Raw genomic sequence first — 55,192 nt, forward strand, 5'->3', positions numbered from 1 at the left:
CAGGGCGAGAGCGCCCCACCGAACGGAGTAGCGATATGCGGGGGAAGCGCGAAATTAAGCGTCAAGTTGGATCGGAGAGAATGCAACAAACGATGGTGGCTTGACGCCTAATCTCGCGCTCACTTCGTTCGATTCAGTGCCGGCGCGAAGCGCCGCCAAACTGGCGATCGTGCCCCCCATGCGCCGGGGCATTGAGCCCCGACGCACGGGGACCGCTCATCGCCAACTCCGTTAGGCGCGGTAGATAGACAGGGAATAATAGGGGGCAGACCACATTTTATCGGCAGGCAGCCCATGGATAGTTTAGGAGCAGGAGGAGACTATGATGGGAACGCGCGCCGAAGCCATCGAATCTGAAGCACTCGCGCTGCCTGCGGATGAGCGGATGCATCTCGCCCTCCACCTCTTGGAAAGTATCGACTCTCGGCCGGTATCGGATCCCAAGCAAGTCGAGGAGGCTTGGGTCGCGGAAGCCAACCGGCGATATCAGGCGTATCTCAAGGGAGAAGATCAAGCGATCGATGCGGAACAGCTGCTTGCTGAACTGCGAGAAGACGATGGGTGAGGGGTGCGAAGCTCCTCGCGTCGGCATGTGAAGATATTCGTCTGGAAAAGTTCTTTTACCGTAAAATCAGTCCTGCTCTAGCGCGTCAGTTTCAAATTGCCGTAGAGAAAGCAATTGGCTCTGCGGCAGAGTAGCCGTTGGTCATGCAAGTGCTGGAGTTCGATATTCGGCAGTGGCCATTGGACCAGCCAAAACCCGGATAAGTGGAGATCAAAAGCACACACATGAAAACTGCAGAAAATCGCCCTTCCTCCGATCGGGGTGAGATCTCACTTGCGTTATAGAGATTTCTGGTTGGAAGCGGAGATTCAGCTGGCAAAAAATCACCGCTACAGCCAACAACAGCCGACAGAGATCGAACCCACGGACAAAATAGGGGACACCCATTAGAAGGCTCCCTGTGCGCACCAGTCGCACCTGGACAAAGGGGTTATCCTACTCTGAACTTGGATCTCACACACAAAACTATGCAGCATTAGAGCTGCGCCTGTGTATGGGGATAATAACGTATGGCAAGCATCCCGCTACGCGATCTGCCGGCGGCTGAATTCCAGCGTTAAGTGACAAGGAGAGATCGTGGACAACTCTATAGCATTTTCTGTAAATGATGGGGCATTTTAGCTATCCATAATTGTCGGAATTTTCGGGATTGTTGTAATTAGCGGGGTGGTTTGGCTTGGGAGAGAAATATTCACTAAATCACTTTTGGAGCATTTTAGACACATCGAATATCTTCTGCATGAATTGGTTAATAGAAGCTCCAATTACGATATTGCTAACGAGCTAAAAGCAATCGTCGACTGTTGCGTAGACCATAGGGAAAGACGAAACGAGTTTTGGAGCCTCTATGGCCAAATAGTACTGGCTATTTTTATAGTGGTGATTCTGGCAATTTTACTGATTACTAAAACAATAAGCGCTGAAGCTGGGCTGCCTATACTGTCCGCTGTATCAGGATTCGCTATAGCGAAAGGTATTAATTCCAGCAAGGGGCCGGGATATCCTATGAACCCAAGCGACAAACAGCCTCGTGGCTGATGTCATTTAAGGCGCCCTATGAGATCGAATGGCGTTTTTGCGTCGCCTTCGATATCAAGCGTAAACTGTTGGCCAGTCCCTGGTGGGGACGTAAAGGGGATGATTCAGCTATTCAGGCCTGACATCACCAGGATCCCGCCAAAGGGAGTGCACGGTTGAAGTTCACCAAATACTTCGAATCGATCCGGACTCGGCCAGACCGTGCCATCATCAAGGATGAGTGGGTCCACCGCGCGGTGGAGTCGCCGATACATGAAGAAGTCCAAGCAGATGGCCGCATCCGACGGTGGACAAGAATTCAGGAGATGGAAGGGCGGTATCTTCGAGTTGTACTCCTGCCCGACCGAGAGACTGTACACAACGCGTTCTTTGATCGTAGGTTTAAGCTATGAAAGTCAAGTACTTCAAGGACACTGACACGCTCTACATCGAATTTCGAGCGGATGGCATCGCTGAGAGCAAGGATTTGGACGAAAACACCGTCTTAGATATGGACGCCGAAGGTAACGTTTGCGCCATTACGTTTGAGCATGCGAGCACGCGCACCGATGTCAGTCGGCTTACGGTCGAGGGGATCGATAGGTAATAGGGGACAGACCACATTTTATCGGCAGGCAGCCCACGGATAGTTTAGGAGCAGGAGGAGACTATGATGGGAACGCGTGCCGAAGCCATCGAACCTGAAGCACTCGCGCTGCCTGCGGATGAGCGGATGCGTCTCGCCCTCCACCTCTTGAAAAGTATCGACTCTCGGCCAGTATCGGATCCCAAGCAAGTCGAGGAGGCTTGGGTCGCGGAAGCCAACCGGCGATATCAGGCGTATCTCAAGGGAGAAGATCAAGCGATCGATGCGGAGCAGGTGCTTGCTGAGCTGCGAGAAGACGATGGGTGAGGGGTGTGAAGCTCCTCGCGCCGGCACGTGAAGATATTCGTCTGAAAAAGTCCTTTTACCGTAAAATCAGTCCTGCTCTAGCGCGTCAGTTTCAAATTGCCGTAGAGAAAGCAATTGGCTCTGCGGCAGAGTAGCCGTTGGTCATGCAAGTGCTGGAGTTCGATATTCGGCAGTGGCCATTGGATGGGTTTCCTCATGGCGTGTTGTCCAGGGTCGAGCACGATTTCATTCTTGTGCTGGCCATCTTTCATCCCAGCCAAAACCGGGATAAGTGGAGATCAAAAGCACGCACATGAAAGCTGCAGAAAATCGCCCTTCCTCCGATCGGGGTGAGATCTCACTTGCGTTATAGAGATTTCTGGTTGGAAGCGGAGATTCAGCTGGCAAAAAATCACCGCTACAGCCAACAACAGCCCTGTCTCCTGACCAAGGTCTCGCGCCAGGAGGCGCTGAATTTCCAGAAGACCATCATGCAGAAACGTCAGGCCATCAAATCGGGCGGTCCGCCAACAGCAAAGGCAGGAACAGGCCGCTGCCGCTTCCGTCCCGCTCAAGGTGGCCAATATTATGGAGCGCTTGATCAGTGGCGACTCGGTGGCCCATGTCTCGTTGCATGGTGTCAAGCCGGGCATCCCCTACGTCGATGCCAAGAAGTTGATGAGCATCCGGTTCAGCTATAAGACAGCCATCGGCGGCGACCTGATCAAGGAATTCGGACTGATCGGTCGTGATGTCAAACGCTATAAACGAGCCGCACGCCGCGACGGCGGTCTTATCAAGATCAAGATCAAGACCATGGACAAGACCGTCGGCCAGGTGAAGTACATCGAGCACTTCACCGGCCCGATCGACCTCAACGGGCTGCGCAGCCGGCTGACGGAGAGGTTCGGCAAACCCGAGCAGTTCAAGTTCACCGGCAACGGCATCCGCATGACATGGGCGGACGGCGGCATGAATTTAGTGATCAATCCGGCCAATAGTGTGGTGCTGGAGCGCTATAACCCCTATAGCAGTGACTACAAGAGCTCGCTGATCGTCACCATGTGGAGCGACGACTACAAGGACTACCTGACCGCGGCTGAGAAACGCTGCGAGGGACTGCGCAACAAACCCATGAGCGAGCTGAGCGTGCAGGACAAGATGGATATCATGCAGGGCTAGCAAGAACTAGGGGGATTCTGATTATGCCGGTGATACTTGGAAAACGATGGCCCGGAAATGCCGCGGAACATCTTAGCGCCAGCACATAACGAGCCCAGACAACCGACGCCGCAAAGCAGCGCGGCAGATGGACGCCGTTATATGCAAGGAGCGTAGATGAGCCCTACAGTATTCAGGGAGAAAGGATACCGGTTCTTCTTTTTCTCGCGGGAAGAGCCGAGGTTGCATGTACATGTTGTGTCGGGTGATGGTGAGGCTAAATTCTGGCTGGAGCCAGAGCTTCAGCTCGCACGGAATTACCGTTACAGCAGGCAGCAGTTGAAAGAGATCGAGTCCCTAATCGAGGATCACTACAATGAGCTTGTCCGCGCGTGGCAACGCCACTTCGGCAGTTGAGGTGACAAACATATCCAGCCATGGAGTCTGGCTGTTGGCACACGACCGAGAGCTGTTCATGTCGTACGAGGAGTTTCCGTGGTTTAAGGATCAACCAGTCAGGGCAATCCTGCGTGTTGAGGAACCGTCGCCAGGGCATTTCTACTGGCCTGATATCGATGTGGATCTTACTGAAGAAATCATTGAGCACCCAGAGCGGTTCCCGAATAAGGCAAAGAGCACATAATCGGGTAAGGGCTGACGTTTAATCAGCCCTCCCCACACCACCCGGCAGCACGGGAGGCCGTCGAGGGGCCGGGGTCGGACCAGCGTAATTATTTGATAAATCAAGGAGGCTGGCAAAATAACGCCTGTATCACAGCTTAAACGGACCATCGTTCCATTCAAAACGCTGTTCTAAGGAAGGAACTCAATGTCACGCGCAAATCGTCATTGGCTCTCCGGTCATGTCTGGGAAAAGGGAACAGATTGGGTCGGATAGAACGGTCCCTTTTCACCCCGGCCACTAGTGTCCGGAAAAATACCAGAATAAATTTAATTTTTTATCTAAACCTGAATCGTCGAGATCGTGTCGATCGTGGCATCGCGACACTTGATGCGGCGCAGCTTCTGCGCGGGTAGCGCTGGGCGGAGTAGAGACGGCGAAACCGGAAGTTGGCCTTCGCGCGAATCACGAAGAAGGCGCCGGCGAGCGCGAGTCGGTAGAGCCGGGCGAAATCCAGGTGGCCGCGACCCATAACGTAGAGTGCCCCGGGCTCTGGGATGAGCAGATCGAGCGCGTTGACGTCGTGGAGTTTGCCCTCGGCGATGTGGATGAAGGTGGGGATGTTGCCGCACAGATCGAGCAGCGTGTGGAGTTTGACCGCTGCTTTGGTCCGGCGAAACGGCGCCCAAGGGAACACCGACAGGCACAAGTCGATAGTCGAAGCGCCGAGAGCATAGGTGGTGTTGCTGTGCAAAAGCATCACACCTTGACTCAGGTCAATGGTGCAATGCAATAAATCAGCTAAGCTCTATAGACCATACTACCCAGAGGCTATGTCGTGCTCATGGCGGATACCGATGCGCATAACAGCATAGATCGGATGGTCCATGCCTTGATCGGGCGGGCTACCCTGAATCTGTCACCGGCGGCGCTGTTATTGACAGCGTAGTAACGCGCCATATAACAAAAAGGCAGCGCGGTGTTCACGGCACAGGCGAACGGCACAGGAGAAATGAGCCATGCAGGAGTTTCCCCATCACTACCGAGTTTCCGCCGCAGGTGCAACGGCGGGCACGGTCAGGGTCTCGGCAGCGGAATTGCCGGCCCTGGATACGATGCCGCCGCCCCAATACGGTGGCGAGCCCGGTCACTGGTCTCCCGAGACGCTGTTGGTTGCCGCCGTCGCAGACTGTTTCGTGCTCGCTTTCCGCAGCGTGGCGCAAGCGTCCAGGCTGGAGTGGGAGAGCGTGCGCTGCGATGTCGAAGGCACGCTCGAACGGATGGATCGTGTCACGCTGTTCACGCATTTCGAGATCAACGCCGAGCTGCGGATTGGCGATTCGAGCAGTCGGGGCAAGGCCGAACGCTGCCTTGAAAAGGCGGAGCGAGCCTGTCTGATTACCAATTCTCTGAAGGCCGAAACAACACTCCAGCTTCAGATCGAGATCAGCGAGTCCGGATGACATCCGGGCCGCTACGACCCATCCCATTACACAAATTTGAAAAGCTCCGCAAAATCATATGCGTTGATTTTTTATGTTTTGAGGTCATCGGCCAGTGATGGCAACCTTCTGCGGAAATCCTCCAGCACGAGTTCACGGCGCCTGTTGTATGTGCGCAGCTGTTCGGGTCCGTACCAACGCGCGGTCTGTGCCGCAAGCTCGTCGTCGATCCGGGCGATACCCAAATCCTCCAGCGGGAACCGCTCATGGAGGGCGAGCCATCCCTCGCCATGCCGCAGCTTGAGGGTTGGATTGAGCACATAGTGGCCACGCTGCAGCCGTAGGAACAGCTTGCGGTTGTAGCGATCGTCGCGGCGAAGCTCGTTTTTAGCGAGCACGCCGGAGATGTACGGGCGGCGCTTGCGCCGCGCCGGCAGTACCCGCTCGGGCAGCGCGGCGACCCAACGCTCGATGTCTTGTGCAGTGTAACCGGCACCGACACTTTGGGCCGGGCCGAGATGGCGATAGAACATCACCTGGAACAGTTCGAGCAGGAAGGTTTCCATCAGCCGGCGGTCAAGCTTCACCAACCGCCCCACCACCTGGACGCCGACGCTGGCCGGGGCCAGCAGTGGGTAGAGTTTGGGCAGGCATCGGCGGGCATAGCCCTCGTCGATCACGGCTTGTTCCAGGGCGAAGTGCAGGGCGGTAAAGCCATTGTTGGCGGTCAGCGTCGGATCGGCACCGCGTTCGATGAGCTGCGCCACCAACCCAGCATTGCCAAGCCGTGCTGCAATCATCAGCGGCGTGAGGTTGAACGCAGTGCGATGATCGACACCGTAGCGCTCCGTGTCCTTGAGCACCGCCGTGGGATTGCGCATCTCATAGCTCATGAAGCGGTTGCGGTGGAGTTGGCGAACCGCTTTGGATTCAGGCTGACAAGCGGGCTTGAAGCCGACCTCGGCGAGCGCGTTCAGGGTCGGTCGGTGATGGTGGAGCAGGGCGTACTCGAACACTTCGAGGCGCTGTTTCTTGCCGCCGCCCTCGAGCGCCTGCTCACGCGATACCGCAAACTCTTCGCGGTCCAGCACCGTCCATGGCACCGGCTGCTCGCCCAAAACCTGCTCACGAATCGCCTGCGCCTGCTCCTCCTTGCCCTGGAGTTCGAGCCGTCTGGCCTCACGTTGCCACTCATCGAGCGAGGAGTCATCCTGTTCCAGCGCGAGCTCACCGTCGAGGCGCTCCAGGCGCAACAGCGCCAATGCCGGATGGGCTGGCTGTGACTCCATCAGGTAGACATTACGCATGGCACGGGTCACGGCCACGTAGAGCGCATTGATGAAGAACTTGTAGACTTCCAGCGACTTGTCGCGCTTGTCCCGGGCGCGGCTGTAGGCAAGTTCCTCTTGCTCCAGGGCGGCCGGATCGACGCCGGCGGCGATCGCGCGGAACATCCGCGACTCGCTGCTGACGACGTTGTAAAGGATGACACTCTCGTACTCGAGGCCTTTTGCCTCGTGGATCGAGAACACCAACGGTGTCCGGAACCAGCGGCGGACCTCCGCCTTTTGCTCTGGGTGGAGCACGATCACGGCGAAGCGGGTGGAGCGTGCGGTGCGCGTGTCGAGCTCGCGCTTGACCGCGTCGGAATCTTCGAGCAGCTGCACGCGACCCGGCTGATCGGCAGCGCTGTGCACCAGGTAATTGCTCTCGCGGTCCACCGAGCCGAACCGCGCGTGCTTGAGCTTGAGGATGCGGTTGGCGAGCGCCGTAACCACCGCCGCATTACGGTAGTTGGCTTGCAGGATGCGCACGACCTCACCGTGGCCGACCAAATCGCGCTCACGGAAAAACAATGACTTGACACTGGACCAGGAGAAGAAATTCGGATGAACAATCTGATTGGCATCGCCGCTTAGCAGAAACTGGCCGGGCTCGCGCAGCGTGCGTAGGATCAAATAAAGCTGAACGTTGGTGATGTCCTGCACCTCATCGACCACCACGAAGTCGTAGGATGCTTGCACTCGGGCGAGGTGACGGTGGGCGACGAGGTTAGGGTCGTAGAGTCCCACCTCGTCGAGAAAGGTGAGATAGCGCTGGAAGAGCGCGTAGACCTGCGCTCGTTCGGCTTCCGGGAAAATCGACTGCTTGACACCGAGCTCGAGGTATTCATCCCGCGACCGCCAGCCACGCTCGGTTACCGGTCCGGTGATCACGCCGCGGAACTCCTCATAGAGCTTGTGCGGGTCGTTTAGGCCGCTGCGCTGACGGTGCCGCTGGAACCAGGCCTGGAAATCCCGTTGCGTGATCTCGCGGCCTTCGGGAACCTGGATGCTCTCCAGCAACTCGTGGAAGGATAGGAAATCCACCGACTGGTCGGCATTATCGTAACCGTGAGCGTAATATAGATCGCGCGCGTTGGTGACAAGATACGGTGACAAACTCACATAGAGCACGTCGCCGATGGTGAGCTTTAGCTTCTCGAGCACCAGCGCCGTTTTGCCACTACCGGCCGAGCCGATCACCACCAGCGGCGGCGGCGCCTCGTAGACCCGCTGCTGCTCGTCATCGAACGACAGGATCTTGTCGAGCAGGTGGAACCGCTCGCGTTGCGGATGGAGGTGATCGAGGGCCTCGGTTGGTGCCTCCTCGGGCGTGCTTAGCAACGGGATCTTTTCCTCGTCGATTACTGCACCGCCGGCCAGAAAGCGTGAATGCGCGTAAGCGTGGTTGCGGATGTGTTCGAGGAGCAGACAGCAGGTCTCACCATCGTGGCGATACAGCGAGAATAGCAACCGATCGCGCTTGTTCAGTCGGGCTCGATAGAGATTGTCCCCGATCTTGCGCACATCTGCCTGCCGGAAGTTGCCGGCCTCGAGAGTGGTACGGAGCTTGTTGAAACCGGGAATGGTCGCCGGCGTCAGATCGCTGTAGAGCAGAACGCGCATCGGTCTGGTTTTGCTGTCTTCTTACATTAATTCCAAAAGGATAGAGGGGAACCGTATCACTCAGTGCGGGTGGTACCAAATCCCGATTATTGCGTTTTAACCTCAAGCACGGTGGCTGTGCAACGGCGACCCCGGTGCATCGCGCCCGACCGGGATCGACGGCGGTCGGCTTGCTGCACAGAAAGCGCTTCGGTCGTGGCAGGAATATGACGAGACTGGTTTGCATCCCGTCCTGGAGAACCCATTGCCTGGCTAATACCGGGCGCCGACGAAATAAACTGGCGCGCTGCGCGGACTCAGATCGGCCGGCGGCCGCTGTCTGCCGGCGTCATGGTACGTGGTATTGCCTCATCCAAACAATTGCTGTGCTGAAAACTTCTAGCAGCCCTGTACCCATGCGGGTCTTGGCCTCTTCTCTATGCAACGGTTGATTGGGGGCCCGAACGGCGCCAGGGCTTCGCCTTCAGTGTGGTGGCTCCAGTGATGAACGGATTGAGAAAACCATCACCGTCACCCTGAAGTTCGATTCCGGCGGTGTCGAGATCCCCAATGGGGATTTCATAACGGAGCCCGGCGGTTAAAATCCTCTCCTTCTCGGGCTGCGAGAAGATCGCGTATTTGAAACCTACGGCGATGTTGGCGAAGCCGTCCTCATCCGGAAGCGTCTTGTCGAAATTGATATTGGCATAACCGTCCTTGGTCGCAATGAAGGCGAGCCGTTCGGTGAGCGCCAAGCGCAGATGCAGTGCCATGACATCAATATCCCCGCCCCGGGTGACGAAGCCGTTGGGGATTTTCTGATGAAAATAGATAGGGCGGATTTCGGTAGTGATATAGGGCGACTCGTTGAAAAGCGGGTTGGTAAGAGGTGAAACGTAGCGGCTATAGCCGCCCTTACCGAGCGATCCATGCAGATCCAGCCCAAAAAACTTTCCATCCGACTGCCCAGCGAAAACACTGTACCAAGGCAATATAGCCCCAAAGAGTAACAATATTGTGGTGCGTGCCCATTTTCTTGTTCGCATGCTGCGGTGTCTCCGATCATGAATTTCCCGGAGACACTCTAGTGGTCATCGGCGGGCCGGAGTTGACCCAGATCAACCGAATGTGCGTTTTTCAGTCCGCAAGAGAGGGCCTGAGTACGCCAATGCTGAGCGTAATCCGCGGCGTGCGTGTCGAACGTCGGGTACGGCACAAAAGCAGCGGTCCGATGCCGGTTTCGATGACTTCGGCCAACGCCCCGGATGTAAGCCGATTGCCGCTCGGAGCACGCCTTGGTGATTGGTCCAGCCGGGCGCGAGTGCTTTGGTCAGTTCCGCACAGGCCACTAACGTCGTGCAGCGGTTCCGCATAGCGTTATTTTTCCTGATCGGCCTGGCGGCGCTGTTTGGCGCAGCGCTCCTGACTGCGCCTTACGCCATCGATTTTTTCGGGGAGCGCGTCTTGCGCTCGGCGGGATTTGCCAATGCCGAAATAGGCGGTGTGGATCTTGCCTGGAACGGTGTGCGGATCCACCGGTTGCGCCTTGCCGGCGACCAGCGGTTCGTGCTGCGCGATATCGCCGTTCATTTCAGTTGGGAAAGCCTGTGGGCCGGGCGGGTGCGGCGGCTGTCCATCTCCAGTGCGCGGCTTGAGGCGGTACTCGGTCCGAACGGGGCGCTGCAACTGCCGGGCCTCACGGCGCAAGCCGGGGCGCAGAGCAAGGGTGATGCCGCCGGTACCGGCATTCCCATCGACGCCATGACCCTCGGCACCGCCACCGTGCAGCTTGCCACGCCGGCCGGGGCCGTCGAGCTCACCCTGAAACAGGCGCACGTGCAGTTTGAAGGCGCATCGATCCGCCTCGACTCCGCACTTCGGGTGCGCCACGCCGCAGGGGCAGCGCATGGGCATTTGCAAGCCACGGCACACCAGCCGGGCGGGCCGGTCTCGCTCCGTCTGGCGATCGCCGACGGTGAGATAACCGCGGCGCAGGGGCATCTTGCTGGTCTTCACGGCGAGGCCCGCGTGGGGCGCTCGGCCCAAGGGTCTGTGGCGGCGGCACTCGACCTGACGGCAGCGAAGGCCGCTTACCGCCGGACCGTCCTCGGACCGCTCAACCTCTCCGCACACCTGAAGGGCGAGCAAGTGCGCTACCGCCTCACCTCGCCGCCGGCGGAAGCCGTAGCGGTCGATCTCGGCGGAACGGCGGATCTGAAAACCCGGCAGGCGACGCTGGAGGGCCGGGTGCGACTGCCCTCGCTCGCACGCCTGCCGCGTCTTAAAGCGGAGGGGCGCGCCACGCTCACCTCCAAGCTCGCGCTCGATTGGGGGGTGAACACGCCGTGTTTGACCGGTCGGCTGGCCTTGGAGGGGCGGGCGCTGATGTTGGAGGGATTCATGGAGAAAGGGCGGCTGCAGCTTGCCGGCGCGATCGACGCCACGGCGGAGCGCATTGTGCTGACCGCCCGCGCCCCCTGGACGGCGGAAGCTATTTTGACATCCAGTTTGTTGCCGCGCGCGTTGCGCTCCTACGCGGGCGATCGCCTGCGGCTGCGGCTCGGCCCGCGCGAGCCCGCCGGGCCAATGCATCTGACGATTCACCCGGCCACGGGCCGGGCGGTGTTCGCGGCCGCCGCCACGCTTGCCGTAGGAGAGACCCGGCTGCAAGCGGGCGCCGTCTTGCGGTTGCAGCTTAAGGAGGACACTGTTGTGATGACGGCGCAGCCGTTGACGCTCTCGCTCGATGCGCTGCGGCTGGCCGGTCTCACTGTCGGCCTCGAGGGCTTCAGCGGGCGCGCCGCATTCAACTCCGACCGGAGTTGGCGGCTCGAGGGTGCCGGGCAGCTCACGGCCTCGGGCGACCTCGGCCCGGCAACGCTGGAGAGCGGATGGCTCGCCTGGAGCGGTCGCCTCGAAGGCGACCGTGCGGAGATCCGCATGATTCCGGCGCAATGCCTGCACGTGGCCGCAAAGACCGTAGCCATGAACGGCCGAGGGCTCGAATCACTCGAACTGCCCTGCCTTGCGCAAAAGGGCAAGGCGCCGCTGCTGCGTTATGCGTTCGGACTGAGCCGTTGGTATGTCGCAGTCGCGAGCGCGCGCGCGCCGCTCGATCTGCGTATCCGCGCGGCGGGGAAATCGCACTCGGTCACGGGGCGATGGCCGGCGGCCATGATCCGTGGCCAAGGCGGGGCGCAGGGGCTGGACGATCTGCGGATCAGCCTGCGGGACGGCACGCTGCGGCTTGCCGAGGCGCAGCTCGCCGCCGAAGGCATTGCCGGTACGCTCGTCCTATCGGACGGGACGGTCGAAACGGCGAAGCTTACCGCCTCCGCCGTTAAGAGCCTCGCCCAGCCCGCGCTGTGGGTGCCGCTGCAATTCGAGGCGAGGGGTATTCGCAAGGACGGCGCGCTCGCCTTCGATGCGGTGCTCTCCGATGCGCTGGGCATTGTCGTTTTCCAAGCCAAAGGGCAGGCCGAGGAGGGGAAAGCCCAGGCCGCGCTCACCCTCTATCCCATCCAGTTCATTCCGCAGGCGACCGAGCCCGGCGACCTTTCACCCGCCCTCGGGGCGTTGGCGAACGATATGACGGGCACGGTCGCCTTCGGCGGTCGATTGGCCTGGGACGGCCAGTCGCTGAAAAGTAGCGGCAAGCTGCGTCTGGACGAATGGGCGGCGACACTGGCCGGCCTGCGCTTTGCGGGCTTGGACGGAAGGCTTGCGTTCGCCTCACTGGCGCCGCCCATCACCGACCAACTGCAGACGCTGCGCCTCGCCACGGTGAATATCGGCCTGCTTTTGACCGACGGCCGTGTGCGCTTCGCGCTGCTACCGGATGGACGCCTGCGGGTGGCTGAGCTGGCCTTCGCGCTCGCCGGCGGGCAACTCAGGGCCGAGCCGTTCATATTGGATTTATCCCAACTCGATAATATTCAGATCACCCTGTATGCGAGGCAAGTGGATCTGGCGGAAGTGGTTCGCATGAGCGGCATCGAGGGTGTCGAGGCCAAGGGAGAACTGACCGGGCGGGTGCCGATCTCGTTCGGCCGCGACGGCCTGCGCGTCGCCGGCGGGCGGCTGCAGGCGGCGGGCAGCGGCGTGTTGCGCTATGTGCCCCAGGAAATGCCGGCCTTCCTAAAAGGCGACGATCTGCGCACCCGTATGCTGCGCCAGGTGCTGCAAAACTTCCAATATAGACAGCTTTCGCTCACGCTTGGGGGCGAGGTGGGCGCCGAACAGCACCTGCATCTGCAGGCGCGCGGCGCCAATCCGGATTTTCTGGAAGGCCATCCGGTGATACTCAACGTGCGCGTCAATGGCCCGCTCGTCAGCGTCGTCAAAAGCGCGCTCGGCGGCACCGGCGCCAAGGCACTAGAGCGCCTGTTCAAGGACTCCGAACCACCGAATCTGCCGCCGCAGGGAGAGAGGAGGCCATGATCCATCGTTTGAAATCGGGCGGCGCTCTGCTGCTGGTGCTCGGCACGCTGCTCGGTGGCTGTTCGCCCACGGTGAAGCTGCAAGCGCCCGACGAGCCGATCCGCTTCGACGTCAATATCAACATCACCGAGCAGAAGCGCCTGCAGATCGATCAGGAGCTGCTCGAGCTGATCAAGCGTAACCCCGAGCTGTTCGGCGTCACCCCGGAGCAGCTGCCGAATGCGGCAACAGGGAGCGAAAAATAATGCGCGTACTCAAAATTCTCCTGCTTGGCATCGCCGTGATCGCGGCGGCGCCGGCCGCGCTCGCGCAGCCCTCGTTGGCCGAGGCCAAGACCCAGGGGTTGGTGGGCGAGCGCCTCGACGGGCTAACGGGCATCGTTACCGGCGAGCCCTCGCCTGCAATCCGCCAACTCGTCGAGCGGGTGAACGAACAGCGCCTAGCCGAATACCGCCGGGTCGCTCAGGAGACCGATGCCCCCTTGCCGGCTGTACAAGCCCGAGCCGGGCGTCAGATCATCCAGCGCCTGCCCAAAGGCCAGTATTTCATGGACGCCGCCGGGCGCTGGCGGCAACGCTAGCCGGGGCCTATCTTGGCAACGTCCGGTTATTCATAGCGGAGCTAACGCGAACGTGTCTTGGCGAGGCTCCTGGTGCGCCGATCGAATTGAGCCGCATTGGTTTTCCCTTTAATCCGCGGGATCATCGAAGGTCAGGAGGGAACCCGCATGCTGGAATTGAGCGTTGGCGTGGTGCTGATGCTGGCCGCCGCGCTGGTGGGTCTTTTCCTCGGTACGCGGCGCTCGAGCAAGACCAAGGTCACGGCCAAGAATGGCAGTGTCGGGGTCGGTGGCGATGCCAACGGGCCGATCATCGTTACTCACACCCGGGGCCCAGCGGGTGTGCAACCCGGTTGGGAGCGGGGGTTGATGATCGTCGCGGCGGTGGTTGGCATGCTCGGGTTTTTGCTGACCGTCCGGAGCCTGTTGAGCTGATGCCTTGAAGGCGTTGATCGGCAGAATTGTGCGCAGCGTGCGGGTTTGGGCTTCGCACGGCAGCGCCGGCGCGGGGAGAGACATCATTGAAGCTCATGCGCCGTGGCTCGGGGTTGGAGCACGCGGCTCCAGACTCGAATATGATCGGCGACCGTCTGGACGATTTCATCGGTTCCTGGAGCGCTGAGAAAGCCGCAGACTTCGATAATGCGGTAGCGGTATTCGAGGAGATCGATGCGGAACAATGGCAGTGAAATTGCTGCTGGACACCAATGCGTACTCTGCGCTTACGCGTGGCGAGGCATTGCCGGTTGGCACCTTGCCGCTATTCTTCTCCCCATGGGTTAAATACCTCAACGCCTGTAGGCTCGAAATCGGCCACGTTCCGCGTCACGATCGCCATTCCATGAACTAGCGCGGTTGCCGCTATGAGTGCGTCTCGGTCCGATGGCCGGTTTGGCACATGCAACTTTGCGCAGCGCCGGGCAACGGCGGTATCGACGGCGAGAATGCGCTCGGAGAATGCTGGCAACACGTAGTCGTCGAGCCATGTGCGGAGCATCTTCCCCTGCAATGGGTCGCGGCGCTCGATCAGGAGCACCCCCATTTCGAGCTCCAGGATGGCAATGGCCGACAGGTACAGGCTGGTTGCCGATACGCTTTCACCCCAGGCTTTGACGTTCTTGTTCGCCTTGCCCGCTTTCGCTTTTCGCAACTCGGAAACGATATTGGTATCAAGCAAGTACATCAGGACAAGTCCGCCGGCCGATAAAGATCATCGCTCAAGCGGGGCGGCTCGAATTCGATGTCCGCAATGCCAGGCATAGCTAGCGCCTCAACGAGGCTCGCCTGATTGCCCGTGATCCGCTGGTACTCCTCAATGGTGAGCAGCACATGCGAGGCTCGGCCGCGGTCGGTGATGAACACTGGGCCATTCCTAGCCGCTTTCTTTGCCCGACTGGCATCCCGATTGAACTCTCGGCTAGAGAGCGTGGTGATACTCATGCTGCGCTCCGGCTTGCAATGCAAGTAGGTACGTTACTACAAAATGTAGCTCCGCAGCAGCAATGGGACGCATGTAACATCACGGCCAAGATTGTCAGGTCCCGTATCATTGCGGACGCCAAGTCGCCATCCGTCCAGTATTGTAGCTAATGCATCCGGACAAAATCCTGAACGTCGGCGAGGATCGATACCTCTCCGGAACGGTGTGGTGTCGCCGAATTGTTTACCGCTCATGGAGAGTGTTTCGAGGAACGCGTTGACCGCCAAAGTGGAATCCTGCATCAAGCACCGCGAGCGCATGACATTTAGACTGCTCGTACTGTTCGGATTTCTCGACGAGATCGGCCAGCTCATCCGCAAGCAGCCGGCTTACGGAGGTCGAGCGCTTGGCGGCAATAATCCGAAATTTCCTCAGTAATTCCTTGTCGAACGATAGCGTAATGTTCTGTTTCATGAGCCCAGCCCCGGGTTGCACGGCGAAACGTGTAACACGTAAATTACGTGATCGATGACGACCACTCGCCCGTTGTCATTCTCGGCATCTCTCGCCCCGGCACCAACCCCAGGTGTCAGCTGGACCGTATCGCCTATCCTGGAGCGATCAAAGGGCGGCGCCGCGCCAAGTCTGGAAACGCCGCCGGGTTTCATTCCGCGCTGTAAATCGGGACGCCGACGCGCGCGATATGCGCCAGCAGGTTTGGGTTGTCGATCATGTGCTTCAGCGAGAGGTCGACTTTCCATGGCAGCAGAAGATCATCGATCTGCGCATCCAGTTTCAGCAGATCTGCAACTTCCAGTGCTTGGCCCTCAAGGCACAGGTCGATGTCCGACCCTCTGCGATAGTTACCTTTGGCCCGCGAGCCGTACAGGATGACGCGCTCAATCCGCGACCAGGCACGAAAAACCGCCTTCAGTTGCTCCAAAACATGAGGGGGCAAGCCGGAAGGCTGTTTGACGGCGCCGGTCACTTTTGCCTCTCCAGCTGTTCCATGCGCTTGAGGAACTGCACAAAGAGCTCCCGATACCGCTCCGTGATGCGTCCAGCAATTTCCGCAGCGATTCGTTCGTTGTATGCGTGCACGCTCCGGTTGCGGCTCTGGATCGTTTCCATCCATCCTTCGCCGTCTTCGATCAATCCCGTGCTGAATGCCTCGCGTATTGCATCCCTGGACCCGGTGATTGTCGTATTGCCCTGGTAGATGAAGTAATCCTTCATCACTTTCCATGCGAGCTCGTGGGTGAACTCGAAGGCCTGGATCAAGCCCTGGCGCTCCAATTCGGAAAGCGGCCTTGTCCGTGCCAGATCCACCGCATTGCTGATCTGGGTCATCGCCTTTCGGTAGTTCGCCAGGCGCTGCTTCCAACGGATATCCAACTCGCTCATCGTCGACAGATTCACCTAAGGTAGGGTTCGTTCACTCCAAAACGCCCGGAGCGGGCTGACGGGCTGTTTGCCATTGTCGTTCAGTGGAATGGCCGTGTCGATTCCGTTGTTGTCGTTGAAGAGGCGGCGGTAAATTCCCCCTGGCAGCGGGTTGCCGCTTCTGCAAGCGCCGTTCCCGATTATTTAAGACGAACTGGTCAGAATCTAATCACGCTGCAATACGTGTTGCTATTGCGCCGTACGATCTCCGCGTCGCATGGTTTCAATAGTGAAAACGGCGGGCGATGACGATCATCGGCACGCTGCGGATAAACGTCGACTTTAACAATGAACCCGCGCCCGACACCCAAAAGACCGATTTGGGTTATTCGCGCGGTATGGGATACGAGTTCTGAGCCAAGCGCGGTTGCGCGGCTCGGGTCTGCTAAAGATTTGTCGGGGCCGACCGTTACAGCACCTGAGGATACTGGAACACACCGCCGAGTCCCCTGGCATAACGGCACGACCGGCGTGCATATATCGGAGCAAGGAGTTTAAGCATGCCCCAGATAATCAACACCAACATCGCCTCGCTCAACGCGCAGCGAAATCTCGACAAATCGCAGGGCGATCTGCGCACGTCCTTGCAGCGGTTGTCCTCCGGCTTGCGCATCAACAGCGCCAAGGACGACGCCGCCGGGCTCGCTATCGCCGAGCGCTTTACCTCACAGATCAAAGGCCTGAATCAGGCAACGCGAAATGCCAACGATGGCATATCGCTGGCGCAGACCGCCGAGGGCGCCCTGGTGGGGATCAATAACAACCTGCAGCGCATTCGCGAGCTGTCCGTGCAATCCGCGAACTCCACCAACACGGCTGCAGACCGGGAGGCATTGAACCAGGAAGTCGCACAGCGTATCGCCGAAATTGACCGGATCGCCGCTCAGACCGCATTCAACGGGCTAAAGGTTTTGGACGGCAGCTTCGGCAACTCGCAGTTCCAAGTCGGTGCCAACGCAGGTGAGACAATCTCAGTCAACCTAACCCAAGGTGTAAGGACCAACCAGATTGGCCAGATTGCCCAAGGTACGTCGACGGCGGAGGTAACCACCGCCGCCCTGTCCGGCAGCGGAACGGTTCAAATCGGTGGCGGGGAAGTGGCAACGATCGGCGCTTCTGTGGCGGGGACGGCCGCGGGCCAGAACGTAGGCAGCGCCTACTCCAAGGCGGCGGCCATTAATGCCGCCGGTGTCGCCGGGCTGACCGTTAGCGCCAAAAACAATATCGAACTCGCTATCGCCGACACCACCGGCACGGCAGGTGGCGATACCTACAGCTTGCGTATCAACGGCACGGATGTCTATGCGAGCTTCGATCAGCAAGCCAATGGCGTGCTGACCACGCAGCAGATCGCGGACGCCATCAATTCAAGGACCACGGATACGGGCGTGGCCGCGTCGTTAAGCGGTGCAAACTTGCGCCTAAGCGCGGCCGACGGGCGCGACATTATTATCGGTCAGGATTTGGGTGGCGCGGCCGGGGGCGGCATCACAGCAGGCGGTGGCGGGTCAACCACCGTCAATGGCGTAACTTTCCGTGACGGCACAGTCGGTACAGTGGCAAATGCGACGGCCACCAGCACTGATGCAACTGCGGTCAACGGCGGAACTTTAACGTTCACCTCCAGCGATAACATCGTCCTTACCGGCGACGGCACACTGTATGGCTTTGCGAACGCCAATAACACCATCGCTAAAGATACCACCACGGTCGCCACATTGGACATCTCCACGGTCAATGGCGCCAATGACGCCTTGAACCGCGTGGACTCGGCACTCACTACCGTGAACTCGTTGCGGGGCACACTCGGGGCCACCCAAAATCGGTTCGAATCGACTATCGCTAATCTGAGCACGAGCTCGGAGAATCTCTCCGCGGCCCGGTCACGAATCCAGGACGCGGATTTTGCCCAGGAGACGGCGGCCCTGACACGGGCGCAGATTCTGCAACAGGCCGGCACTTCAGTGCTGCAGCAGGCGAACGCTCTGCCGCAGAACGTATTGAGCCTGCTGCAGTAAAAGAGGCGGGCATGGAGGCGGGTGCCGGAATGCTATCCGGCACCCTGCTCTCGCAGCGGAGATTGTGTCATGTCCAACTCAATCAATGACTCGCTCGTGGCTATTCCGCCCGTGATGAGGCATGCCGAGGTAAATCAGGGTGAGGCGGCTCGTGGCCGACCGAGTCGTGCGGAGCGTATCAACCCCACTGAGGTTGCGAATAAAACGGATGGCGCGCGGGCGATCGTGCCGGCAGAGAGCATTGCGGAGGCGGCTCAAAAGGTCCGTGATTTTCTACAGGTTGCCCAACGGAATCTTGAGTTCAGTGTCGACAAAGAAAGTGGCGTAACCATCATCCGGGTGCTGAATGCCGCAACCGGCGAGCTTGTGCGTCAGATTCCGCCGGATGAGGTTTTGGATATCGCGGAACGGTTGGATCAGCCCGAAGGGGTCTTGCTGCGTGGCCAAGCCTAACACGACAATCAAACGGCATTGTGCGCCACTTCCCCAGCCTTGCGATCAGCGCCATCTCAAGCCCCGATATACGGGGCCGATATTTGGGTAAGTGTGAGCCGTTTCGGCAGCCGGGTTGCTGCCAAACCGTGACAGCGACTCGAGCAGACGAATAAGGAGTTAGCTATGGCAGGCATCAGCTCTCTAGGGATCGGTTCCGGTCTGGACATCGGCGGCCTTGTCGACAAGCTGGTGGCTGCAGAGCAGGCCCCGGTACAAAATCGGCTTAATCGGCGCGAGGCCCAGGTGCAAGCGGAGCTATCCGCTTATGGCAACTTGAAATCGGCCCTGAGCGGTTTCCAAGATAAAGTTCAAGGCTTGTCACAGGCGAGCGATTTCCGGGTGCTGAAGGCGACCTCAAGCAACTCGGAAGCCGTGGCCGTGTCGGCATCCTCTGCGGCGACCGTCGGGCGCCTTGATTTGGAGGTGAACCAGCTGGCGCAGTCGCAAGCCGTGGCCTCGGCGGCTTTTGCAACTTCCGCCACCCCGGTGGGATCCGGTACGTTGACGCTGCGCTTCGGCACCGTTACCACCGATGTCGACGGCGCGGTCAACGGCTTTAAGCAGAACCCGGACAAGGCCGTCGCCACGATCGACATTCCTGCGGCTGTCAATAGCCTGGCGGGTATCCGCGATGCCATCAATAACGCCGATGCGGGTGTGAGCGCCAGCATCATCAACGACGGTGTCGGCGAGCGGCTGATCTTCAATACTACGGATACGGGCGCCACGAATGGCTTTGTTATCGAGGTCGCCGACGACGATGGTAACAATACGGACGCCGCCGGGCTCTCACAGCTTGCCTTCAATACTTCAGCAACCCAATCGCAACAGGCCCGTGCCGGTCAGGACGCGCAGCTTATCGTCAATGGCTTGGCGGTGAGCCGTGCCAGCAACCAGATCACCGATTTGATCGAGGGGTTGACGCTGTCGGTGCAAGCTACCACGACCTCTGCAGCGCGCATCGACGTGACGCAGGACACGGATACGGTCAAGGAAAAAATTCAGGGCTTTGTCGATGCCTTCAACCAGCTGCGTCAGCAGATCAGCCAGCTTACGAGCTTCGACGCGGAGAAGAAGCAGGGTGGTGTTCTCCAGGGCGATGCCACAGTGCGCGGAATCGACTCGCGCCTGTTTCGCCTGACCACCTCCGAGATCCCGGGGCTGAGTGGTCGGGCGATCCGCTCGCTGGCAGATTTGGGGATTACAACCGCCAGTGACGGCACGTTGGCCATCGACGATGCCAAACTGAGTGGGGCGCTCGAGGCGCATTTCGACGAAGTAGGGGCGTTGTTTGGCATCGGTGGCCTGGCCGATGGCAGCGGCTTCCGCTATGTCGGCAATACGGATGCGACGCGGGCGGGTGAATATGCGGTCGCTGTGACTCGCCTCGCTCAGCAAGCCTCGATCCAGGGGGCGGGCATCGCGCCTCCTACGTCGGAAGCACCGCTGGTCATCGACGCGAGCAACGACACGCTGCAGCTTACGGTGAACGGTGTGACCTCCGAGTCCATCCAGTTGACCCACGGCAGCTATACCAGCGGTAGCGATGCGGCGGCCGAGCTGCAGGCCCGCATCAATGGTGATGCAAATCTAAAAGAGGCCGGAGCAAGGGTAAGCGTGGCCTTCAGTGGCGACGCTTTTCTGATCGCCTCGTCGCGCTATGGTAGCGAGTCCACCGTGACGCTCAACTCCGTGGCGACCAACACGCCTTCGAGTCTTGGGTTCAGCAGCGGGCAGACCGGCACGGGGGCGGATGTCGAAGGGACGATCGACGGGGCTGCCGCGTTGGGTTCGGGTCGCTTACTAGCGGCACAGGAGGGGCGGGCCGATGGGCTGAAAATCGAGATCACCGGACAGTCAACGGGCCCCCTTGGCACGCTTACCTTTACCCGCGGACTGAGTGATCAGATCGATACGACCCTGGGTGTTTATCTTAACGGTGACGGGCTGCTCGATTCGCTCACCGAGAGCCTCTCAGAGCGGATCGATGCTATCGGTGAGGATCGCGACCAACTCGCCGCGCGTATGGAGCAGGTTCGGCAGCGGTATCTAAATCAGTTCAACGCCATGGATGCGCTGGTTGCACAGCTCAATACGACGGCCAGTTTTCTCGACAATCAGCTCCCGGGGCTCGAAAGGCTGGCCCAATCGGGCGGCACCTCTGGTGGCTAATGAGTAACGGATAGAGGGACGCAGACTATGTTTACCGCGCGCGCCGGCATTGCTCAATATCAGCAAGTAGGCAATCAATCGGTGACCTATGCCGACCCATGGCAGCTCATCGGCATGCTATTCGATGGCGCATTGGATCGTGTCGCGCAGGCACGCCATGCCATGCAGATCGGGCAGATCGCCGTGAAAGGGGAACGCATCGGTAAGGCGATCTCCATACTGGAAGGGCTGCGCGGGAGTTTGAATCACGAGCTCGACCCGCAGTTTGCCGGCAATCTGGATGCGCTTTATGAGTATATGCAGCGCCGCTTGCTCGAGGCGAGCCTGCATAACGCCGAGCAAGCGCTCGATGAGGTCGCCAGGTTGCTCCGCGAGCTAAAATCGGGATGGGATGCAATTCCGCAGGAGGCGCGGGATGTGGGCCGGCATCAGGCAGAGCAGCGTGGCACCCACGACTGATTCGGCGCCTATCGCCGCGGCCGACGATCATGAGCGGGCCGCCCGACGTCTGCTGGAGTTGACCCGGGAGATGCTGGATTTGGGCCACGTAGGTGATTGGGTGCTCTTTGCTCAGCGCGAGGAGGAGCGCCAAGCGCTCTCTCGTACGATCTTTGCGACCCCGGTACCGCGCACCGCCGCGCCGCTCGTGGCCGATTGCATCCGCCGTGTGCTCGACTTGGATCAAGAGCTGATTACGCTCGCCGAGGCGCATCGCGACCAAGCCTCCCGCGCGATGCGCGACGCTCAGCGTGGCCGGCAGGCCGCTAACGCCTATCGTCGATTCTCGCGCTAAGGCGCCGGCTTTTACGCTTGGTTGCTGGGCGGCTGTAGTAGCGGCTGCAACGGTCGGGCGTCGTTCATTTGACGCGTATCACATTCCTCTTTCCATATCGCCGATACATTGGCACAGGAGGACAGGCTAAGGACGCGTTAGTAGCAATGGTCAAAGTGCTGGTGCTGGATAGAGACGCCGATCGCGCGCGCGGTATCGAGGCCGTGATCCACTTTCTCGAGCACGAGCCGGTGGTCGTTTCCCGCGCTGAAATGCTTGCGACGATCGGACAGCAGACGGGCTATGCATTAGGTTTGATCACGGATGATCCGAGTGAGGCTCGCACGAGCGCTTGGCTTGCGGCACTCGGGCAGACGTTGCCGAATCTACCCGTCTTTCTGCTGCGTCCGTGTGGCGTCCGAGCGCCCAACGGCGGAGCTTTGGCGGGCAATGTGTTAGGTACGCTCGGGTATCCGCTGCGCCAGCAGGAACTCTCGGCGGCGCTGCGTCAAGCGCTGAGTCACAATGCCCAACAGGGTGACTCTGCTCAGAGAGCCGCGCTCGCGGCACTCCCGCGCCTAGTGGGGGAGAGCACGGCCATGCAGCGAGTCCGGCAGCTGATCGGGCAGGTTGCCGGTTCGGATGCTACCGTGCTGATTTTGGGCGAGTCCGGCACCGGCAAGGAGATCGTGGCGCGCCAGATTCATGCCCAGTCCAACCGCCGAGATCAGCCCTTCGTTCCGATCAACTGCGGCGCCATACCCACCGAGCTGCTGGAGAGCGAGCTCTTCGGTCACGAGAAAGGAGCGTTCACCGGTGCGGTCTCAAGCCGCCGGGGTCGCTTCGAGCTCGCCCAAGGCGGGTCGCTATTTTTAGACGAAATCGGCGATATGAGTCTGCACATGCAGGTCAAGCTGTTGCGTGTTTTGCAGGAACGCACCTACGAGCGTGTTGGTGGCAATAAGACCCACCAGGCCGACGTGCGGGTCATCGCTGCCACCCACCGTGACCTCGAGGTGCAGATTGCCCAGGATGCGTTTCGAGAGGATCTGTTCTACCGGCTCAATGTCTTCCCCATCGAGGTACCGGCGTTGCGCCAGCGGATTGCGGATCTACCGGTGCTGGCCGAGGAACTCATTCGGCGCATCGAGGCCGAAGGGCGGGGCGTGGTGCGCCTTACGGCGCAGGCACTCTCGGTACTGAGCCAGTACGGTTGGCCCGGAAACGTCCGCGAGCTCGCCAATTTGATCGAGCGACTTGCCATTCTCCGGCCCTACGGCGAGGCGGGCGTCGCGGATTTACCAGAGAAGATACTCGAGCATGCCCGGCACGCCGCCGCCGAGCAGCAGGCGGCGGGCGCGCAGTCGGCAGCGGATCATTCGGCGCTGGGCTCGGCTGATGCACTTTCGCGGATTGTGGTACCAGACGACGGGATCGATCTGAAGGAATGGCTGACGGATATGGAAATACGGTTTATTCGGCAGGCCTTGGACCTCACCGATGGCGTGGTCGCGCGAGCCGCCAAGCTGCTGCGGCTGCGACGCACGACGCTGGTGGAGAAGCTGCGCAAATACGGCATTCAACGCGAGGGTATGGATGTCTCCTAAGCACCTTGGCCTTAATGCATGGCTCGATTCATGCATTTGAAATAGCGGATGCTACGCAGTGAGGCCCGACCATGAACGATATACGGATACAACAGGCGCTGCAGCAAATGCAGACATTGGCGGCGCAGGCCGCAGGGAGGCTGCCATCCGAAGCGGCCGTGGATTCCCGGCCTGCGGATTTCGCCGGATTGCTGCAATCGGCCATCGAGACGGTCAACGACTTACAGCAAAACACAGGGCGAAAAACCGATGCCTTTCTAAACGGTGAGGGTGTTCCACTCACCGAGGTAATGATTGCAGGGCAGAAATCCCGTGTCGCCTTCGAAGCAATCAAGGAGGTCCGCAACCATCTCTTGACGGCTTATCAGGAAATTTCGCGGATGCAGATTTGAGGGTGGGGTAATCCCATAGAACACGATAGGAATAACGTGCTATGGCGGCGAATCAGGCGCTGGCGCCTACTGCAGACACCAATCTGAAGCCACAGCGTCAAAAAGATGACGAGCGGGGCCGACTCGGTGTTCTGCTGAGCGAATACCTCGGCGAGCGGGCGCTGCGCCAGATGGGATTGATCATCGGTCTTGCCCTGGCCGTTGCCGCCGGGTTGGCGTTGTTCATGTGGGCGCAAGAGCCCACCTATCGCGCCCTCTACGCCAATCTTCCGACGCAGGACGCCAGCGCCGTGGCCGATGCGCTGCAGACGGCCAATATCCCGCATCGGTTGGATACGAACTCCGGGGCTATTTTGGTGCCGGCGCAGCGACTGTCCGAGGCACGCCTGAAGCTTGCCGGGCAGGGGTTGCCTCATACGGGTGGCGTCGGTTTCGAGAGCCTGCGCCAGGAGCAGGGCTTCGGCACCAGCCAATTCATGGAGACGGCCCGGTTCCAGCGGGCATTGGAGACCGAGCTGGCCCGGACCATCGACGCTCTGGATCCAGTTGCACGATCACGCGTGCATTTGGCCATTCCCGAGCGCTCAGTATTCGTACGTGACCGTAAAACCCCCAGCGCGGCAGTCAGTATCGGGCTTTATCCTGGGCGTGTTCTGAGCTCCGGCCAAGTTCTGGCCATCGCTCATTTGGTGGCAAGCGCCGTGCCCGCAATGACGGCCAGCGCGGTGACGATCGTCGACCAGCGCGGCCGGCTGCTCAGCCGCGTAGCAAATGAGGGCGAGGGGCTGAATGCGACAGTACAGCAGCTTGCCTTTCGCCACCGGGTCGAGGAGGCCTACGCGCGGCGGATCGAGGACTTGCTGACGCCGATTGTCGGTGCCGGCCATGTGAAAGCCCAAGTCAATGCACGTGTCGATTTCTCGGCCCAAGAGCGAACGGAAGAGCTGTATCAACCCGAGCAAAGCGTAGTGCGCAGCGAGCAGAGCATGAAGGAGCGTACCGAGCGCTCGCAGAAGGCCATTGGGGTGCCGGGTGCGCTTAGCAATCAGCCGCCGGGTACCGGCACGCTGCAACCGGCGCAGCCGGGTAAGTCGGGTAAGCCGGTCGATCAGCAGGAGGCGGCTAACCAAACCTCGGCCCCGGAGTTGGTGGACAGCCGCATCAGTCACACCCGCAACTACGAGATCAGCAAGACGATCCACCATGTGCGTACACCGCGAGGGGCGATCACCCGGCTTTCGGTAGCCGTGCTGCTCGATCGCCCCGCAATCGCGGCGAAGACCAAGGATAAAACCCAGGCTCCTCCCCAAGTTGATCCCCAAGTTGAGTTGGCCGAGCTCACAGAGCTTGTGAAGCAGGTCGTCGGCTTCGATGCGGACCGCGGGGATACGATCAACCTTATCAGCTCACCGTTCCAACCGCCCGAGGAGGCACCGCCGGCACACACGCCGCTATGGCAACAGCCCTGGGTGTCGGAAGGGGGCAAGCTGCTGTTGGCGTCGCTCTTGGGTTTGGTGCTGATTCTGGCCGTGGTGCGTCCGCTTGTGCATGGCCTGCTCGGCCGGGATCGTTCCGAGCGGCCCGATTCCGCGGCGCAGGCGCAAATTCATGGTGGTGCCGATGCCGATGCTGATGCCGCGCTTACCGGACCCGCCGAGCCCAAGCGGCTCGGCACGGTAAGCGATTACAACGATCGCCTGCAGATCGCCCGGGATGTCGTGGGTAAAGAGCCTGCAGTGGCGGCCAATGTAATGAAACACTGGTTGGCTCAAGAAAATGAGTGAGGCCGGTAAAACCACGATGACCGGCGCCGAACGGGCGGCTATCTTCCTGATGAGCCTCGGCGAGGAAGATGCCGCCAAGGTCATGCGGCATCTGGGGCTGCGCGAGGTGCAGCAGCTCGGGGCGGCCATGTCGGCGTTGGAAAATGTGACCCGTGAGCAGGTCAACAGGGTGCTCGGCGATTTCGTGACCACGGTCGAGGAACAGACGTCTTTTGGGATCGGCAATATGGAGTACATCCGTACGGTCATGGTCAAGGCGTTGGGGGAGGACAAGGCCGGCAGCATCATCGACCGGATTTTTATGGGTGGCAACACGCGCGGTCTGGAGCAGCTCAAATGGCTCGACGCCAAAACCATCGTGGAGATGGTCCGCCTCGAGCATCCCCAGATTATTGCGATTGTGCTCGCTTACCTCGACCCGGATCAGGCGGCGCAGGTGTTGCGTGGGCTGCCGGAACGAGCACGCCACGATGTCATCATGCGGGTGGCTGCGCTGGAAGGTATTCAGCCAGCCGCACTCAAGGAGCTCGACGAAGTCATGGAGCGCCAGTTCTCGGGTAAGGAACGGATCAACTCCTCCACGCTCGGCGGCGCGCAGAGTGCTGCCAACATTCTCAATCAACTCGATTCCACCAGCGAAGCCAGCATTATGGAACAGATCCAGGAAATTGATCCGGATCTGAGCGAGTCGATTCAGGAGCTGATGGTGGTCTTTGGCGACCTTGCTGAAATCGACAACCGTGGGGTGCAGCTGCTGCTGCGCGAGATCATACCGATACGTTGGTGCTCGCGCTCAAGGGGGCCGACGACCGAGTGAAGGATAAGATTTTTCACAATATGTCCCAGCGAGCCGCCACGTTGTTGCGTGACGACTTGGAAGCGAAAGGGGCGGTGCGCCTGAGTGAGGTAGAGGCGGCGCAGAAGGAGATTCTGGCGGCCGCTAAACGTCTGGCTGACGAGGGGCAACTGTCGCTCGGGGCGGCAGGGGAGGCCTATATCTGATGACGGATGCAATCATTTCACGGGCGGCGCGCGAGGGCGGCCAGGCGAATACCTGGCACTTGCCGGATGTATCCGAGTCTACTGCTGCGTCTACCCAGGAGGTGCGGCAAAGCAATACTTCCTCCGGTGCCTCTGGGGTCAGCGTCGAGGTGCTTGAGCGAATCCAGCGTGAAGCCTACGCGGAAGCCTTCGAGGAGGGGCGCCGGGAAGGGCATGCAGCAGGTTTCCGTGAGGGGCACGAGGCCGGCTTCGCTCAGGGGCAAGCCGAGGCGAGCGAGCTGGTTCGGCGTATGGGCGAACTGCTCGATGGTTTGGCGCAACCCGCAACCGAGCTCGACGATGCCGCCGAGCAAGAGCTCGTGCATCTGGTCTTGTGCTTGGCGCAACAGATCATCCGCCGTGAGTTGCAGATCCAGCCGGGCGAGATCGTGAGCGTCATCCGCGAAGCGATCGCGTTGTTACCGCTCTCGGCACGGAAGGTCAAGGTCCAGGTGCATCCGGACGATGCGATTTTCATCCGCGAGACGCTGGGCGAAGGCGAGATGGTATGGCAGTTAGTAGACGACCCGAGCATCACCCGGGGGGGGTGTCTCGTCAATACGGCTCGCTCCCGTGTCGATGCCACGCTCGAGCACCGCTTGACGGCGCTGGCGGCCGAATGGCTCGGTGATGGGCGACGTCGCGAACTCGGTGCAGAAGCGTATGACTCGCCGCGCTGAACGGCGCACACAATGGCTTGAGCGGCTGCGCAAATACCGCGAGCGAGTGCGTCGGCCGCCGTTGGTCGTGGAGGGGCAGCTGCAGCGTATGGTGGGGCTCACACTCGAGGCCGAGGGATGTCAGGCCGCCGTAGGATCGCGTTGTACGGTTATCGCTGGGGCTGGCGCCCAAGTGGAGGTCGAAGTGGTGGGCTTTGCCGGCGATAAGCTTTATCTAATGCCTACCGGGTCATTGCACGGACTCACACCCAATGCCCGGGTCATACCGCATGCCGAAGCGTGCGAGGCACGGGTGGGCACGGGCTTGCTGGGCCGGGTGCTCGATGGCGCCGGCCGGCCGCTCGACGGTAAAAAATTGCCTCGAGCCGATGCCACGATGCCGTTGGTCGGTCGTTCGATCAACCCCCTGTTACGAGCCCCGATTCAGCGACCGCTCGATGTCGGCATCCGCACCATCAATGCATTGTTGACGGTCGGCCGCGGGCAGCGCATGGGATTGTTTGCGGGTAGTGGAGTGGGTAAGAGTGTGTTGCTCGGCATGATGACTCGTTACACCACGGCGGATATCGTGGTGGTAGGCTTGATTGGCGAGCGCGGCCGCGAGGTCAAGGAATTCATCGACCATATCCTCGGAGACGAGGGACTCTCGCGTGCCGTCGTGATCGCCGCGCCGGCCGATACCTCCCCACTGATGCGCCTGCACGGCGCACTTTTGACCTCCAGTATCGCCGAGTACTTCCGCGATCGCGGTTGTCAGGTTCTGCTGCTCATGGACTCTCTAACCCGCTATGCGCAGGCACAGCGCGAGATTGGGCTGGCCATCGGCGAGCCGCCCACTACCAAAGGCTACCCACCGTCGGTTTTCGCCAAGCTACCCCAACTGGTGGAGCGGGCCGGCAACGGTCCCGTTGACGGTGGCTCCATTACGGCGTTCTACACGGTGCTGACCGAAGGCGATGATCACAATGACCCGGTGGCGGATGCGGCGCGCGCGATACTCGATGGCCATGTTGTGTTAAGCCGCGAGCTCGCCGATGCCGGGCATTATCCAGCCATCGATATCGAGGCTTCGGCCAGCCGCGCCATGCTGAACATCATTACGGCGGAGCAGCTCAAGGCCGTGCACCGCTTCAAAAACCTCTACTCGCTGTACCGGCAGAATCAGGATCTGATCAATGTCGGCGCCTACAAAGCGGGCAGTAACGCCCGCGTCGATGAGGCGATGGCCTATCAACCAGAGCTTGTCCGCTATCTACGCCAGGACATCGATGAGGCGGTGGATTTCGCAGAGAGCATCGCCGAACTGCTGGATCTGCTCGGCGAATCGGAGCAGGAGACCGCGGAGTCCGAGCAATGAAACGATCCAAGCGTATGGAGCCGATCCATCATCTCGCCAGTGCGCGCGCGACGGAGCTGGCGCAAGCGTATGCGGCGCAGCGCGAACTGCTGGATCAGGAAGGCGAGCGCATGGCGCAGCTGCGTGGATTTCGCCGGGAATACGAGCAGAAGCTGACGGTCTCGGGTGGGCAGGGCATCGACGCCTATCGCCTGCGCGACTACAACGCTTTTCTGGCCCGTATCGATCAGGCCATCGGCCACCAGCAACAGAGTCTCACGCATTTGGCAGCCGAGGTCGAAGAACTGCGGCGCACCTGGTTGGATCAGTGGGGTAACGCGCGCGCGCTGGAACAGCTGGTGGCGCGTTACCGTCGTACGGAGCAGCGTGCCGATGCCGTCCGTGAGCAACGCCTCAACGACGCGCTGGCCCAGCGTCGCTCGAGGCAAGGGGAACGCCGATGAAGGGGGGATTTGAAATGATGCCTTCCAATGCCTTGCAATTGCGCCGCCTTGATGCACCGGGCTCTACTGCCACGGTTACGGGCACCCCCCCGGTCGAGGACAGGTTTTTGACGGCCTTGGCCGCTCAAATCGAACAGGAAACGGGTCGCCGTGTCGACCCGCAGACCCTGGCGGCCTGGCTCAAAGAGCACAGCGATGATTATCCCGCCATTGCGCCGGGTGGCCTGTTGCCGTTACTCGCCGGGCTGGTGGATCGCTCGGTTGCCTTGGGTTCCACCACATCGGTGGCCGCTGGTAGGCCGGATCCGAGCGCGTTGATGCGCTTGTTGAGCACGGCTGCCGGCGGGCCGGTTCGGGGCGTCGACGAGCAGGCGGCGCGCTTATTGGCGGCCTTGCGCGCCGGCGGCGATGCCATGCAGTCCGCGCAGCAAGGGAGTGACGCCGAGTCGAACGAGCCGGCGGCGTTTCAGTCTGTATTGCAAGGCGCGGTTGCGCCGCTTCCCGCTGGCTTGTCATCCACTGAGAATCGCGCGGGCCTGCCGACCCTGCAGGTGAGCACGCCGGTTACCCAAGCGGGGTTTGCAGCGGCCGTCGGTGAGCGAATGCAATGGATGGTCCGAAACGAGGTTCATCACGCCCGCTTGCTACTCAATCCACCGGGGCTCGGTCCCCTGGATATTGCGGTCACGCTGCAGGCTGATCAGCTCAGCGTCGTTCTCAATGCGCACCACGCGCTTACCCGCGAAGCGTTGGCCGCCGATGTGCCGCGCTTGCGCGGGTTGTTGGCCGATGCCGGATTTGGTGCGGTCGACGTCAACGTCTCCCAAGATCACGGGGGTGGTAATTATCCACCACCGGGTGCGGCACCGGATGAACTCATCCCGGCAAGTGTCAGCGGCGTGCCGGAGTCGCTCGAGTCCGTGCAGGGCGAGGGGCCGCTGCGTTTAGGGCGTTCGCTGGTGGATCATTACGCCTGAGTCGAGCCGTAGGCGAACCGGTGTCCTGTGATGCCTGGACTTGGACCGCACAGGGTATTGAGAGCGCTGCAAATTACAGGGAAGAGGAGCGCGGCGGATGACCGCAGTCAGTCTAAGCAAGCGTCAAGCAGGCCTGGCCACATGGCTGATCATTGTCCTGATACTGGTCGTGGCCGCGCTCATCGGCGTCGGTAGCGTGGCGGGACTTTACTACTCCGGCTATCTCGGCGGCAATCAAGCTGCAACGGCCGTCGCAGCGGATGCGAGCGCAACCGAGGATTCGGTGAGCGCTCCGCGTAAACCGCCCATCTATTTGCCGTTGGAGCCGGCGCTGGTGGTCAACTTCAATCGCCGCGGTCGAGTTGGCTATTTGCAGGCCGGTCTGCAGCTGATGGCTCGCGAGCAATCCGTCATCGATGCCGCACAGGCTAATTTGCCCATGATCCGCAACAGCCTCCTCATCCTGCTGAGTACTCAGAGCTATGAAGAGCTCAGCAGTCGGGAAAGCATGGAGCGGCTGCGGCAGAAAACCCTCGATGAGGTCAACAGTGTGCTCGATCGCGTTGATGCGCCCGGTCATATCGAGGCGGTGTATTTCACAGCATTCGTGATGCAATAGCGATGACCAATCAAGATGTTCTCAGCCAAGAAGAGATCGATGCGCTGCTGCATGGCATCGATGGGGGCGAGATCGAGGGGGCGGAGCCCGAGCCCCCCAGCGGGGGCATCAGTGCCTATGAATTTCAGTTCCAAGACCGCATCGTGCGGGGCCGGATGCCCACGCTCGAGATGATTAACGAACGCTTTGCCCGGCTGCTTCGAACCGGCCTGTTCAACATGCTGCGCAAGACCGCGGAGGTGAGCGTCGTTGGTGTGGAACTGCTCAAGTTCTCTGAGTATGTGCACACCCTTTACCTACCCACCAGCCTCAATTTGGTGAAGGTGCCCCCGCTGCGGGGTACGGGCTTGTGCGTGCTCGATCCCAAGCTGGTGTTTATCCTGGTCGACAATTTCTTCGGCGGTGACGGTCGCTATTTCAGCAAGATCGAAGGGCGCGAGTTCACACCCACGGAGACGCGGGTAATTCGCAAAGTCCTCGAGCAGGGGTTCGCCGACTTGCGCGAAGCCTGGAACCCGGTGCTGCCGGTGGATTTCGAATTTCTCAACATGGAGGTCAATCCGCAGTTTGCGAACATCGTCTCGCCTTCGGAGGCTGTCGTCGTCTCGCGCTTTCATGTCGAGCTCAACGGCGGCGGTGGCGATCTCCACATCACCTTGCCCTACACCATGATCGAGCCCGTCCGGGACGTCCTAAGTGCCGGCGTACAAAGCGATCGTAACGATGTCGATCAACGCTGGGTGCGCTCGCTGCGCGAGGAGATGAAGAGCGCGCCGGTGAGGCTTTCTTGTCGGCTGACCGAAGCCAGGGTCAGTCTGCACGAACTCATGCGGCTGCAGCCCGGCGACATCATCCCCATCGAGATGCCCGAAACCGTAGTATTACGTGCCGCGGAGGTTCCGGTGTTGCGCGGTCGGCTCGGGTGCAGTGGCGGCAACGTGGCCGTCAAAATCACGGAGCCGATTCGTGCTCCGCAGTATCAATCTCTGATCAGTCTGAGGAGGCGCACATGAGTAACCATCAGATCAAGGAGCAGGAGAGCGGTGCGGATTGGGCGGACGCTTTGGCTGAACAAGGCAATGGCCGTACTGAAGATGTCGCAACTGTGGAACGCGCGCCGCTCGATAAGCTGGATTCGGAGCCGGGCAACGCCGGGACAGACGAGGACGTCAACCTGGACGTCATTCTGGATGTGCCGGTCACGCTGTCCATGGAACTCGGCCGGACCCAGATCGATATTCGCAATCTGCTGCAGCTCAACCAAGGTTCTGTGGTCGAACTGGATCGCCTGGCCGGCGAGCCGTTGGACGTCATGGTCAACGGCACCTTGGTTGCGCACGGCGAGGTAGTGGTGGTCAACGAACGATTCGGCATCCGACTGACCGATGTGGTTAGCCAGGGTGAGCGGGTCCGCAAACTCAGGTAAGGAGCCGCAGCCATGGGCTCGTGGGGCATCGGACGGATTGCCGGCGCGGTACTCGTCAATTTCCCGGCAGCCGCCGCTCAGGCGGCGGCCCGAGTCGATGGCTCCGGCGTTGACATGGACGCGCTGCTACGTTTGACCTTTGCCCTCGGCGTGGTTCTAGCTGCAATCATCGGACTTGCTTGGCTGTTGCGACGGGTGGTTCGGTTCAATCACGGTGCCGCTGGGCAGCTTCGTATTTTGGGTGGTCTGGCGGTTGGCAGCCGGGAACGAATCGTGTTGGTGCAAGTGGGCAAAGCCCAGCTCCTAGTCGGGGTAGCCCCTGGTCGGGTACAAACTTTGCATGTACTCGATGAGCCCATCGAGGTCCCAGCGGTGGCGGCGCCGGGTGCCGATGGCCGGAGTGTTTCGTTTGCACAACGGCTGCGCGCGGTGCTGGAGGAGCATGGGAAGCGCTGATGCGAGCTCTGTTAATGGTGGTTCTTCTGTGGGTGCCGGGGGTGGCGCTCGCGCAGGGCACCGGCATCGAGGCGGTCACGGTACAGTCGGCCGGCGATGGCGAGACCTGGAGCGTGAGTCTGCAAATTCTCGCCGTAATGACGGCGCTGACCTTGTTGCCGGCGGCGTTGCTCATGATGACCGCCTTCACGCGAATCATCATCGTGCTTGCCATCCTGCGCCAGGCCATCGGCACGACCAGCACGCCGTCCAACCAGGTTCTCATCGGTTTGGCGCTGTTTCTGACGGTGTTCGTGATGTCGCCGGTGTTGACTCAGATCAATGAGGTGGCGCTGCAGCCCTATCTCAACGAGGGGATGGATGCGGAGCAGGCGGTTCGGGCCGCTGCCGGGCCGCTGCGCGCGTTCATGTTGGCGCAGACTCGGGAGAAGGATATCGGCTTGTTCCTCAACATCGCGGATGCAGGGCCGGTAGCAAGTCCACAGGAAGTGCCTTTCTCGACCCTGGTTCCGGCTTTTATGACCAGTGAGCTCGAGACGGCGTTTCAGATTGGCTTTATCGTCTTCCTGCCGTTTCTGGTCATCGATTTGGTGGTAGCCAGTACGCTTATGTCGATGGGCATGCTCATGCTCTCGCCTATGCTCATCTCACTGCCATTCAAGATCATGCTGTTCGTGTTGATCGACGGTTGGTCACTAATCATGGGAACGCTGGCCGGCAGCTTTTATCCCGGTTGAACCGGCTCTTTGCAGGAGGCAAGTCACCCATGTCACCGGATCTCGCCATCGAGCTCGGCAAGCAGGCGCTGACCGTGGCGGTCCTGATCGCCGCGCCGATTCTGCTCTCGGCGCTTGCCGCCGGGTTGATCATCGGCATGTTTCAGGCCGCCACTCAGATCAACGAACAGACGATGAGCTTCGTGCCCAAGCTCGCCGTGCTGGTGCTGACTTTGTTTGTCGCCGCGCCCTGGATGCTGCAGGTGCTGCTGGATTTCACCCAGAAACTGTTCCGGGGCATTCCGGGTTTTATCGGTTAATCCGCAGGTTGATTGGGCACAGTCATGACGATCCGGTCGGTCGAGCTCACCGCCTGGCTCGGGCAGTTTCTCTGGCCGTTCATTCGGGTCAGTGCCGTTTTACTGACCGCCCCGCTGTTCTCCAACATCCTTATTCCCGTTCGACTGCGGGTGTTGCTTGGTGTGGGACTCACCGTGGCGGTACTGCCGGCCGTAGGTAATGTGCCGCAGCTCGATCCCTTGTCTCCGGAAGGGGTGCTGGTCGCCGGGCAGCAGGTGCTGATCGGCGCCGCCATCGGTTTGCTTCTGGCCATGGCGTTCCAAGCCGTGGCGATCGCTGGAGAAACCCTATCGATCACCATGGGGCTTGGCTTTGCCACCATGATCAGTCCACAGACGGGCGTGTCGAGTTCGGTGATCAGTCAATTCTTGCTCATCCTTGCCATGCTGCTGTTTTTGGCCGTGGGCGCTCACCTCATGCTGATTCAACTGTTAGCGGAGAGCTTTCGCACGTTGCCCATCGCGGCGAGCGGGCTCGGCGGCCAGGATGTCTATGCGTTGGTGGGTTGGGCGGGGGAGATGTTCGCCGGCGGTGTATTGCTGGCGTTGCCCGCCGTCGCCGTATTGCTGATCGTGAATCTGATTATCGGCGTAATGACCCGTACCGCGCCGCAGATGAACATCTTCTCGGTCGGTCTGCCTCTTACCCTGTTGGCGGGCTTCGTGGTCGTGCTCATTATCTTGTTGCCGGCTTTGCCTGAACATATGACGGATCTCTGGCGGTCGGCGTTCGACGGCTTGCGCCGGATTCTCAACGGCTAAGCGGCCAGCGTGTCGGTTTATTTTCCCGTAGCGGGTGTTTCGCACAAAACCATTATCGGCGCGATTTTTGCATTGCTTGAATCGAGATTCAAGCGTGAGGGTGTGCAGTGGCCGAGGAGCACTCCAACGGCGAGGAGAAGACCGAAGCGCCGACCGCCAAGCGTCGGCACGAGGCGAAAGAGCAGGGGCAAGTCCCGCGTTCCCGTGAGCTTACCACGCTGTTGGCGATGCTGAGCGCGGCGGGCGGTCTGTTGATCTTCGGCAATTACATGACCGATAGCCTGGCTGACGCCTTGCGGCAAGGGCTACACGTGGGACGCGATGCGATTTTCGATCCGCAGGCGCCCATTCGGCTGTTACGCGAAATGATTGCTCAAGGTCTCTGGGCGGTGGGTCCGTTGGCGCTGGTGTTGTTGCTGGTCGCCTTGGTGGCGCCGGTAGCCTTGGGAGGCTGGACATTCAGCGCCAAAGCATTGGCGCCCAAGCTCAGCAAACTCGACCCGGTCAAGGGGCTCAAGCGCTTATTTGGCGTGCACGGCTTGGTCGAACTCGGCAAGAGCCTGGCCAAGGTGATGCTGGTGGGTGCGGTGGGCACGTACGCGCTCTGGCAGTCACTCGATGACTTCCAGGCCTTGGCCGCCGAAGCATTATTCCCAGCACTACAGCACGCCGCCCGGATCTTTAACACTACCTTTCTCATGCTCGCCACAGCGCTGATTCTCATCGCGCTAGTCGACGTCCCGTTTCAGCTCTGGGATCACACCCGCAAGCTGCGGATGACCAAGCAAGAGCTTAAGGACGAGCTTAAGCAAACCGAAGGCAAGCCCGAGGTGAAAAGCCGCATCCGCCAACTCCAGCAGCAGGCGGCCCAAGGGCGCATGATGGAACAGGTGCCCAAGGCCGATGTCGTGGTCACCAACCCGACGCATTTTGCGGTCGCCTTACGCTATGACCCGCTGCACATGCGGGCGCCGCGGCTCATGGCCAAGGGTACGGACCTCATCGCGCAGCGCATCCGCCGCATTGCCGAAGACAATGGTGTTCCGCTGTTCGAGGCGCCGCCATTGGCGCGAGCCTTGCATTACACCACCGAGTTGGATCAGGAGGTTCCAGCGGGGCTCTACCTCGCCGTGGCGCAGGTGCTGGCCTACATCTACCAGCTCCGCAACCATAGCCGCGCGGGGCCGGCTCGGCCGAGACGACCTGAGCCGACCGTCCCCGAGGAATTCCTGAAGTACGTTCGGCCGCGTAGACAGAGGCGATGATGAGCATGGCAGCAGTATTTGCGCGGGGGTGGCGTCAAATCGGCGTGCAGGGTTTAGGAACACCTTTGCTGGTGGTCGCGTTGCTGGCGATGATGGTGATCCCGCTGCCGCCATTGGCGCTGGATTTGCTGTTCACATTCAATATCGTGCTCAGCCTGGTGATGTTGCTGGTCGCCGTTTATGCGCTGCGGCCGCTGGATTTCGCCGTGTTTCCGACACTTTTGTTGATCGCCACGCTGCTGCGGCTCGCGCTCAATATCGCCTCCACCCGCGTCGTGCTGCTCAACGGTCATACCGGCACGGCCGCGGCCGGTCACGTCATCGAGTCTTTCGGCGAGTTCGTCATTGGCGGCGATTACGCGGTGGGTCTGGTGGTTTTTGCGATTCTGGTCATCATCAACTTCGTGGTGGTCACCAAGGGCGCGGGCCGGGTCTCCGAGGTGAGTGCGCGTTTTACCCTGGATGCTTTGCCGGGCAAGCAAATGGCCATCGATGCCGATCTCAATGCCGGTTTGATCGATCAGGATCAGGCCCGCAGTCGGCGTCAGGAGGTCGTGCAAGAGGCGGATTTTTACGGCTCGATGGACGGTGCCAGCAAGTTCGTCCGCGGCGATGCGATCGCCGGCCTCCTGATCTTGTTCATCAACATCATCGGTGGGCTGACCGTGGGTGTGGCGCAGCATGATATGAGTCTGGCGAGCGCTGTGCACAACTACACGTTGCTTGCCATCGGCGATGGTCTGGCCGCGCAGATTCCATCATTGGTGCTCTCCACCGCAACCGCCATTTTGGTCACCCGCATGTCCTCCGCCCAGGATATGGGCGGTGCGGTGATGACACAGCTGTTCGACAACCCCCGGGCATTGCTGGTCAGTGCCGCCATCATCGGTTTGCTCGGCCTGGTGCCGGGCATGCCCAACTTGACCTTTCTGTTGCTCGCGGCACTGTGTTTCGCAGCGGCCTGGTGGCAGCACCGTCGCCGCGAGCGCGAGCAGCACCACGCTAGCGCACGCCGCGACGAGCCACCCTCGGAGGTGGTCGCACCGGAACACAAGGAGCTTACCTGGGAGGATGTGCCACCGGTCGACGTCATCGGACTGGAAGTCGGCTATGGACTGATCCCATTGGTGGATCGCAATCAAGGCGGGCAACTGCTCACCCGGATCAAGGGGGTGCGCAAGAAGCTCTCACAGGATCTGGGTTTTCTTATCCAGCCGGTGCATATCCGCGACAACCTGGATCTGGCACCGAGCGCCTACCGCGTCAGCGTGCTAGGGGTGGCCGTGGCCGAGGCGGAGGTCCACTCCGGGCGCGAGTTGGCCATCAATCCAGGCACAGTGCAGGGCCGATTGCAGGGAATGGCCACTCGGGATCCGGCGTTCGGTCTGGAGGCGGTATGGATCGATCCCGGCCAGCGCGATCATGCGCAAACCCTAGGTTATACCGTCGTGGACGCGAGCACCGTGGTGGCCACGCATCTCAGCCAAATCGTGCAAAGCCATGCCCATCAGTTGCTCGGTCATGACGAGTGCCAGAAGCTTCTGGAACGGCTGGGTCAAGCGCAACCGAAACTGGTGGAGGAACTGGTGCCGAATACGCTGTCGCTGTCGGTGGTGGTCAAAGTGTTGCAGAACCTGCTGGAGGAGCGCATTCCGATCCGCGATATGCGCTCCATCGTCGAGACTTTGGCGGAGCAGGGCACCCGCACACAAGATCCGGCGCAGCTCACACAAGTGGTGCGGCAAGCCCTTGGGAGGATGATCGTTCAGAACATCACGGGCATGGCTGCGGAACTGCCTGTGATTACATTGGATCCGAACCTGGAACAACTATTGCTAGACACAATTCAGGGAGCCGGCGATGGTGCGGCGGGTTTCGAGCCGGGGCTGGCGGAGCGGTTGCAACGCTCCTTGATCGACAGCGTGCGTCGCCAGGAAATGGCGGGACAGCCAGCGGTACTGCTGACCTCGCCACCGCTGCGCGGCTGGTTGTATCGGTTGAGCCGCCACAGTGTCGCGGGTTTGAACGTGCTCTCCTACAACGAGATACCCGATGACAAGCAGGTGCGGATCGTCAGCTCCATCGGCCAGCAGCAAGTGGCCGCTCAAGTCGGTTGAAACGACCGGCTAACTCGTAAATGCGTGGCTGAAATACCGGGAGTGGGATGATGAAGATCAAACGTATATTCGCCCCTGACATGCGCCAAGCGATCCGTGAAGTTCGCACGGCGCACGGCCCGGATGCGGTGATTCTGTCGAGCCGCAACGTGGATGGCGGGGTGGAGGTGATTTCGGCGGTTGACTACGATGAGCGCGCCGTGCGCGCGGCGCTCGAAGATGAACCGACGGCGCCGTCCGATACGGATTTCCAGGCGGTGCTCGGCCGCACGATGCGTCAAAAAACGGACACCGAGGTGCCGACGCGGCGGCTAGACGTCACCGTCGGGGAGGCGGTCGATCTCGATTTCTCAGCCGTTGAACCGGAGGATCCCGAACCGGTCAAGGTATCCACCGGTGAGCCGTCGCCGCGCATCGAGTGGACGCAGGAGCCCGCCATGCGGGAGATGTGCGCGGAGCTGCGCACTCTGCGTGGTCTCTTTGAAAACCAGTTGACACTGCAGGAATGGCAACGGTTGGGGCAACGCCATCCGCTGCGAATCACCTTGTTGCAGCGCCTCACCGCATTGGGATTGGGCGCTGATGTGGCGCGCAAGCTCGCCGATCACGTAGCCGAGAACACGGATCCGGAACAGGCCTGGCTGCAGGCTTTGGCGCTGCTGCGCCAGCATCTGCCGGTCGCCGACGACGACATCGTCGAGCGTGGCGGGGTGATCGCCATCGTTGGGCCCACAGGGGTGGGCAAGACCACGACCGTAGCCAAGCTCGCCGCGCGGTTCGCCCTGCGCCATGGCCGCCGACACGTCGCCTTGGTGACCACGGATAATTTTCGGATCGGTGGCCAGGAGCAGCTGCGCAGTTTCGCCCGCATCCTCGGCATACCGGTGCATACTGCGCATGACCGCGAGGAGCTCGCGGCGGTGTTGGCGGATCTGAGAGATAAGCAGCTGGTGCTGATCGACACGGCCGGTATGAGTCATCGCGATATGCGCCTGAGTGAGCAATTGCAGGCCCTGGAGACCGCCGACTCGCCGATTCGCGCCTATCTCGTCGTTTCGGCCAATACGCAACTCCCAGCATTGTGCGAAATCGTGCGCGGGTTCCGGAAGGTTAACCCGAGCGGTTGTATTCTCAGCAAGGTGGACGAGGCCACCAGCCTGGGCAGCGCCCTGACGGCGCTGTTGCGCTACCGGCTGCCGGTGGCCTATCTCGGTACCGGGCAACGGGTTCCGGAGGATCTGCAGCCGGCGCGCAGCGAGCCGCTGCTTGAGAATGCGCTGACGCTGATGCGTCAATACAAGGTTGAGGAAACCGACGATGAGGTGTTTGCGTTGCGTTTCGCCCGGGCGGCAACCGCGCAGCAGTGAATGGACATGGACCAAGCGGCGGGACTCAAAAGAATGAACGATCCCAAGCCCGTAAAGGTCATCGCCGTGACCAGCGGCAAAGGGGGGGTGGGCAAAACGCACATCTCGGTGAATCTGGCGACCGTACTGGCGCAGACCGCCCGAGGTGTCATGTTGTTGGACGCCGACTTGGGGCTTGCCAACGTCGACGTGCTACTGGGGCTTGCGCCGCGGCTCAACCTTGCCCATGTGATCGAGGGTCAGGCCACCCTGGAGGAGGTGTTGGTCGAGGGACCCAACGGGGTGCTCATCATTCCCGCCTCATCCGGCACGCAACGCATGGCCGAACTCGCCCCAGTCGAACACGTTGGACTCATCCACTGCTTCAGTGAGCTTAGCCACGAGTTGGACTATCTGATCGTGGATACCGCAGCGGGTATCTCTGATTCCGTCACGAGCTTCGCCCGAGCCGCGCGAGAAGTCTTGGTGGTGGCCTGTGACGAGCCTTCCTCTATAACCGATGCCTATGCGTTGATCAAGGTGCTGAATCGCGACCACGGCGTGCAACGCTTTCACTTGCTTGCCAATCGCGTGCGCAGCGTCCGGGAAGGTCAGGAGCTGTTCAATAAGCTCTCCAAGGTCACTACCCGTTTTCTGGATCTCACGCTCGACTACACCGGCGCCATTCCGGAAGACGATGCGTTGCGCAAAGCCGCTCAGCGCCAGCAGCCGGTGACGTGTGTCTACCCGAGCAGTCCATCGGGACGAGCCTTTTTGGATTTGGCCCGACGAGTGGCGCGGTGGCCGTTGCCGAATACGGCGGAAGGTCGCCTGGAGTTTTTCGTGGAGCGGCTCGTCGCATACGGAACGAATCGGCAAGGAGCGATCGGATGAAACACCTGGCCGCCTATGGGGAGGTCCAACGAGCGCGCCTCGACGATGACCTCGTGGTGCGCCATGCCCCTTTGGTTAAACGCATTGCCCATCACTTGGCGGGTCGATTGCCGGCGAGTGTGCTGGTCGATGATCTGATTCAAGCCGGCATGATCGGGTTGCTGGAGGCCGCGCGGCAATACGATGCCACTCAGGGGGCGAGCTTTCAGACTTACGCCGCCATTCGTATACGCGGGGCGATGCTCGATGAGATTCGGCGTCTCGACTGGACGCCGCGCTCGGTGCACCGTAAGGCCCGGGAGGTCGCGAGCGCGGTGGCCGAGATCGAACATCGAACAGGGCGCGAAGCCAAGGATTGGGAGGTTGTGCAGCAGCTCGGCCTCGATCTGAACGACTATCATCAGATTCTGCAGGATGCGGCTACCGCGCGCATCTTCAGTATCGACGACCAGGATCCCGAGCTCGGCGAGCCGCATGAAATCGCCGGCCATGAGCCGACCGCCATGGAGATTCTCGAGCAACAAGATTTTCAGGCCGCTTTGATCGCCGCCATCCGGGAATTGCCCGAACGTGAGCAACTGGTGATGCAGCTCTACTATAACGAGGAGCTCAATCTCAAGGAGATCGGGCAGGTGCTCGGTGTCAGCGAATCTCGGGTGAGTCAGATCCATGGGCGAATTGCGCTCAAGCTCCGTGCCCTCCTGGTCGATTGGAGGTAAGCGTTTCGCTCGAACGGTGGGCGACTGCCCATGCAGTACAGGAGGCAAGCGTGGCGTTGGACAAGCGCATGAAGATCCTGGTCATAGACGATTTCTCCACGATGCGCCGGATCATCCGCAACCTGCTTCGGGAACTCGGCTTCGAGAATATCTCAGAGGCCGACGGTGGCAGCACGGCGTTGCCGGCGCTGCCGCGTGGAGGGCGACTTGCTCATTACGGATCGGAACATGTCCGGCATGACGGGGCTGGAGCTGCTCGAAGAGGTGCATTCGGATCCGGTGCTTGCTACGCTGCCGGTGCTGATGGTTACGGCCGAGGCAAAGCGTGAGCAGATCATTGCCGCGGCGCAAGCCGCCTTCAACGGCTATATAGCGTGGTCGAGGTTGCCGATATTCGCGCGGTGCAGATCGATAGCACGCCGGGGATCGGCAGGCGAGAATGCGTACGCTACCTCCACGGGGTCGTCAGCCGGAATGGTACGCCGCTGATCCTGCTCGATAGCGTTCGGTTGTTCGCACAGCAGGAATGAGATCGGAGCGCCGCACTTTGAAGGCAGTGAAGGCTATGGCGGATCTGGAACCGATCAATCCCTTGCACCCGATCCAACCACCGGGTACTCAGCAACGTTCGCCTGATCGGCGTTGGCACGACCACCCGCGCCGCTCCGATGTGCCTGCCGAGGGGACCACGGATGATGCCGGCGAGCGGCACGATTCTGATCCTCTAGTGGATGATTATGCCTGAGGTACTTTCTTGGTACGCTCTGGCCGTGATCATTGCGCTCGCCATAGCGAGTTTACTCGTTGCCGCGCGCGCGCTGTCGAGGTTTTCCCGCCTCGCAGCGCGTCTGCGTGATTTGGAGCAGGCACAGGCGCAACTCGCGGAGCATTTCCAAGGGCTGACGGCTGGCGCCATTGGCCAGGGGCGGCAACTTGCTCAGTTGGAACAGCAGCTTGGCCGGTTGCGGGAGCGCCTGGATCAGCTTGCCAGCAACGACAGTGGCGGCACCGCCTTTAACACGGCAATCCGGTTGGCGCGTAAGGGCATCTCCGCGCGCGAGATTATGGAGACGTGCGGGCTCAGCAAGATGGAGGCCGACTTGGTGATTCTCTTGCATTACGAGCGTGAGGAGAGTTAGTGGAGTGCGCGCATCAGTGCAGGATGATCTCAAAGGTGAGCGGGTGTTTCTCGCCGAGTCTTGCTGTGCGTTGCACGCGGAGCTGCATTACATCGCCCGGCGGATGATCCCATAGTGCCACGCGCACGTCGCTGATGGTTTTCACCGGCTGGTCGTTGATCGCGAGCAACACATCGTCGGTCTTCACCCCCGCCGCTTGCGCCGAGCTGTTATCGGTGAAACTGTGCACGATGAGGTGCCCCGCTTTAGGCAGTAGCGCAAGGCCTAGCCGCCCTGGCTTGGGCAATTGCCGTGCGGCCGGCAGCAGCAGGTAATCCGCTAGCCCAGCTTGCAGCGGACCTTCCCAGCCGGGCAACAGGATTGCACCGTCGATCCCGGTGCGCCTGCGTAGCCGGTTAGGGATGCCGGAGCCATGAGCCAGATGGCCGGAGCCGGCCAGTATCACCATGCGGGTGTTCGGATGCATGTCCAGGTAATGGGCGGCACGTTGAGCCATCCCCTCGTCCCAGAGCAGCTGTACGGTGTAGAAGTGCTCGAAGTCGACTTCGTCGTGGTCACCGTGTGAGCGGTAGACGCGCTTGAGACGGCGTCGATAATCCGTATCCGTACGATCAAGCCGGTCCGGGAGCCATTTACGCAGAGCGGGGGACAGTGTGTCGAGATCCTGTCGAGCGGCGGCTCGGGTAAGCTCCGTGGGCAGATTCAGGGCGATGACTGGAATACCGTGCGCCCGAGCGAAGCGCAGTATGGGCACGTAGAGACGAAAGTCGTAGCCCCAGCGGTCGTAATATTCGCTCGCCTGCAACAGTGCCCGCGCATCGATCGCCCCCGCGAGGTAACGGTCTATGGCCTCCTGGAACGGCTGTTGGAACCACTCTACGCCGATGGCGAGCGGCTGCGCCTGCGCAGCCAGGTGGCGTATGACCTCGAGCTGGATGCAGTGATCTTGTAGCCGCTTGTGAAACTCACCGACGAATACGACGCGTCGAGCGTCGAGTTGTGCTTGGATCTGCGCCAGTCGGGGCAGGTCCGTCAGTGGCACCGCCGGGGTTTGCGCCAGGCTAAGCGCACTAGCCTCGCGTGGCTCGGTCGCCGCCACGGCGCTGGATATGAGCACTAAGGCCAGCAACTGGCAGACGAATCCCAACGTGGTTGCGCCGTACAGACGATAGATTGACATACGCCCTATGTTAGCCGGTTATGTATGACACCACTAATTGCCCGAGTCATGGGCGTCGGGGGCTTGATCATGCAGCACCGCGTGTATTTTGGCCGCCACGAGCCTGCGGAAGCCTTCCCCCGGTGGGAAGCGCTCCTCGCCGCCGGCGTCATAGAGAATCGTAAGACGGCTGCCGCTGCCGTTTCGATCGATAGCGATCTCGATCATGCTGGTGTGGCCACCGATCTCGCTTCGTGCCTGCATGCTGTAACCGGAGCGAGGTGTCGTCCGATGGCGGGGAGTGGCGTCCTGTCGGGGTGAGCTGGACGAGGTGGCTGAGGCGGATGCGGGTTTATCCGGGGTCTGGAACCCAAACGCCTGTTTGATGCGTGCGTATGCCGTAGCTACGTCCTGCTCCGAGGTGAGCGTGAAGCGCACCGCCGTGGTTTCCGCGACCGGTTGGTTCGTGCGGCGTTTGGTGCAGCAATGTTTGGTGCAACACTCCTCGTAATCGGTCTTCAGTTCCTGGATCTCGCTCTGGTGCCCGCGGTACGGTGTGACGTCCGCTTCCGTGCCCGCACAGCCGGTGGCAAAAGCTAGGGCGCTGGCGGCGAGGGCTATTATCATTGTTCTGGAAGCGGTGTATGGCATCGCCGGGACTCCGTTGTTGATTTTCTCCGAGCGTGAGTTATCCACAGAGCCGTGCTTGCGGACTTCCACCCGGTCAGGCCAAGCCCGTTCTGATGGCTGCTACGAAACCATGAACGAACTGTTGCAGCTGATCGCGTACCTGAGCGTTCATGATCGCGCCCGTCTCATCGAACACATCCCCGGCGTGCGAGACCAGCAACCGCCCGCCGAACCAGGGCCGCATACGCAGCGTTCTCAGCACCGGTAGCCAGGCGCTTTGAGCGAGTACTGTGCCGAAACCGCCCGGTGTGGCCCCCATGAGGGCTACGGGGCGGTTGCCGAATACAGCGGGGATGTCGGCCGGCGGCCGCGACAACCAGTCGATGACATTTTTGAGCACACCGGGGATGGAGTTGTTGTACTCCGGCGAGGCAAGCAGCAAACCATCCGCTGCGGCAAGACGCGCTTTGAGCTGGGAGACCGGCTGCGGTATGCCGCCGGCTTCCAGGTCACCGTTGTAGAGTGGAATGGCCTTGATGGAGGCAATCTCGAGCGTGGTGCCGGGCGGGAGCAACTCTGCGGCGGTTCGTAGCAATGCGGCGTTATAGGAGCCCTGGCGCAGGCTTCCTGCGATACCGATAATTTTCGTCATGGCGTCTCTGTTTCCTGTGCCGTGTCCGGTCAGTTTAAGTTTATCTAAACGTTAGCGGGTGGGTGAGCCAGCGTAAATGAAGGCAACCGAGGGCGCGAAATAGCCGTGGTTTGCGCGTAACGCAAGGCACGTTCATTACCGGGTATTGAAAGAGGGCTGGGATCATGGACCTTTCGCGATTCACCAAGCGTGGCGAATTCGCTTGGGAGGTTGCTCCCCGTGAGGCCATGCACGTGCCGGCGATCGTCTATGCCGACGAGGCACTGATGCATGCTATGGACGAGAAAGTGTATACGCAGGTTACCAACGTGGCGAAGCTGCCAGGTATTGTAAAAGCCTGTTATGCCATGCCTGACGCACACTGGGGTTACGGCTTTCCGATCGGCGGCGTGGCAGCATTCGATCCGGCCCGTGACGGCGTGGTCTCGGCGGGTGGGGTCGGCTTCGATATCTCCTGTGGCGTTCGTTGTCTGCACACGGGATTGCATAAGGAGGATCTCGAGGCCAACCAGAAGCGCCTAGTCGATACGCTTTTCGAGCGGATTCCGTGCGGGGTGGGTCGCACGGGCCCCATGCGCCTACGCCGTAAGGAGTTGGACGCCATGTTGTCTGGCGGCGCCGAATGGGCCGTTTCGTGCGGTTACGGCACGCGCGTGGATCTAGAGCGGATCGAGGAGCGCGGATGTATGCGGGGTGCCCGAGCGGAGGAGGTCTCGGCACAGGCCAAAGACCGGCAGTGCGAGCAGATGGGCACCCTTGGCTCCGGCAACCACTACTTGGAGGTGCAGCACGTCGCCAAGGTATTCGATTACGAGACCGGTTCGGTCTTTGGCCTCAGCCCGGGAGACATCGTTGTGAGCATTCACTGTGGTTCGCGCGCGCTTGGCCATCAGATCGGTACCGATTTTCTCAAAAAGATGCTAGCCGCCAGCGCCGAATACGGTATCAAGCTGCCCGATCGGGAACTCGCCTGTGCTCCGATCGAATCACCGCTTGGCCAATCCTACTTAGGCGCCATGCGGGCGGGAATCAACTGTGCGCTTGCCAACCGCCAGATCATTACGTACCTCACCCGCCAAGTGTTCGCTGATGTGCTACCGAAAGCGAACCTTACTCTGCTTTATGACGTATCGCATAATACGTGTAAGGAGGAAGTGCACGTAGTGGATGGTAAACGGATGCCGCTTTATGTGCATCGCAAGGGGGCTACGCGTGCCTTGGGACCGGGACACCCCGATCTGCCCGCGGCATTCCACCCCGTTGGGCAGCCGGTGCTGATCGGCGGTACGATGGGGACCGCATCGTACGTTTTGGTGGGTACCATGGAGAGTGCCGCGCTGAGCTTCAGCTCGGCCTGCCATGGGGCGGGCCGGGCGATGAGCCGCCACCAGGCCGTGCGCCATTGGCGGGGACGAGAAGTCCTCGACGAGTTGGCGACTCGGGGTATTTTGGTGCGCAGCCCGTCCATGCGTGCCTTGGCCGAGGAGGCGCCGCTCGCCTATAAGGACGTCAGCGCCGTGGTGGATGCCGCCGATCGAGCCGGGTTGGCGCGTAAGGTGGCCAAGCTGGAGCCCGTGGTATGCATCAAGGGTTGATCTCCTGCGCGCGCTCTTGAACAGGCCACATCAGGCGCGCCCTACACACAGCCCTGCAAGATGATTCTGACAGACTTATTGTACAACCGGGGCTGGCTGTTTTGGCCGCGGTAGCTAAAAGGTGAATTCATGACGGTGGGTGAGCACTGTAATCGGGAAGTGATTGTTATCACTGGCGAGGAGTCGATCAAGGTTGCCGCGCAGCTCATGCGTAAGCACCACGTCGGTGATGTGGTGCTTGTCGAAGAGCGTAAGGGCAAACGCGTGCCCGTCGGCATCGTCACCGACCGCGATCTCGTCGTCGAGGTCATGGCGCCGGGTCTCGCGCCCGAGGAGCTTGCGGTGCGGGATATCGTTGTCGACTCTCCGTTTCTCGTGCGCGAGGAGGACAGCCTATTCGATGTCCTGGAAATGATGCGCGGGCGTCGGGTTCGCCGCGTCCCGGTGGTCGATGCGGATGGTGAGTTGGTAGGAATTATTGCCGTGGATGACTTGATCGGGCTGCTGGCCGAGATGTTGGATGACATGGCCGCGGTCGTCGGACGTCAGCGCGAGCGCGAAATCGAGCGCCGTCCCTAAAAGTGCGGGTTTGGCACCGACGCGCCGTTCCTTCCGTCTCGGCCGTCGCCATTACGCAGCAGTGCAAATCGGATAGGGATAAACGGTCCACGTTCGGATAGACTCTATTCCCATCTAACTTTTTAGCAGGTCGGGCTTGTTACCGTGAAACGATTGTGTGTCTTCTGTCTGTGTTTTCTGCCGGCCTGGCTTTATGCCGAGGAAATCGGCCACGTCGACACGGCCTTCAAATTCCTCGGGCCGGATCATAAGATTGTGGTCGAGGCCTTCAATGACCCGGATGTGAGCGGCATCACGTGCTACCTTTCCCGCGCCAAAACTGGTGGCTTGAAAGGCGCCGTAGGCCTTGCCGAAGATCCGGCACGCTTTTCCGTTGCCTGCCGTCAAGTGGGGGCGGTTCGCTTCGGCAAGTCGCTCCCGCTGAGCGAAGAAGTATTCAAGCAGGGCGCGTCGGTGTTTTTCAAGCACGTGCGGGTGGTCCGAATGGTCGACGTCAAACGCAACGCGCTCATTTACCTCATCTACTCGGATCGTCTGATCGAAGGTCATCCGGATAACGCCATCACTGCCGTGGCGCAGCTCGGCAAGGCGATTCCGATAGAGGATGACTGAAAGCGTAGAACTGCGGCGGCGAGTTGAGCCAACTTAGAGACGCTATCCGCCCGTGCTGTGACCGTTCGGCAAGCTCACGGCTCAGCACGAGCGGATACAAGAGAAAAGGTATCAATATGTTTGCCGCTCATCCTGATTTCTTGGGCTACGCTCAGGATATCCCACCTCGTACGCCCTGTGTGATGTGCTCCGAATAGCGCCGTCAGCTCGTAACGTACTTGGTCAGCTGATGGATGAGCTCCTCCTTCTCCTCAAGCAATAACAGCAACAGGTCACGCAGTGAAATGATGCCGATGAAGGCCGTGCTCTCGAAGACTAGCAGGTGTCGGCACTGGTTCTGCTTCATGAGCTTAATGCAATGCTTAACCTCATCCCGCGGTGCCACACGCACGATATCCGTGCGCATCACCTCTTTGATTTTGACCTCTCCTGGGTCACGGCGTTTTGCAACCACCTGACGCATTAGATCGCGCTCGGTGAAAAGACCGATGACACGGGATGCGCGTGTCACCACCACCGAACCGATGTGTTTATCCGACATGAGCAGTGCGGCCTCATAGGCGGATTTGTCTTCATCCAATAACACCACGAGACGTTCGATTTTTTCACTAATCATTATCATAGTGGGACTCCCTTCGATGGGACGGCAAAATGACGGCTTGGCGATTTATAGTAACCGGCCGGCGACTGTCTGCTGCTTTAGAAGACCTGTCCGTAAGCATATATCCAGTCACGCCGCTTACCGAGCCCGGTTCCGAGAAATAGTCTCCGAATTTTGCTGCATCCTTGACAGCGTGCCACGAGATCTGGGTTTATCCAGATAAATATTTTGTCTAGCGAACGAATCGCTTAATGAAATTCTGTGTTGCACCTGTATTCGATCCTCATCGGCATGAAACGGCGCCGGTAGCGGGGCGGCCTCATAACGTGTTGCACTTGGGGTCAGTGTGTTGCAGCTGGTTTTTGCAATTGGCGGATCGTATCGGCCTGCTCGGGACTCTGTGTGGAGATTAGGATCAGCTGCTTGATGAATTCGATGATACGCGGATCGTCGATGTCGTTGTGGTCGGTGATCAGCCGTTTGTCGACGTATGCGAACAAGTAGGGGTTGCGTCCGGCGGAGGTGGTCGTGCGTTCGAGCATCAAGTTGCCAAATGCAATTTTGCTGCCCTTCTTGTCGTGCGCCCAATCGGTGCTTGTTTGCATAAACAGCCGAACGCTGTCCATGGTACTCAACTCCTTCGACTGCGCGGCTTTCTTGCTGTCTAGCGGATACAGCCGATGCGTACGATAGGGCTTGAAGTGGCCTACAGCCGTGATATTGGTGTCGGACTCGCCGATGGATTCTTGCTTGCCTGTGACCGCGTTGAAGCGTTGCTGCTCACGCGTTTTCTCGAACAGCGTGGACAGCCAGCGCCCGGCTGGGAAAGCGTAGCGCGTCGCATAGTCGGCCTCCGAGGTCATCTCCAGCATCACCGGCAGCTGCGAGGGGAAGTAGGTGCCACGCTCTGTGGATATGTCACTCAGCGCCGAGAATTGTCTGGCCTCGAGCGCCGGGTTGATCAGCACTACGAGATCGCCAAAACCGCCGATGTCGCTCTGCGTGCCGGCCGGCCCGGTGGTTTGTACAAAGCGGTTCTCCAGAATTTGACCGAGGGCGGTGTGGACCACGGCGCCGCCGAAGCTGTGACCAACGATAACCAGTCGAGTGCGGTTGTGGCCGGCTTCGCTGATGCTCTTCTTGTCCCGTTTGATCAATTCGAGACGGCTCAACACCTCGGTGACGCCTCCACGGCCAACCTTTTGCGCGGTGTTCTTGCGATCCCAGAATGTCAGTTCTTTGAGCAATGGTACGGTCACAGAACCGCCTCGCCACCCGAGGTAGACGCCAACGACTTCGCGCGCCGGGGTGTCCATGAGCTTGGCGATTTGCACTTCGGCATCGGTAAGCTCTCTTAGTACCTTGCGGAACGTCTGGACGTTCGTATCGGAGGGTGCGGCGCTGTGTTTCCAGCCATGCACGAATACCACCATCAACAGGTCCTTTTTACCTGCCTCGCCCGCCAGCTTGTCGACTACGTCAGCCATTTGTTTGCGGTCCCACAGCTGGCCCTGGTCGTCGAATTCAATAAAACCGAGCAGGTAGTGATTGCCCTTGGCGGTAGGCAGCTGCTGCAGCGCGTGAGCGGCACACTCGGGCGACGGCCGCTGTGTGGCACTGACGCATACAGCCGGGTAGACGGTGCGATACTCTTTTAGTGGCGAGCAGCCGCTTAGAGCGAGAATTGCCAGAGCTGTGATTGCCGGTAGCCAGGCTTGTTTGTTCATCATCGTTCCATTTCCATGGTTTTATCGTTGTCATTGATCTGATCAATTGCTCCGTTTGCCCAGCGCTTGCCGAAGAGTTAAATGAAATTATTGGAACCCAACTCTCGGCACGAGGTGATGTGCGAACCGTTTTCGAGGCTTCACAGCACCGGCGCGAAACTCTCGGCGCGCGCCATCTCCCAATAGCGGCGATAAGTTGGCTGACCGCTGCCGTTGACCAACACGCCCGGTTCAAGAAATTCGTAGAACTCCGCGGCGGTGCGGATCTCGTCTGAGGAAATACGCAAGCAGATGTGATGCGGCTTGAGTTCGGCTGGATGATCCAGGCCAGCCGCCGCCGTGATGATCCCGAGTGATCGCACGGTGTGGTAGTGGAAACGCTGTACGTGCCGTGCCTTGTCTTCGACGATCAGCGAGCGTTGGCGCAGCCGATCCATCGTAGTGATGCCGGTTGGGCAGCGGCCGGTGTGACATTTTTGCGCTTGGATGCAGCCGAGCGCGAACATAAAGCCGCGCGCCGAATTGCACCAGTCCGCGCCGAGCGCGAGGTTCATGGCGAGCCTGCTTCCTCCGACAGCCTTGCCACTCGCACCGATGCGAATGCGCTCGCGCAGGCCGGCGCCGACGAGCGCATTGTGCGCGAACAGCAGTCCTTCGCGCAGCGGCGTGCCGACGTAGTCGGACAGTCCCAGGGGGGCCGCCCCGGTGCCGCCCTCGGCGCCGTCGATCACGATAAAATCCGGTAGGATACCGGTTTGAAGCATGGCCTTGCAGATCGCGAGAAATTCCCAGCGGTGACCGATGCAGAGCTTGAAACCGGCCGGTTTGCCGCCGGAGAGCTCACGCAGCCTGGCGACGAATTCCAGCAGTTCGATCGGCGTCGAGAACGCTGAATGCGCCGCCGGCGACTGGCAGCTTTTGCCCTGCGGTATTTTGCGCGTTGCCGCAATTTCCGCGGTGACCTTCGCGCCAGGCAACAGCCCGCCATGGCCCGGCTTGGCGCCCTGGGAGAGTTTGATCTCGACCATCTTCACCTGATCGCTTTGCGCCTGATCGCGGAACATCTCAGCATTGAATGTGCCATCGTCATTGCGGCAACCGAAGTATCCACTGCCGATCTCCCAGATGAGATCGCCACCGAACTTCTGATGATAAGGACTCAGCCCCCCCTCGCCGGTGTCGTGGGCGAAGTTGCCGAGCTTTGCACCTTTGTTGAGCGCCATGATCGCGTGTGGACCGAGCGCACCGAAGCTCATCGCCGAAATGTTGAATAGGGAGGCTGAATACGGTTTGCTGCACTGAGGGCCGCCGATGGCGACGCGCGGCATGTTGTCCGGGTCGGGATTTTCTTTCGCAACGATCGAGTGATCGATCCATTCATATTCGAGATTGTAGACATTGAGCTCGGTACCGAATGGCTTGGCATCGTCCATGCCACACGCACGTTTGTAAATGGTGCTGCGCTCGTTGTGAGTGAACGGTGCGCCATCGATATCGCTTTCAACGAAGTACTGGCGAATTTGCGGGCGAATGGCTTCCGCCATGAAGCGGATGTGCGCAAGGATCGGGTAGTTGCGTACGACGTTATGTTTACGCTGGATAAGATCGTAAATTCCGAGCAGCGCCAGCGGTAATGAGATTGTTAGCCCCCAAAGCCACGATAAGCCGAGAAAATAGCCGAGTGCACTGAAAACGAGGGTCAAAAACAGCATCAAACCGAGAGTGAAAAAACGCATGCAACATCCTCGAGCAAGCATGGGCTGTTGTAAGTATGAAGCGCCTCGCAAGCGGCCATGCGACCGCAGCCCCGGTCGCCGGCGGCGTGGGCGCAGTATGAAGTTTATTCGTCGATGGTACCGTCTTCTCTGGCTTGGCGCAGGAGTTCGATCACCTCTTCGTCACTGATTTGGCGGAAGTCCGAGAAGTGTTGTCCGACGGCGTAGAATAGGGCTGGGGCCGCCAGGCAGATTACGGTGTCGGCGGCGGCCTCGATGCGGCGCAAGGCATCCGGGGGGGCCACTCCGAGCGCGGCGATGAGTTGGCGGGGCGCGTGTTGCCGTAGCGTTTGCAGTGCTGCAATCATGGTGGCGCCGGTTGCGCTGCCATCGTCGACCACGATCACGACTCGCCCGGTTGGCTCGATGGGAGGACGCACCGGTGTATACGATTGCCGCCGCGCGCGCAGGGTTCGCAATTGAATGTCGACCTCGCGCTCGATGTACTTGTCGCTGCAAAGCCTACGGCCATGTTCGGAGAGTTGCACCGTACCGTCCTCGCTCACCGCACCTACGGCATATTCCGGGTTGCCGGGTGCCCCCAGCTTGTGTACCAGCACCACATCCAATTCACCACCCAAGGCGTCGGCGATGCGTTTCGCCATGGGTACACCCCCCCTCGGGATAGCGAGCACCAGTGGGCTCTCACCCTTGAAATACCGCAGCCGTTGGGCTAGCTGTTCGGCGGCATCCGCGCGGTCTTTGAACATTTCATCTTGCCTCCTGATAGACCGCCACTGTCCGCAAGTGCAATACGCTGCAGCGATGGCTAATGGTTTGCTACTCTTAAAGCTTAGTCAGTCATTTCTTAAGTGGCCGATATGGGAGTGCAGGCGGCGGCGAGTGCTCACGATAATCGAATTACGATTGCTGCGGCGCAGGGGTGGGGCGGGTGGCTCGCCCACGCCGCCACGCGCTGTTTTCGGCCGGGTGGTTGACCTAGACTTCAAGTTAGGTAGGCCATTGATGGAATCGGTGGCTAGGCCAGCTAGGCAGCACGATGACCAGGCGACGTAGGAAGGCGAGCGGCCAGCCATGATTGAATCACTCCAAACAGGCTCGCCGAAGATTGTCGGCTACAAGCTGAGAGGCCGACTGCATGATGCCGAGTACCGGGCATTGATGCCTGCGCTTGAGGCGATTTTGGCCGTTGAGGGCAAGCTTCGCGTCTTCGTGCAGTGTGAGAATTTCGAAGGTGTGGATATGCGCGCCGTGTGGGAGGACATTCGGTTTGCAACCAAACACTACGCGGATTTCGAGCGCATCGCCGTGGTCGGCGACGGGCGGTGGGAAACGTGGCTGGCCCGTTTCTTTAAACCTTTTACCCGGGCGACGGTAAGGCATTATAAAGCCTCGGAGCTCGCGCAGGCCTGGGCCTGGTTGCGCGCGGACCTCTAAGGCGATTCGAATGAAGGGCCGCAGTTGCCGCCTCACTCACGCGGATCCGTTTGTTGGTGCCGCCGCGCGAGTTGATACCCGCGGTACAGTAGCGCAAGGCCGCTCCAGAGGCCGAACGCGACGATTGGGTAGGCTACGAGCCGCGGGAATACCGCCAACAGCACCGAGAGCGTAAGCACTATGCCACCGGCAACGGTTGTGAGGCGCGCTTCGATCGGGCCCAGGGCACGACGATCCGTGAAGGCCGCACCGATAGTATGCCCGATTCGGACCGCCCCGGCCGCTGCACGACTGGTGCTGCCCGCTGCGCCGCTGCCGGCCTCGGCTCGCGGATGGGGCGGCTCGCCGGGCGCACAGGGCCGGCGCCTGTGATCGAGCACGACTTCCGTGGCATTGGCCAGATCTTGCAAATACATCGCCTCCATCGCGCCCGCGAACGAGTCATCTTCTACGACGGCATCGAGTTCGCAATTACCCCACCAGCTCGCGATATTCAAGTTGGTCGATCCGACCCGGGCCCAATGGCCGTCAGCGACCGCTGTCTTGGCGTGCAGCATTGCCCCGTTCCATTCGAAGACGCGGACCCCGGCTTCGAGCAGCGTGCGATAGCCTGCCCGCGAGAGCGGTCGGAGCAGCGGAATATCGGTTGCATTCGGCAGCAGCAGGCGAACATCGACGCCGTCTTTCGCGGCGGCGCGCAGCGCTTCGACATATGAGGTAGTGGCGGCGTAATAGGCATCGGTCAGCCACAGCCGCTTGCGAGCGAGTGCGGCGACGAGTTGGTCCAAGCGAAACATGCCCGCGGTTGCGGGCTCGCTCGCTACGATACGCAAACTCATATCTCCGGCGGGAGCCGGTATGTCGATGGCGTCTGCTGCGGGAAGCGGCTCCCCGGACCAAGCCCAGGTTCGAGCGAACGCGCGCTCAACTTCCACTACGGCGCGGCCGCGGATTGCCACCCCGGTATCGCGCCACGGCTCGATTTTGCGCACGGGATCGCCACGCCACATACGGCCCACGCACAGGCCAGTGACGAAAGCAACCTCGCCATCGACCGCCAACAGTTTTCTGTGGTCGCGCGAGAGCCAGCCGAGCGGACTGCGCAGCTGCGGCGGATTGTAGCAGCGAACCTCAACGCCGGCCGAGCGCAGAGCGCTCCAGAACCGCCGCGAGGCTTTCCTGAAACCGCCCATCCAATCGTAGATAAGCCGCACGGTGACCCCCTCCCGTGCCTTTTCGATCAAGGCATCGGCAAATTCCCAGCCAACCGCGTCCTCATAAATGATGTAGCTTTCGAAGTGGATGTGGTGGCGAGCCGCGCGAATTGCTCTCAGCCAGGCGGGGTAATTCTCGCCTGCATCTTTGAGCAAACGGACATGGTTGCCACCGATTAACGGCGCGCCGGCCGCTCGCGAGAAGGCTTGATCGGCAAGCTCGCGCAATGGCTTCAGAGCAACGCGCTCATCGCGTTCCAACCGCCGGGGGCCTCTCATCGCGTGTCCCTCCTTCAATGACGGGTGTTTGCCATGAACCTTACACTAGAAAAACCGTCTCCAAAATTTGAACCACTTCCATGCAGCCGTGCTGCGCTGTGTCATAATTCTTTGCTTTCAAAGCTTTTTGGGCGGCCGCTGCAACGCGATGGCGCGGCTTGCCCCGATGCGTGGGCCTAACAGTAGCAGGCTCGATTGGTTCGTTGTTATCCGGAAGCAGGGAGGGCGCATCGGTGAATGAATGTGTTGCTGGCGGAAGTCTGGCTTGGTCCACTTTACTTCAGTCTGCTATTGCCCGTGGTGAGATTGCGTTGCCGGGGCTTCCGGATCTGGCGCTGCGCGTCCGGCAGGCTATTGCCTCGGAAAGCGCAACACTCGACTCCCTGGCGCGTTTGATCGCCGCCGACGCCGTGCTGACGACCCGGATCATGAAGGTGGTTAATGCCGCCGCCTTGCGCCGTGCCACTCCGGTGAGCCGACTCGATCGGGCTATTGGAGCGCTCGGCTTCAACCTTACCAATTCGCTGGTGACGGGATTGTGTTTACTGCGTCAGACGGAGCGGTACAGTGGAGCGGTCGGCGAGCGATTGCGCGCCCATCACGAGCACGCCATTGAAGTGGCCGCGATTGCCCATTATCTCGCCCAATCCACGCCCGGGCTGGATGAGCAGGAGGCGCTGCTCGCGGGCTTGATCCACGATATCGGAGCGCTGCCCGTGTTTGCATTCGCGGCCCGGCAATCTGAGTTGGCGCGGGATGCCGCTGCCCTGGACGGACTCGTTGCGCGGCATCACCCTTCCTTTGGAGCCCGCATTCTCGTTGAGTGGCATTTCCCGGAACGGTTCGTTGCCGTAGCCGCAGAACACGAGCATGCCGACCGTCGCCACGAGGGACCAACCGATCTTCTGGATGTGGTCATTGCGGCGA

Annotated in this window: 61 protein-coding genes and 3 pseudogenes (1 of these 64 only partly in view); 48 read left to right on the forward strand and 16 right to left on the reverse strand. The window is 60.5% G+C overall.

What is annotated here, in order from left to right; all coding sequences use genetic code 11:
- Positions 1-322: 322 nt before the first annotated feature.
- From NB231_RS01850 to NB231_RS01880, 7 genes are all read left to right on the forward strand, one after another.
- Complete coding sequence (locus NB231_RS01850) at positions 323-565, forward strand: addiction module protein (protein WP_004999267.1); 243 nt, start codon at positions 323-325, stop codon at positions 563-565.
- A gap of 1,037 nt (positions 566-1,602) precedes the next feature.
- The gene (locus NB231_RS19980; protein ID WP_269593330.1) at positions 1,603-1,725 is read left to right on the forward strand and encodes a hypothetical protein; all 123 of its coding nucleotides are present in this window, start codon (positions 1,603-1,605) and stop codon (positions 1,723-1,725) included.
- Positions 1,726-1,991: 266 nt separating this feature from the next.
- Positions 1,992-2,189, forward strand: a complete 198-nt coding sequence (locus tag NB231_RS01860) for a DUF2283 domain-containing protein (RefSeq protein ID WP_004999268.1) — start codon at positions 1,992-1,994, stop codon at positions 2,187-2,189.
- 63 nt (positions 2,190-2,252) lie between these two features.
- Positions 2,253-2,495 (forward strand): addiction module protein, encoded by a 243-nt coding sequence (locus tag NB231_RS01865; RefSeq protein WP_004999269.1) that lies wholly within the window; start codon positions 2,253-2,255, stop codon positions 2,493-2,495.
- Between the two features lie 567 nt (positions 2,496-3,062).
- Positions 3,063-3,656, forward strand: a complete 594-nt coding sequence (locus NB231_RS01870) for a hypothetical protein (RefSeq protein ID WP_004999271.1) — start codon at positions 3,063-3,065, stop codon at positions 3,654-3,656.
- Positions 3,657-3,812: 156 nt separating this feature from the next.
- Positions 3,813-4,052: a DUF4160 domain-containing protein gene (locus NB231_RS01875; protein ID WP_040661586.1), complete on the forward strand. Its 240-nt coding sequence runs from the start codon at positions 3,813-3,815 to the stop codon at positions 4,050-4,052.
- The gene (locus tag NB231_RS01880) at positions 4,012-4,278 is read left to right on the forward strand and encodes a DUF2442 domain-containing protein (RefSeq protein ID WP_084766196.1); all 267 of its coding nucleotides are present in this window, start codon (positions 4,012-4,014) and stop codon (positions 4,276-4,278) included. The genes NB231_RS01875 and NB231_RS01880 overlap by 41 nt, the downstream gene beginning before the upstream one ends.
- Positions 4,279-4,675: 397 nt before the next feature.
- Here NB231_RS01880 and NB231_RS01885 read toward each other — a convergent pair.
- Positions 4,676-5,005 (reverse strand): annotated as a pseudogene (locus NB231_RS01885) (transposase); the annotation flags it as partial.
- 96 nt (positions 5,006-5,101) lie between these two features.
- Between NB231_RS01885 and NB231_RS20200 the strand changes: the two are divergent.
- Both NB231_RS20200 and NB231_RS01890 read left to right on the forward strand, forming a co-directional pair.
- A complete protein-coding gene (locus NB231_RS20200; protein ID WP_084766197.1) occupies positions 5,102-5,206 on the forward strand; it encodes a poly-beta-hydroxybutyrate polymerase N-terminal domain-containing protein in 105 nt (34 codons plus the stop codon).
- A 70-nt stretch (positions 5,207-5,276) separates the two neighbouring features.
- Positions 5,277-5,720: an OsmC family protein gene (locus tag NB231_RS01890; protein ID WP_004999276.1), complete on the forward strand. Its 444-nt coding sequence runs from the start codon at positions 5,277-5,279 to the stop codon at positions 5,718-5,720.
- A 71-nt stretch (positions 5,721-5,791) separates the two neighbouring features.
- Here NB231_RS01890 and NB231_RS01895 read toward each other — a convergent pair whose 3' ends face one another.
- Together NB231_RS01895 and NB231_RS01900 are read right to left on the reverse strand one after the other, a co-directional pair.
- Positions 5,792-8,647, reverse strand: coding sequence for an ankyrin repeat domain-containing protein (locus tag NB231_RS01895; RefSeq protein ID WP_004999278.1), 2,856 nt, complete (start codon positions 8,645-8,647; stop codon positions 5,792-5,794).
- 416 nt (positions 8,648-9,063) lie between these two features.
- Entirely contained in the window at positions 9,064-9,618 is a 555-nt protein-coding gene (locus tag NB231_RS01900; RefSeq protein WP_004999279.1) for a hypothetical protein, read from the reverse strand.
- Positions 9,619-9,952: 334 nt separating this feature from the next.
- On the opposite strand from NB231_RS01900, the gene NB231_RS01905 reads away from it, so the two are divergent.
- The 5 genes from NB231_RS01905 (at position 9,953) to NB231_RS18195 (ending at position 14,314) form a co-directional block, all read left to right on the forward strand.
- The gene (locus tag NB231_RS01905; protein WP_156776859.1) at positions 9,953-13,066 is read left to right on the forward strand and encodes an intermembrane phospholipid transport protein YdbH family protein; all 3,114 of its coding nucleotides are present in this window, start codon (positions 9,953-9,955) and stop codon (positions 13,064-13,066) included.
- Complete coding sequence (locus NB231_RS01910; protein ID WP_004999281.1) at positions 13,063-13,311, forward strand: YnbE family lipoprotein; 249 nt, start codon at positions 13,063-13,065, stop codon at positions 13,309-13,311. Before NB231_RS01905 ends, NB231_RS01910 begins: the two co-directional genes overlap by 4 nt.
- A complete protein-coding gene (locus NB231_RS01915; protein WP_004999284.1) occupies positions 13,311-13,646 on the forward strand; it encodes a YdbL family protein in 336 nt (111 codons plus the stop codon). Before NB231_RS01910 ends, NB231_RS01915 begins: the two co-directional genes overlap by 1 nt.
- A gap of 147 nt (positions 13,647-13,793) precedes the next feature.
- Positions 13,794-14,060, forward strand: coding sequence for a hypothetical protein (locus NB231_RS01920; RefSeq protein ID WP_004999285.1), 267 nt, complete (start codon positions 13,794-13,796; stop codon positions 14,058-14,060).
- Between the two features lie 86 nt (positions 14,061-14,146).
- Entirely contained in the window at positions 14,147-14,314 is a 168-nt protein-coding gene (locus tag NB231_RS18195; RefSeq protein WP_156776860.1) for a hypothetical protein, read from the forward strand.
- Between the two features lie 71 nt (positions 14,315-14,385).
- Here NB231_RS18195 and NB231_RS01925 read toward each other — a convergent pair whose 3' ends face one another.
- The 5 genes from NB231_RS01925 to NB231_RS01940 form a co-directional block, all read right to left on the reverse strand.
- The gene (locus NB231_RS01925; RefSeq protein ID WP_004999287.1) at positions 14,386-14,808 is read right to left on the reverse strand and encodes a type II toxin-antitoxin system VapC family toxin; all 423 of its coding nucleotides are present in this window, start codon (positions 14,806-14,808) and stop codon (positions 14,386-14,388) included.
- Positions 14,808-15,065: a type II toxin-antitoxin system Phd/YefM family antitoxin gene (locus NB231_RS01930; protein ID WP_004999288.1), complete on the reverse strand. Its 258-nt coding sequence runs from the start codon at positions 15,063-15,065 to the stop codon at positions 14,808-14,810. The genes NB231_RS01925 and NB231_RS01930 overlap by 1 nt, the downstream gene beginning before the upstream one ends.
- Before the next feature lie 223 nt (positions 15,066-15,288).
- Positions 15,289-15,519 carry a hypothetical protein gene (locus tag NB231_RS17300; RefSeq protein WP_084766198.1) on the reverse strand — a complete coding sequence of 77 codons (231 nt, stop codon included), beginning with the start codon at positions 15,517-15,519 and terminating at the stop codon, positions 15,289-15,291.
- 190 nt (positions 15,520-15,709) lie between these two features.
- On the reverse strand, positions 15,710-16,033 hold the full coding sequence (locus NB231_RS01935) for a nucleotidyltransferase family protein (protein WP_004999292.1): 324 nt from the start codon (positions 16,031-16,033) through the stop codon (positions 15,710-15,712).
- Positions 16,030-16,449, reverse strand: coding sequence for a nucleotidyltransferase substrate binding protein (locus NB231_RS01940; RefSeq protein ID WP_004999293.1), 420 nt, complete (start codon positions 16,447-16,449; stop codon positions 16,030-16,032). The genes NB231_RS01935 and NB231_RS01940 overlap by 4 nt, the downstream gene beginning before the upstream one ends.
- A 539-nt stretch (positions 16,450-16,988) precedes the next feature.
- Here NB231_RS01940 and NB231_RS01945 point away from each other — a divergent pair.
- From NB231_RS01945 to NB231_RS02080, 29 genes and pseudogenes are all read left to right on the forward strand, one after another.
- Positions 16,989-18,506, forward strand: a complete 1,518-nt coding sequence (locus NB231_RS01945; protein ID WP_004999295.1) for a flagellin N-terminal helical domain-containing protein — start codon at positions 16,989-16,991, stop codon at positions 18,504-18,506.
- Positions 18,507-18,575: 69 nt separating this feature from the next.
- Complete coding sequence (locus NB231_RS16560) at positions 18,576-18,959, forward strand: flagellar protein FlaG (protein ID WP_004999296.1); 384 nt, start codon at positions 18,576-18,578, stop codon at positions 18,957-18,959.
- A gap of 165 nt (positions 18,960-19,124) precedes the next feature.
- Positions 19,125-21,173 carry a flagellar filament capping protein FliD gene (fliD, locus tag NB231_RS01955; RefSeq protein WP_004999297.1) on the forward strand — a complete coding sequence of 683 codons (2,049 nt, stop codon included), beginning with the start codon at positions 19,125-19,127 and terminating at the stop codon, positions 21,171-21,173.
- Between the two features lie 27 nt (positions 21,174-21,200).
- Positions 21,201-21,632 (forward strand): flagellar export chaperone FliS, encoded by a 432-nt coding sequence (fliS, locus tag NB231_RS01960; protein WP_004999298.1) that lies wholly within the window; start codon positions 21,201-21,203, stop codon positions 21,630-21,632.
- Complete coding sequence (locus NB231_RS01965; RefSeq protein WP_004999299.1) at positions 21,616-21,966, forward strand: flagellar protein FliT; 351 nt, start codon at positions 21,616-21,618, stop codon at positions 21,964-21,966. The genes fliS and NB231_RS01965 overlap by 17 nt, the downstream gene beginning before the upstream one ends.
- Positions 21,967-22,112: 146 nt before the next feature.
- Positions 22,113-23,552, forward strand: a complete 1,440-nt coding sequence (locus NB231_RS01970; RefSeq protein ID WP_004999300.1) for a sigma-54 dependent transcriptional regulator — start codon at positions 22,113-22,115, stop codon at positions 23,550-23,552.
- Positions 23,553-23,623: 71 nt separating this feature from the next.
- Positions 23,624-23,944 carry a flagellar hook-basal body complex protein FliE gene (gene fliE / locus NB231_RS01975; protein WP_004999302.1) on the forward strand — a complete coding sequence of 107 codons (321 nt, stop codon included), beginning with the start codon at positions 23,624-23,626 and terminating at the stop codon, positions 23,942-23,944.
- Between the two features lie 41 nt (positions 23,945-23,985).
- Positions 23,986-25,728: a flagellar basal-body MS-ring/collar protein FliF gene (gene fliF, locus NB231_RS01980; RefSeq protein ID WP_004999303.1), complete on the forward strand. Its 1,743-nt coding sequence runs from the start codon at positions 23,986-23,988 to the stop codon at positions 25,726-25,728.
- A pseudogene (fliG, locus tag NB231_RS01985) lies at positions 25,721-26,730 on the forward strand (flagellar motor switch protein FliG). Before fliF ends, fliG begins: the two are co-directional and overlap by 8 nt.
- Complete coding sequence (locus NB231_RS01990) at positions 26,730-27,449, forward strand: flagellar assembly protein FliH (protein ID WP_004999308.1); 720 nt, start codon at positions 26,730-26,732, stop codon at positions 27,447-27,449. Before fliG ends, NB231_RS01990 begins: the two are co-directional and overlap by 1 nt.
- Entirely contained in the window at positions 27,433-28,806 is a 1,374-nt protein-coding gene (fliI, locus tag NB231_RS01995; RefSeq protein WP_004999310.1) for a flagellar protein export ATPase FliI, read from the forward strand. The genes NB231_RS01990 and fliI overlap by 17 nt, the downstream gene beginning before the upstream one ends.
- Positions 28,803-29,249, forward strand: coding sequence for a flagellar export protein FliJ (gene fliJ / locus NB231_RS02000; protein ID WP_004999311.1), 447 nt, complete (start codon positions 28,803-28,805; stop codon positions 29,247-29,249). The genes fliI and fliJ overlap by 4 nt, the downstream gene beginning before the upstream one ends.
- Positions 29,246-30,226 (forward strand): flagellar hook-length control protein FliK, encoded by a 981-nt coding sequence (locus tag NB231_RS02005; protein WP_040661593.1) that lies wholly within the window; start codon positions 29,246-29,248, stop codon positions 30,224-30,226. Before fliJ ends, NB231_RS02005 begins: the two co-directional genes overlap by 4 nt.
- Before the next feature lie 97 nt (positions 30,227-30,323).
- Complete coding sequence (locus NB231_RS02010) at positions 30,324-30,845, forward strand: flagellar basal body-associated FliL family protein (RefSeq protein WP_004999314.1); 522 nt, start codon at positions 30,324-30,326, stop codon at positions 30,843-30,845.
- A gap of 2 nt (positions 30,846-30,847) precedes the next feature.
- Positions 30,848-31,858: a flagellar motor switch protein FliM gene (gene fliM, locus NB231_RS02015; RefSeq protein WP_004999315.1), complete on the forward strand. Its 1,011-nt coding sequence runs from the start codon at positions 30,848-30,850 to the stop codon at positions 31,856-31,858.
- Positions 31,855-32,271, forward strand: a complete 417-nt coding sequence (gene fliN / locus NB231_RS02020) for a flagellar motor switch protein FliN (protein ID WP_004999319.1) — start codon at positions 31,855-31,857, stop codon at positions 32,269-32,271. The genes fliM and fliN overlap by 4 nt, the downstream gene beginning before the upstream one ends.
- A 12-nt stretch (positions 32,272-32,283) precedes the next feature.
- Positions 32,284-32,727, forward strand: coding sequence for a flagellar biosynthetic protein FliO (gene fliO / locus NB231_RS02025; RefSeq protein WP_004999320.1), 444 nt, complete (start codon positions 32,284-32,286; stop codon positions 32,725-32,727).
- Complete coding sequence (gene fliP, locus NB231_RS02030; RefSeq protein ID WP_004999321.1) at positions 32,727-33,464, forward strand: flagellar type III secretion system pore protein FliP; 738 nt, start codon at positions 32,727-32,729, stop codon at positions 33,462-33,464. Before fliO ends, fliP begins: the two co-directional genes overlap by 1 nt.
- A gap of 29 nt (positions 33,465-33,493) precedes the next feature.
- Positions 33,494-33,763, forward strand: coding sequence for a flagellar biosynthesis protein FliQ (fliQ, locus tag NB231_RS02035; protein WP_004999322.1), 270 nt, complete (start codon positions 33,494-33,496; stop codon positions 33,761-33,763).
- 24 nt (positions 33,764-33,787) lie between these two features.
- Positions 33,788-34,564, forward strand: coding sequence for a flagellar biosynthetic protein FliR (gene fliR, locus NB231_RS02040; RefSeq protein ID WP_004999323.1), 777 nt, complete (start codon positions 33,788-33,790; stop codon positions 34,562-34,564).
- A 107-nt stretch (positions 34,565-34,671) separates the two neighbouring features.
- Complete coding sequence (flhB, locus tag NB231_RS02045; protein ID WP_004999325.1) at positions 34,672-35,829, forward strand: flagellar biosynthesis protein FlhB; 1,158 nt, start codon at positions 34,672-34,674, stop codon at positions 35,827-35,829.
- Entirely contained in the window at positions 35,826-37,946 is a 2,121-nt protein-coding gene (flhA, locus tag NB231_RS02050) for a flagellar biosynthesis protein FlhA (protein ID WP_004999326.1), read from the forward strand. Before flhB ends, flhA begins: the two co-directional genes overlap by 4 nt.
- A 47-nt stretch (positions 37,947-37,993) precedes the next feature.
- A complete protein-coding gene (gene flhF / locus NB231_RS02055; protein WP_004999327.1) occupies positions 37,994-39,313 on the forward strand; it encodes a flagellar biosynthesis protein FlhF in 1,320 nt (439 codons plus the stop codon).
- Complete coding sequence (locus NB231_RS02060; RefSeq protein ID WP_004999328.1) at positions 39,314-40,186, forward strand: MinD/ParA family protein; 873 nt, start codon at positions 39,314-39,316, stop codon at positions 40,184-40,186.
- Positions 40,183-40,905: an RNA polymerase sigma factor FliA gene (locus NB231_RS02065; RefSeq protein WP_004999329.1), complete on the forward strand. Its 723-nt coding sequence runs from the start codon at positions 40,183-40,185 to the stop codon at positions 40,903-40,905. Before NB231_RS02060 ends, NB231_RS02065 begins: the two co-directional genes overlap by 4 nt.
- Before the next feature lie 56 nt (positions 40,906-40,961).
- Positions 40,962-41,277, forward strand: a pseudogene (locus NB231_RS02070) (response regulator); the annotation flags it as partial.
- Positions 41,278-41,279: 2 nt separating this feature from the next.
- Entirely contained in the window at positions 41,280-41,435 is a 156-nt protein-coding gene (locus tag NB231_RS19320) for a CheW domain-containing protein (RefSeq protein WP_004999332.1), read from the forward strand.
- A gap of 17 nt (positions 41,436-41,452) precedes the next feature.
- Positions 41,453-41,650, forward strand: a complete 198-nt coding sequence (locus tag NB231_RS02075) for a hypothetical protein (RefSeq protein WP_156776862.1) — start codon at positions 41,453-41,455, stop codon at positions 41,648-41,650.
- Complete coding sequence (locus NB231_RS02080) at positions 41,643-42,044, forward strand: DUF2802 domain-containing protein (protein WP_004999334.1); 402 nt, start codon at positions 41,643-41,645, stop codon at positions 42,042-42,044. The genes NB231_RS02075 and NB231_RS02080 overlap by 8 nt, the downstream gene beginning before the upstream one ends.
- Before the next feature lie 13 nt (positions 42,045-42,057).
- Here the strand turns inward: NB231_RS02080 and NB231_RS02085 are convergent, their stop codons facing one another.
- The 3 genes from NB231_RS02085 to NB231_RS02095 form a co-directional block, all read right to left on the reverse strand.
- Complete coding sequence (locus NB231_RS02085; protein ID WP_004999335.1) at positions 42,058-43,224, reverse strand: ChaN family lipoprotein; 1,167 nt, start codon at positions 43,222-43,224, stop codon at positions 42,058-42,060.
- 33 nt (positions 43,225-43,257) lie between these two features.
- On the reverse strand, positions 43,258-43,830 hold the full coding sequence (locus NB231_RS02090; RefSeq protein WP_004999337.1) for a hypothetical protein: 573 nt from the start codon (positions 43,828-43,830) through the stop codon (positions 43,258-43,260).
- Between the two features lie 97 nt (positions 43,831-43,927).
- Positions 43,928-44,485: an NADPH-dependent FMN reductase gene (locus NB231_RS02095; protein ID WP_004999339.1), complete on the reverse strand. Its 558-nt coding sequence runs from the start codon at positions 44,483-44,485 to the stop codon at positions 43,928-43,930.
- A 164-nt stretch (positions 44,486-44,649) separates the two neighbouring features.
- On the opposite strand from NB231_RS02095, the gene NB231_RS02100 reads away from it, so the two are divergent.
- The 3 genes from NB231_RS02100 to NB231_RS02110 all read left to right on the forward strand — a co-directional run bounded on the left by NB231_RS02100 (position 44,650) and on the right by NB231_RS02110 (position 47,271).
- Positions 44,650-46,080: an RtcB family protein gene (locus tag NB231_RS02100; protein ID WP_004999341.1), complete on the forward strand. Its 1,431-nt coding sequence runs from the start codon at positions 44,650-44,652 to the stop codon at positions 46,078-46,080.
- Between the two features lie 129 nt (positions 46,081-46,209).
- Positions 46,210-46,659 (forward strand): CBS domain-containing protein, encoded by a 450-nt coding sequence (locus NB231_RS02105; RefSeq protein ID WP_004999343.1) that lies wholly within the window; start codon positions 46,210-46,212, stop codon positions 46,657-46,659.
- A 144-nt stretch (positions 46,660-46,803) separates the two neighbouring features.
- Positions 46,804-47,271: a CreA family protein gene (locus NB231_RS02110; protein WP_004999345.1), complete on the forward strand. Its 468-nt coding sequence runs from the start codon at positions 46,804-46,806 to the stop codon at positions 47,269-47,271.
- A 202-nt stretch (positions 47,272-47,473) separates the two neighbouring features.
- On the opposite strand, the gene NB231_RS02115 is transcribed toward NB231_RS02110, so the two are convergent.
- From NB231_RS02115 to NB231_RS02130, 4 genes are all read right to left on the reverse strand, one after another.
- Positions 47,474-47,887, reverse strand: a complete 414-nt coding sequence (locus NB231_RS02115; RefSeq protein ID WP_004999347.1) for a CBS domain-containing protein — start codon at positions 47,885-47,887, stop codon at positions 47,474-47,476.
- Positions 47,888-48,213: 326 nt separating this feature from the next.
- Positions 48,214-49,602 carry an alpha/beta hydrolase gene (locus NB231_RS02120; RefSeq protein WP_004999348.1) on the reverse strand — a complete coding sequence of 463 codons (1,389 nt, stop codon included), beginning with the start codon at positions 49,600-49,602 and terminating at the stop codon, positions 48,214-48,216.
- 137 nt (positions 49,603-49,739) lie between these two features.
- Positions 49,740-51,335, reverse strand: a complete 1,596-nt coding sequence (locus tag NB231_RS02125) for an FMN-binding glutamate synthase family protein (RefSeq protein WP_004999351.1) — start codon at positions 51,333-51,335, stop codon at positions 49,740-49,742.
- Between the two features lie 104 nt (positions 51,336-51,439).
- Positions 51,440-52,141: a phosphoribosyltransferase gene (locus NB231_RS02130; protein WP_332247718.1), complete on the reverse strand. Its 702-nt coding sequence runs from the start codon at positions 52,139-52,141 to the stop codon at positions 51,440-51,442.
- A gap of 268 nt (positions 52,142-52,409) precedes the next feature.
- Between NB231_RS02130 and NB231_RS02135 the strand changes: the two genes are divergently transcribed.
- A complete protein-coding gene (locus tag NB231_RS02135; protein ID WP_004999356.1) occupies positions 52,410-52,772 on the forward strand; it encodes a SpoIIAA family protein in 363 nt (120 codons plus the stop codon).
- A 32-nt stretch (positions 52,773-52,804) separates the two neighbouring features.
- On the opposite strand, the gene NB231_RS02140 is transcribed toward NB231_RS02135, so the two are convergent.
- Positions 52,805-54,265 (reverse strand): phospholipase D-like domain-containing protein, encoded by a 1,461-nt coding sequence (locus NB231_RS02140; RefSeq protein ID WP_004999357.1) that lies wholly within the window; start codon positions 54,263-54,265, stop codon positions 52,805-52,807.
- A gap of 233 nt (positions 54,266-54,498) precedes the next feature.
- On the opposite strand from NB231_RS02140, the gene NB231_RS02145 reads away from it, so the two are divergent.
- A protein-coding gene (locus NB231_RS02145) for an HDOD domain-containing protein (RefSeq protein ID WP_040661604.1) crosses the window boundary here: on the forward strand, positions 54,499-55,192 show its 5' portion. Its footprint extends 143 nt past the window's final position; 694 of the gene's 837 nt are visible here — the first part of the coding sequence; it begins with the start codon at positions 54,499-54,501; its stop codon lies off the right edge, out of view.

Origin of the sequence: Nitrococcus mobilis Nb-231 (genome assembly GCF_000153205.1) — a bacterium.
Classification (GTDB): Bacteria; Pseudomonadota; Gammaproteobacteria; order Nitrococcales; family Nitrococcaceae; genus Nitrococcus; species Nitrococcus mobilis.

Bases quoted from the DNA above. Each gene is read 5' to 3' on its own strand.
- NB231_RS01850 (WP_004999267.1), top strand. From the start codon at position 323: ATGATGGGAACGCGCGCCGAAGCCATCGAATCTGAAGCACTCGCGCTG.
- NB231_RS19980 (WP_269593330.1), top strand. From the start codon at position 1,603: ATGTCATTTAAGGCGCCCTATGAGATCGAATGGCGTTTTTGCGTCGCC.
- NB231_RS01860 (WP_004999268.1), top strand. From the start codon at position 1,992: ATGAAAGTCAAGTACTTCAAGGACACTGACACGCTCTACATCGAATTT.
- NB231_RS01865 (WP_004999269.1), top strand. From the start codon at position 2,253: ATGATGGGAACGCGTGCCGAAGCCATCGAACCTGAAGCACTCGCGCTG.
- NB231_RS01870 (WP_004999271.1), top strand. From the start codon at position 3,063: ATGGAGCGCTTGATCAGTGGCGACTCGGTGGCCCATGTCTCGTTGCAT.
- NB231_RS01875 (WP_040661586.1), top strand. From the start codon at position 3,813: ATGAGCCCTACAGTATTCAGGGAGAAAGGATACCGGTTCTTCTTTTTC.
- NB231_RS01880 (WP_084766196.1), top strand. From the start codon at position 4,012: ATGAGCTTGTCCGCGCGTGGCAACGCCACTTCGGCAGTTGAGGTGACA.
- NB231_RS20200 (WP_084766197.1), top strand. From the start codon at position 5,102: ATGGCGGATACCGATGCGCATAACAGCATAGATCGGATGGTCCATGCC.
- NB231_RS01890 (WP_004999276.1), top strand. From the start codon at position 5,277: ATGCAGGAGTTTCCCCATCACTACCGAGTTTCCGCCGCAGGTGCAACG.
- NB231_RS01895 (WP_004999278.1), bottom strand. From the start codon at position 8,647: ATGCGCGTTCTGCTCTACAGCGATCTGACGCCGGCGACCATTCCCGGT.
- NB231_RS01910 (WP_004999281.1), top strand. From the start codon at position 13,063: ATGATCCATCGTTTGAAATCGGGCGGCGCTCTGCTGCTGGTGCTCGGC.
- NB231_RS01915 (WP_004999284.1), top strand. From the start codon at position 13,311: ATGCGCGTACTCAAAATTCTCCTGCTTGGCATCGCCGTGATCGCGGCG.
- NB231_RS01920 (WP_004999285.1), top strand. From the start codon at position 13,794: ATGCTGGAATTGAGCGTTGGCGTGGTGCTGATGCTGGCCGCCGCGCTG.
- NB231_RS01925 (WP_004999287.1), bottom strand. From the start codon at position 14,808: ATGTACTTGCTTGATACCAATATCGTTTCCGAGTTGCGAAAAGCGAAA.
- NB231_RS01930 (WP_004999288.1), bottom strand. From the start codon at position 15,065: ATGAGTATCACCACGCTCTCTAGCCGAGAGTTCAATCGGGATGCCAGT.
- NB231_RS17300 (WP_084766198.1), bottom strand. From the start codon at position 15,519: ATGAAACAGAACATTACGCTATCGTTCGACAAGGAATTACTGAGGAAA.
- NB231_RS01940 (WP_004999293.1), bottom strand. From the start codon at position 16,449: ATGAGCGAGTTGGATATCCGTTGGAAGCAGCGCCTGGCGAACTACCGA.
- NB231_RS01945 (WP_004999295.1), top strand. From the start codon at position 16,989: ATGCCCCAGATAATCAACACCAACATCGCCTCGCTCAACGCGCAGCGA.
- NB231_RS16560 (WP_004999296.1), top strand. From the start codon at position 18,576: ATGTCCAACTCAATCAATGACTCGCTCGTGGCTATTCCGCCCGTGATG.
- fliD (WP_004999297.1), top strand. From the start codon at position 19,125: ATGGCAGGCATCAGCTCTCTAGGGATCGGTTCCGGTCTGGACATCGGC.
- fliS (WP_004999298.1), top strand. From the start codon at position 21,201: ATGTTTACCGCGCGCGCCGGCATTGCTCAATATCAGCAAGTAGGCAAT.
- NB231_RS01970 (WP_004999300.1), top strand. From the start codon at position 22,113: ATGGTCAAAGTGCTGGTGCTGGATAGAGACGCCGATCGCGCGCGCGGT.
- fliE (WP_004999302.1), top strand. From the start codon at position 23,624: ATGAACGATATACGGATACAACAGGCGCTGCAGCAAATGCAGACATTG.
- fliF (WP_004999303.1), top strand. From the start codon at position 23,986: ATGGCGGCGAATCAGGCGCTGGCGCCTACTGCAGACACCAATCTGAAG.
- NB231_RS01990 (WP_004999308.1), top strand. From the start codon at position 26,730: ATGACGGATGCAATCATTTCACGGGCGGCGCGCGAGGGCGGCCAGGCG.
- fliI (WP_004999310.1), top strand. From the start codon at position 27,433: ATGACTCGCCGCGCTGAACGGCGCACACAATGGCTTGAGCGGCTGCGC.
- fliJ (WP_004999311.1), top strand. From the start codon at position 28,803: ATGAAACGATCCAAGCGTATGGAGCCGATCCATCATCTCGCCAGTGCG.
- NB231_RS02005 (WP_040661593.1), top strand. From the start codon at position 29,246: ATGAAGGGGGGATTTGAAATGATGCCTTCCAATGCCTTGCAATTGCGC.
- NB231_RS02010 (WP_004999314.1), top strand. From the start codon at position 30,324: ATGACCGCAGTCAGTCTAAGCAAGCGTCAAGCAGGCCTGGCCACATGG.
- fliM (WP_004999315.1), top strand. From the start codon at position 30,848: ATGACCAATCAAGATGTTCTCAGCCAAGAAGAGATCGATGCGCTGCTG.
- fliN (WP_004999319.1), top strand. From the start codon at position 31,855: ATGAGTAACCATCAGATCAAGGAGCAGGAGAGCGGTGCGGATTGGGCG.
- fliO (WP_004999320.1), top strand. From the start codon at position 32,284: ATGGGCTCGTGGGGCATCGGACGGATTGCCGGCGCGGTACTCGTCAAT.
- fliP (WP_004999321.1), top strand. From the start codon at position 32,727: ATGCGAGCTCTGTTAATGGTGGTTCTTCTGTGGGTGCCGGGGGTGGCG.
- fliQ (WP_004999322.1), top strand. From the start codon at position 33,494: ATGTCACCGGATCTCGCCATCGAGCTCGGCAAGCAGGCGCTGACCGTG.
- fliR (WP_004999323.1), top strand. From the start codon at position 33,788: ATGACGATCCGGTCGGTCGAGCTCACCGCCTGGCTCGGGCAGTTTCTC.
- flhA (WP_004999326.1), top strand. From the start codon at position 35,826: ATGATGAGCATGGCAGCAGTATTTGCGCGGGGGTGGCGTCAAATCGGC.
- flhF (WP_004999327.1), top strand. From the start codon at position 37,994: ATGATGAAGATCAAACGTATATTCGCCCCTGACATGCGCCAAGCGATC.
- NB231_RS02060 (WP_004999328.1), top strand. From the start codon at position 39,314: ATGGACATGGACCAAGCGGCGGGACTCAAAAGAATGAACGATCCCAAG.
- NB231_RS02065 (WP_004999329.1), top strand. From the start codon at position 40,183: ATGAAACACCTGGCCGCCTATGGGGAGGTCCAACGAGCGCGCCTCGAC.
- NB231_RS02080 (WP_004999334.1), top strand. From the start codon at position 41,643: ATGCCTGAGGTACTTTCTTGGTACGCTCTGGCCGTGATCATTGCGCTC.
- NB231_RS02085 (WP_004999335.1), bottom strand. From the start codon at position 43,224: ATGTCAATCTATCGTCTGTACGGCGCAACCACGTTGGGATTCGTCTGC.
- NB231_RS02090 (WP_004999337.1), bottom strand. From the start codon at position 43,830: ATGATAATAGCCCTCGCCGCCAGCGCCCTAGCTTTTGCCACCGGCTGT.
- NB231_RS02095 (WP_004999339.1), bottom strand. From the start codon at position 44,485: ATGACGAAAATTATCGGTATCGCAGGAAGCCTGCGCCAGGGCTCCTAT.
- NB231_RS02100 (WP_004999341.1), top strand. From the start codon at position 44,650: ATGGACCTTTCGCGATTCACCAAGCGTGGCGAATTCGCTTGGGAGGTT.
- NB231_RS02105 (WP_004999343.1), top strand. From the start codon at position 46,210: ATGACGGTGGGTGAGCACTGTAATCGGGAAGTGATTGTTATCACTGGC.
- NB231_RS02115 (WP_004999347.1), bottom strand. From the start codon at position 47,887: ATGATTAGTGAAAAAATCGAACGTCTCGTGGTGTTATTGGATGAAGAC.
- NB231_RS02120 (WP_004999348.1), bottom strand. From the start codon at position 49,602: ATGATGAACAAACAAGCCTGGCTACCGGCAATCACAGCTCTGGCAATT.
- NB231_RS02125 (WP_004999351.1), bottom strand. From the start codon at position 51,335: ATGCGTTTTTTCACTCTCGGTTTGATGCTGTTTTTGACCCTCGTTTTC.
- NB231_RS02135 (WP_004999356.1), top strand. From the start codon at position 52,410: ATGATTGAATCACTCCAAACAGGCTCGCCGAAGATTGTCGGCTACAAG.
- NB231_RS02140 (WP_004999357.1), bottom strand. From the start codon at position 54,265: ATGAGAGGCCCCCGGCGGTTGGAACGCGATGAGCGCGTTGCTCTGAAG.